This is a genomic window from Flavobacterium sp. DW-iso2, from assembly GCF_058725285.1.
Genome location: NZ_JBZXDY010000019.1, coordinates 1 through 57671, shown reverse-complemented (window position 1 = coordinate 57671; position 57671 = coordinate 1). Strand labels below are relative to the sequence as shown.

The 57671-nt window shown below is 34.9% G+C and carries 59 protein-coding genes, 1 pseudogene and 1 riboswitch (1 of these 61 running past the window's edge); of the genes and pseudogenes, 28 read left to right on the top strand and 32 right to left on the bottom strand.

Annotated elements, in window-relative coordinates; genetic code table 11:
* Window positions 1–961, top strand: partial view of a TonB-dependent receptor gene (locus AC4PRO_RS13000; RefSeq protein WP_492117634.1) — the final stretch only. 1508 nt of this gene lie to the left of the window's left edge; only the last 961 of its 2469 coding nucleotides appear in the window; its start codon lies beyond the left edge, outside the window; the stop codon is at window positions 959–961.
* Window positions 962–1078: 117 nt separating this feature from the next.
* Window positions 1079–1801, top strand: a complete 723-nt coding sequence (locus AC4PRO_RS12995) for a hypothetical protein (RefSeq protein ID WP_492117633.1) — start codon at window positions 1079–1081, stop codon at window positions 1799–1801.
* A gap of 15 nt (window positions 1802–1816) precedes the next feature.
* Here the strand turns inward: AC4PRO_RS12995 and AC4PRO_RS12990 are convergent, their stop codons facing one another.
* The 6 genes from AC4PRO_RS12990 to AC4PRO_RS12965 form a co-directional block, all read right to left on the bottom strand.
* On the bottom strand, window positions 1817–2518 hold the full coding sequence (locus AC4PRO_RS12990) for a DUF2971 domain-containing protein (protein WP_074723500.1): 702 nt from the start codon (window positions 2516–2518) through the stop codon (window positions 1817–1819).
* 2 nt (window positions 2519–2520) lie between these two features.
* Window positions 2521–2700 (bottom strand): hypothetical protein, encoded by a 180-nt coding sequence (locus AC4PRO_RS12985; RefSeq protein WP_074723501.1) that lies wholly within the window; start codon window positions 2698–2700, stop codon window positions 2521–2523.
* Window positions 2701–2747: 47 nt separating this feature from the next.
* Complete coding sequence (locus AC4PRO_RS12980; RefSeq protein ID WP_492117632.1) at window positions 2748–4577, bottom strand: ABC transporter ATP-binding protein; 1830 nt, start codon at window positions 4575–4577, stop codon at window positions 2748–2750.
* A gap of 3 nt (window positions 4578–4580) precedes the next feature.
* Window positions 4581–6308 (bottom strand): phospho-sugar mutase, encoded by a 1728-nt coding sequence (locus tag AC4PRO_RS12975; protein WP_492117631.1) that lies wholly within the window; start codon window positions 6306–6308, stop codon window positions 4581–4583.
* Between the two features lie 119 nt (window positions 6309–6427).
* Window positions 6428–7384, bottom strand: a complete 957-nt coding sequence (locus AC4PRO_RS12970) for a glycosyltransferase family 2 protein (protein WP_074723504.1) — start codon at window positions 7382–7384, stop codon at window positions 6428–6430.
* 9 nt (window positions 7385–7393) lie between these two features.
* A complete protein-coding gene (locus AC4PRO_RS12965) occupies window positions 7394–7927 on the bottom strand; it encodes a DUF4199 domain-containing protein (RefSeq protein ID WP_074723505.1) in 534 nt (177 codons plus the stop codon).
* A gap of 233 nt (window positions 7928–8160) precedes the next feature.
* On the opposite strand from AC4PRO_RS12965, the gene AC4PRO_RS12960 reads away from it, so the two are divergent.
* The 4 genes from AC4PRO_RS12960 to AC4PRO_RS12945 all read left to right on the top strand — a co-directional run bounded on the left by AC4PRO_RS12960 (window position 8161) and on the right by AC4PRO_RS12945 (window position 13315).
* Window positions 8161–8412: a type B 50S ribosomal protein L31 gene (locus tag AC4PRO_RS12960; RefSeq protein ID WP_074723506.1), complete on the top strand. Its 252-nt coding sequence runs from the start codon at window positions 8161–8163 to the stop codon at window positions 8410–8412.
* A 151-nt stretch (window positions 8413–8563) separates the two neighbouring features.
* Window positions 8564–9739, top strand: a complete 1176-nt coding sequence (locus AC4PRO_RS12955; RefSeq protein ID WP_492117630.1) for a GlmU family protein — start codon at window positions 8564–8566, stop codon at window positions 9737–9739.
* A 308-nt stretch (window positions 9740–10047) separates the two neighbouring features.
* Window positions 10048–11511, top strand: coding sequence for an alanine/glycine:cation symporter family protein (locus AC4PRO_RS12950; RefSeq protein ID WP_492117629.1), 1464 nt, complete (start codon window positions 10048–10050; stop codon window positions 11509–11511).
* A gap of 169 nt (window positions 11512–11680) precedes the next feature.
* Window positions 11681–13315: an ABC-F family ATP-binding cassette domain-containing protein gene (locus tag AC4PRO_RS12945; protein WP_074723509.1), complete on the top strand. Its 1635-nt coding sequence runs from the start codon at window positions 11681–11683 to the stop codon at window positions 13313–13315.
* 112 nt (window positions 13316–13427) lie between these two features.
* On the opposite strand, the gene AC4PRO_RS12940 is transcribed toward AC4PRO_RS12945, so the two are convergent.
* The gene (locus AC4PRO_RS12940) at window positions 13428–13712 is read right to left on the bottom strand and encodes a GNAT family N-acetyltransferase (protein WP_074723593.1); all 285 of its coding nucleotides are present in this window, start codon (window positions 13710–13712) and stop codon (window positions 13428–13430) included.
* Between the two features lie 806 nt (window positions 13713–14518).
* Here AC4PRO_RS12940 and AC4PRO_RS12935 point away from each other — a divergent pair.
* Genes AC4PRO_RS12935 through AC4PRO_RS12925 form a run of 3 tightly spaced genes read left to right on the top strand, consistent with a single transcriptional unit; the run spans window position 14519 to window position 16507 of the window.
* Entirely contained in the window at window positions 14519–15193 is a 675-nt protein-coding gene (locus tag AC4PRO_RS12935) for an alpha/beta hydrolase (RefSeq protein ID WP_492117628.1), read from the top strand.
* A 37-nt stretch (window positions 15194–15230) separates the two neighbouring features.
* Window positions 15231–16124 carry a lytic transglycosylase domain-containing protein gene (locus tag AC4PRO_RS12930; protein WP_492117627.1) on the top strand — a complete coding sequence of 298 codons (894 nt, stop codon included), beginning with the start codon at window positions 15231–15233 and terminating at the stop codon, window positions 16122–16124.
* Between the two features lie 17 nt (window positions 16125–16141).
* Window positions 16142–16507 (top strand): sulfite exporter TauE/SafE family protein, encoded by a 366-nt coding sequence (locus AC4PRO_RS12925; protein ID WP_074723595.1) that lies wholly within the window; start codon window positions 16142–16144, stop codon window positions 16505–16507.
* 161 nt (window positions 16508–16668) lie between these two features.
* On the opposite strand, the gene AC4PRO_RS12920 is transcribed toward AC4PRO_RS12925, so the two are convergent.
* Window positions 16669–17184, bottom strand: coding sequence for a DUF2892 domain-containing protein (locus AC4PRO_RS12920; protein WP_492117626.1), 516 nt, complete (start codon window positions 17182–17184; stop codon window positions 16669–16671).
* A gap of 164 nt (window positions 17185–17348) precedes the next feature.
* Between AC4PRO_RS12920 and rpmH the strand changes: the two genes are divergently transcribed.
* Together rpmH and carB are read left to right on the top strand one after the other, a co-directional pair.
* Window positions 17349–17510, top strand: a complete 162-nt coding sequence (gene rpmH, locus AC4PRO_RS12915; protein ID WP_074723512.1) for a 50S ribosomal protein L34 — start codon at window positions 17349–17351, stop codon at window positions 17508–17510.
* Between the two features lie 156 nt (window positions 17511–17666).
* Window positions 17667–20519, top strand: a complete 2853-nt coding sequence (gene carB, locus AC4PRO_RS12910; protein ID WP_074723513.1) for a carbamoyl-phosphate synthase large subunit — start codon at window positions 17667–17669, stop codon at window positions 20517–20519.
* Window positions 20520–20670: 151 nt separating this feature from the next.
* On the opposite strand, the gene AC4PRO_RS12905 is transcribed toward carB, so the two are convergent.
* The 8 genes from AC4PRO_RS12905 to AC4PRO_RS12870 all read right to left on the bottom strand — a co-directional run bounded on the left by AC4PRO_RS12905 (window position 20671) and on the right by AC4PRO_RS12870 (window position 26662).
* Entirely contained in the window at window positions 20671–20979 is a 309-nt protein-coding gene (locus AC4PRO_RS12905; RefSeq protein ID WP_492117625.1) for a DUF3784 domain-containing protein, read from the bottom strand.
* Window positions 20980–21008: 29 nt separating this feature from the next.
* The gene (locus AC4PRO_RS12900) at window positions 21009–22049 is read right to left on the bottom strand and encodes a zinc-dependent alcohol dehydrogenase family protein (RefSeq protein WP_074723515.1); all 1041 of its coding nucleotides are present in this window, start codon (window positions 22047–22049) and stop codon (window positions 21009–21011) included.
* Between the two features lie 194 nt (window positions 22050–22243).
* On the bottom strand, window positions 22244–22684 hold the full coding sequence (locus tag AC4PRO_RS12895; protein WP_492117624.1) for a GNAT family N-acetyltransferase: 441 nt from the start codon (window positions 22682–22684) through the stop codon (window positions 22244–22246).
* A complete protein-coding gene (locus AC4PRO_RS12890) occupies window positions 22684–23577 on the bottom strand; it encodes a DUF808 domain-containing protein (protein WP_074723517.1) in 894 nt (297 codons plus the stop codon). Before AC4PRO_RS12890 ends, AC4PRO_RS12895 begins: the two co-directional genes overlap by 1 nt.
* A gap of 6 nt (window positions 23578–23583) precedes the next feature.
* Entirely contained in the window at window positions 23584–24474 is an 891-nt protein-coding gene (locus AC4PRO_RS12885) for a dienelactone hydrolase family protein (RefSeq protein WP_492117623.1), read from the bottom strand.
* A 38-nt stretch (window positions 24475–24512) separates the two neighbouring features.
* Window positions 24513–25196, bottom strand: a complete 684-nt coding sequence (locus tag AC4PRO_RS12880; protein WP_492117622.1) for a nitroreductase family protein — start codon at window positions 25194–25196, stop codon at window positions 24513–24515.
* Window positions 25197–25331: 135 nt separating this feature from the next.
* The gene (locus AC4PRO_RS12875; RefSeq protein ID WP_492117621.1) at window positions 25332–25991 is read right to left on the bottom strand and encodes a dienelactone hydrolase family protein; all 660 of its coding nucleotides are present in this window, start codon (window positions 25989–25991) and stop codon (window positions 25332–25334) included.
* Between the two features lie 35 nt (window positions 25992–26026).
* Window positions 26027–26662: a phosphoribosyltransferase gene (locus AC4PRO_RS12870; RefSeq protein ID WP_492117620.1), complete on the bottom strand. Its 636-nt coding sequence runs from the start codon at window positions 26660–26662 to the stop codon at window positions 26027–26029.
* 558 nt (window positions 26663–27220) lie between these two features.
* On the opposite strand from AC4PRO_RS12870, the gene AC4PRO_RS12865 reads away from it, so the two are divergent.
* From AC4PRO_RS12865 to AC4PRO_RS12835, 7 genes are all read left to right on the top strand, one after another.
* On the top strand, window positions 27221–28186 hold the full coding sequence (locus AC4PRO_RS12865; protein ID WP_074723520.1) for an ion channel: 966 nt from the start codon (window positions 27221–27223) through the stop codon (window positions 28184–28186).
* A gap of 67 nt (window positions 28187–28253) precedes the next feature.
* Window positions 28254–29150 (top strand): MerR family transcriptional regulator, encoded by an 897-nt coding sequence (locus AC4PRO_RS12860; protein ID WP_074723521.1) that lies wholly within the window; start codon window positions 28254–28256, stop codon window positions 29148–29150.
* A 34-nt stretch (window positions 29151–29184) separates the two neighbouring features.
* The gene (gene crtID / locus AC4PRO_RS12855; RefSeq protein ID WP_492117619.1) at window positions 29185–30654 is read left to right on the top strand and encodes a bifunctional phytoene desaturase/3,4-desaturase; all 1470 of its coding nucleotides are present in this window, start codon (window positions 29185–29187) and stop codon (window positions 30652–30654) included.
* 2 nt (window positions 30655–30656) lie between these two features.
* Window positions 30657–31496, top strand: a complete 840-nt coding sequence (locus tag AC4PRO_RS12850; protein WP_074723523.1) for a phytoene/squalene synthase family protein — start codon at window positions 30657–30659, stop codon at window positions 31494–31496.
* Window positions 31497–31547: 51 nt separating this feature from the next.
* Window positions 31548–31988, top strand: a complete 441-nt coding sequence (locus AC4PRO_RS12845) for a sterol desaturase family protein (RefSeq protein ID WP_492117618.1) — start codon at window positions 31548–31550, stop codon at window positions 31986–31988.
* A gap of 174 nt (window positions 31989–32162) precedes the next feature.
* Window positions 32163–32624: an SRPBCC family protein gene (locus tag AC4PRO_RS12840; RefSeq protein ID WP_074723525.1), complete on the top strand. Its 462-nt coding sequence runs from the start codon at window positions 32163–32165 to the stop codon at window positions 32622–32624.
* Window positions 32624–33919 (top strand): cryptochrome/photolyase family protein, encoded by a 1296-nt coding sequence (locus AC4PRO_RS12835; RefSeq protein ID WP_492117617.1) that lies wholly within the window; start codon window positions 32624–32626, stop codon window positions 33917–33919. Before AC4PRO_RS12840 ends, AC4PRO_RS12835 begins: the two co-directional genes overlap by 1 nt.
* Before the next feature lie 81 nt (window positions 33920–34000).
* On the opposite strand, the gene AC4PRO_RS12830 is transcribed toward AC4PRO_RS12835, so the two are convergent.
* Genes AC4PRO_RS12830 through AC4PRO_RS12805 form a run of 6 tightly spaced genes read right to left on the bottom strand, consistent with a single transcriptional unit; the run spans window position 34001 to window position 39030 of the window.
* Entirely contained in the window at window positions 34001–35419 is a 1419-nt protein-coding gene (locus tag AC4PRO_RS12830) for an SDR family oxidoreductase (protein WP_492117616.1), read from the bottom strand.
* A gap of 23 nt (window positions 35420–35442) precedes the next feature.
* Complete coding sequence (folE, locus tag AC4PRO_RS12825; protein ID WP_492117615.1) at window positions 35443–36057, bottom strand: GTP cyclohydrolase I FolE; 615 nt, start codon at window positions 36055–36057, stop codon at window positions 35443–35445.
* 29 nt (window positions 36058–36086) lie between these two features.
* Entirely contained in the window at window positions 36087–36770 is a 684-nt protein-coding gene (locus AC4PRO_RS12820) for an SDR family NAD(P)-dependent oxidoreductase (RefSeq protein WP_492117614.1), read from the bottom strand.
* A gap of 18 nt (window positions 36771–36788) precedes the next feature.
* Complete coding sequence (locus AC4PRO_RS12815; protein ID WP_074723530.1) at window positions 36789–37070, bottom strand: TIGR03643 family protein; 282 nt, start codon at window positions 37068–37070, stop codon at window positions 36789–36791.
* A 2-nt stretch (window positions 37071–37072) separates the two neighbouring features.
* The gene (locus tag AC4PRO_RS12810; protein WP_074723531.1) at window positions 37073–38371 is read right to left on the bottom strand and encodes an ABC1 kinase family protein; all 1299 of its coding nucleotides are present in this window, start codon (window positions 38369–38371) and stop codon (window positions 37073–37075) included.
* Window positions 38371–39030, bottom strand: coding sequence for a TetR family transcriptional regulator C-terminal domain-containing protein (locus AC4PRO_RS12805; RefSeq protein ID WP_492117613.1), 660 nt, complete (start codon window positions 39028–39030; stop codon window positions 38371–38373). The genes AC4PRO_RS12810 and AC4PRO_RS12805 overlap by 1 nt, the downstream gene beginning before the upstream one ends.
* Before the next feature lie 121 nt (window positions 39031–39151).
* Here AC4PRO_RS12805 and AC4PRO_RS12800 point away from each other — a divergent pair, with 121 nt between their 5' ends.
* A complete protein-coding gene (locus tag AC4PRO_RS12800; protein WP_492117612.1) occupies window positions 39152–40060 on the top strand; it encodes a TIGR01777 family oxidoreductase in 909 nt (302 codons plus the stop codon).
* Between the two features lie 134 nt (window positions 40061–40194).
* Here AC4PRO_RS12800 and AC4PRO_RS12795 read toward each other — a convergent pair whose 3' ends face one another.
* From AC4PRO_RS12795 to AC4PRO_RS12775, 5 genes are all read right to left on the bottom strand, one after another.
* The gene (locus tag AC4PRO_RS12795; RefSeq protein ID WP_074723534.1) at window positions 40195–40731 is read right to left on the bottom strand and encodes a YceI family protein; all 537 of its coding nucleotides are present in this window, start codon (window positions 40729–40731) and stop codon (window positions 40195–40197) included.
* 162 nt (window positions 40732–40893) lie between these two features.
* The gene (locus tag AC4PRO_RS12790; protein ID WP_074723535.1) at window positions 40894–41442 is read right to left on the bottom strand and encodes an acyl-CoA thioesterase; all 549 of its coding nucleotides are present in this window, start codon (window positions 41440–41442) and stop codon (window positions 40894–40896) included.
* Window positions 41443–41444: 2 nt separating this feature from the next.
* Window positions 41445–41810, bottom strand: a complete 366-nt coding sequence (locus AC4PRO_RS12785) for a DUF8785 domain-containing protein (RefSeq protein WP_074723536.1) — start codon at window positions 41808–41810, stop codon at window positions 41445–41447.
* A 6-nt stretch (window positions 41811–41816) separates the two neighbouring features.
* Window positions 41817–43187 (bottom strand): DNA recombination protein RmuC, encoded by a 1371-nt coding sequence (locus tag AC4PRO_RS12780; protein WP_492117611.1) that lies wholly within the window; start codon window positions 43185–43187, stop codon window positions 41817–41819.
* Window positions 43188–43376: 189 nt separating this feature from the next.
* On the bottom strand, window positions 43377–43718 hold the full coding sequence (locus AC4PRO_RS12775) for a hypothetical protein (RefSeq protein WP_074723538.1): 342 nt from the start codon (window positions 43716–43718) through the stop codon (window positions 43377–43379).
* Between the two features lie 165 nt (window positions 43719–43883).
* On the opposite strand from AC4PRO_RS12775, the gene AC4PRO_RS12770 reads away from it, so the two are divergent.
* From AC4PRO_RS12770 to AC4PRO_RS12760, 3 genes are all read left to right on the top strand, one after another.
* Window positions 43884–44450 carry a pseudouridine synthase gene (locus AC4PRO_RS12770; RefSeq protein WP_492117610.1) on the top strand — a complete coding sequence of 189 codons (567 nt, stop codon included), beginning with the start codon at window positions 43884–43886 and terminating at the stop codon, window positions 44448–44450.
* Window positions 44451–44499: 49 nt separating this feature from the next.
* Window positions 44500–44952 carry a tRNA (cytidine(34)-2'-O)-methyltransferase gene (locus tag AC4PRO_RS12765; protein WP_074723540.1) on the top strand — a complete coding sequence of 151 codons (453 nt, stop codon included), beginning with the start codon at window positions 44500–44502 and terminating at the stop codon, window positions 44950–44952.
* Window positions 44953–45066: 114 nt separating this feature from the next.
* Window positions 45067–46674 carry a class I SAM-dependent methyltransferase gene (locus tag AC4PRO_RS12760; RefSeq protein WP_492117609.1) on the top strand — a complete coding sequence of 536 codons (1608 nt, stop codon included), beginning with the start codon at window positions 45067–45069 and terminating at the stop codon, window positions 46672–46674.
* A 163-nt stretch (window positions 46675–46837) separates the two neighbouring features.
* Here AC4PRO_RS12760 and AC4PRO_RS12755 read toward each other — a convergent pair whose 3' ends face one another.
* From AC4PRO_RS12755 to AC4PRO_RS12740, 4 genes and pseudogenes are all read right to left on the bottom strand, one after another.
* Window positions 46838–47623, bottom strand: a complete 786-nt coding sequence (locus tag AC4PRO_RS12755; RefSeq protein WP_492117608.1) for an ABC transporter ATP-binding protein — start codon at window positions 47621–47623, stop codon at window positions 46838–46840.
* 139 nt (window positions 47624–47762) lie between these two features.
* A pseudogene (locus AC4PRO_RS12750) lies at window positions 47763–48091 on the bottom strand (GxxExxY protein).
* A 174-nt stretch (window positions 48092–48265) separates the two neighbouring features.
* A complete protein-coding gene (locus AC4PRO_RS12745; protein WP_492117644.1) occupies window positions 48266–49246 on the bottom strand; it encodes an iron chelate uptake ABC transporter family permease subunit in 981 nt (326 codons plus the stop codon).
* Window positions 49247–49298: 52 nt separating this feature from the next.
* On the bottom strand, window positions 49299–50435 hold the full coding sequence (locus tag AC4PRO_RS12740) for an ABC transporter substrate-binding protein (protein WP_492117607.1): 1137 nt from the start codon (window positions 50433–50435) through the stop codon (window positions 49299–49301).
* Window positions 50436–50763: 328 nt separating this feature from the next.
* Window positions 50764–50964, top strand: a riboswitch (cobalamin riboswitch).
* Window positions 50965–50995: 31 nt separating this feature from the next.
* Between AC4PRO_RS12740 and AC4PRO_RS12735 the strand changes: the two genes are divergently transcribed.
* Window positions 50996–52822, top strand: coding sequence for a TonB-dependent receptor plug domain-containing protein (locus tag AC4PRO_RS12735; RefSeq protein WP_492117606.1), 1827 nt, complete (start codon window positions 50996–50998; stop codon window positions 52820–52822).
* Between the two features lie 4 nt (window positions 52823–52826).
* Window positions 52827–53900, top strand: coding sequence for a YncE family protein (locus AC4PRO_RS12730; protein WP_492117605.1), 1074 nt, complete (start codon window positions 52827–52829; stop codon window positions 53898–53900).
* Window positions 53901–53964: 64 nt separating this feature from the next.
* Here the strand turns inward: AC4PRO_RS12730 and AC4PRO_RS12725 are convergent, their stop codons facing one another.
* Entirely contained in the window at window positions 53965–55416 is a 1452-nt protein-coding gene (locus AC4PRO_RS12725) for a GFO_1087 family putative carboxy terminal peptidase (protein ID WP_074723547.1), read from the bottom strand.
* 126 nt (window positions 55417–55542) lie between these two features.
* On the opposite strand from AC4PRO_RS12725, the gene AC4PRO_RS12720 reads away from it, so the two are divergent.
* The 4 genes from AC4PRO_RS12720 to AC4PRO_RS12705 are packed head-to-tail and all read left to right on the top strand — an operon-like array spanning window position 55543 to window position 57579.
* Window positions 55543–56052: a GFO_1088 family ECF-type sigma factor gene (locus tag AC4PRO_RS12720; RefSeq protein WP_492117604.1), complete on the top strand. Its 510-nt coding sequence runs from the start codon at window positions 55543–55545 to the stop codon at window positions 56050–56052.
* Window positions 56039–56497 (top strand): PG0215 family putative anti-sigma factor, encoded by a 459-nt coding sequence (locus AC4PRO_RS12715; protein ID WP_492117603.1) that lies wholly within the window; start codon window positions 56039–56041, stop codon window positions 56495–56497. Before AC4PRO_RS12720 ends, AC4PRO_RS12715 begins: the two co-directional genes overlap by 14 nt.
* 13 nt (window positions 56498–56510) lie before the next feature.
* Complete coding sequence (locus AC4PRO_RS12710) at window positions 56511–57041, top strand: GFO_1090 family protein (RefSeq protein WP_492117602.1); 531 nt, start codon at window positions 56511–56513, stop codon at window positions 57039–57041.
* Window position 57042: 1 nt separating this feature from the next.
* Window positions 57043–57579 (top strand): GFO_1091 family lipoprotein, encoded by a 537-nt coding sequence (locus tag AC4PRO_RS12705; RefSeq protein WP_074723551.1) that lies wholly within the window; start codon window positions 57043–57045, stop codon window positions 57577–57579.
* Window positions 57580–57671: the final 92 nt, after the last annotated feature.

Sequence of the window (57671 nt, the reverse complement as noted above, 5' to 3'; positions counted from 1 at the left end):
ATTTTCTGGTTATGGGCAATGGAGTAGAAAAGATAAGATAGGCAGTAGTGAAGTTTGGTATAATGCGGGAGTGCGAATCCATAATTGGGAAGTTACAGGCGAGAATGTTATCAGTTCTTCCAAAACTGTCGTTAGCCCTAGAGCGCAGTTTGCCATAAAACCGGATTGGGAGAAGGATATGGTTTTTAGGCTTGCAGGAGGCGTGTATCATCAACCACCATTCTATCGAGAACTTAGAGATGCTGCCGGAGTGGTTCAGCCTAATGTAAAAGCGCAACAATCCATTCATTTTGTATTAAGCAATGACTATAGTTTTAAAATGTGGGATCGTCCTTTTAAACTCGTTTCGGAGTTGTACTACAAGTCGCTTACAGATGTGAATACTTATACAATTGATAACGTTAGGATCCGTTATGCCGCTTCTAATGTAGCCAAAGGATATGCGCAAGGATTGGATTTTAGGTTGAACGGAGAATTTGTTCCTGGAACAGAATCTTGGTTTAGCTTTGGTTATCTTAAAACAGAAGAAAATAGCGAAAACAAAGGCTATATCGACAGACCTACAGATCAGAGATTGAAATTCGGACTTTTATTCCAGGATTTTATGCCTAATATTCCAAGTGTTAAAATATATCTGAATTTGGTTTACAATACAGGATTGCCTGGAGGTTCTCCTTCGTATGCTGATCCGTATTTGTACCAAAATAGATTAAATGATTATCGTAGGGTAGATGTAGGTTTTTCAAAAGTGCTGCTTGATAATACTGTAGGGAAATCAAAAACAAATTGGCTGGGGAATTTCAAAGAGCTTGCGATAGGATTAGAAATTTTTAATCTGTTTAACAATCAAAATGCAATTACGAATACATGGGTAAGGGATGTTTATTCTAAAAGCGAATATGCAATTCCAAATTATATGACCACACGTGTTTTTAATGTTAAGTTGAGTGCTAGATTATAGAGTAAGACTAGCTGTCACTTTTGGTTAAGTGCTCGGTTTATCATATAATTTAGTTATAAATATCAGAACCATTTTTAAAATTCATTACATTTGGATTTATTTTAATAGTACATCATCATGAAAAAATTACATATAGCCTTATTAAGTATTACCGTTTTGCTTTTAGCCAGTTGTAAGCAAGAAGTGGAAAAGCCAAAAGTTATTTATGATGCTACTAATAAAGGAAAAGGAATCTCTAAAGTGGATTCTACTCAAGTGGCCATTTCTGATTTGCCTATTCAGATGGAAGGAACAGACTATTTAATTCATCCAGTAGGAGATTTGAGAGTGTATGAAAGAGGTACAAAAGCAAGATATGGCTCTTCGAGTGTAATTGATTTGAGTTTTACGATTTCTAACTATGGAGAAAATGAGATTACGGGCTATTTGCAAAATTTAAAGTTTCAAAAAACCGATTCAGATTCAATACGTCCTTTAACAGATAAACCTGCTTTGATTCAAACCGCGACCTATTTAAAGTCTGTTGCTGATAGAGCTAAAAGACAAATTATGGTGTACACCATGTTTGATACGGATACGAATAGGGACGGGAAATTAGATAGCAGTGATATTAAATGCTTGTACTTAAGTGATATTAGCGGCAAGCGATTTACAAAAGTTTCTGAGGATTTTCAGGAATTGATAGATTGGAATTTAATCGATTCTAAAAGCCGATTGTATTTTAGAACGGTTGAAGACACAAATAAAAATGGACAGTTTGATAAAAGTGATGTGGTGCATTATAATTATATTGACCTGTCATATAATGAATGGAAAGTAATCAATTACGAGCCCATTTAGAATAAAAGCGTAACGCTAAATCAAAATATCACTCTCCAAATCTGATTTTTCAATGGTAAAATCAAAGCCAAGTTGCTTAACTAATTGGATGACTAGATTTTTATACCAGTTTTCTGATTTTGGGTGAATGTAGATTTTATCAATCAGTTGACTCAGGTCGACATTGATTTTTAATCCATCATTTAATGTAATGTTGCTTTCGGCTACGTCTGATATAATACGGACTTCTCGCTCGTACTGAAAGCTTTTTCTTTTGAACAAAAAAGGGAAAAACATATCGTCAAAAGGGATGTATTCCTTTTTGTAATCGATATAATTCACTTCGCCAATATACTGTTTGAAATTATTTTCGGGAGCAAGGGCCTTTTGCAACCGACCAATGGTAGATTGTATGGCAATTCCCTCCGTGTTTTGCGTGAATATTTGCCACATAGCAAAGGATTCATATTCATTGATGTGCCAGCTACTGACGGCTACTTTTTCACGATGTATTTTGTAAAACTTTAAAAAATCAGGATTGTCAATCGATAATTTTCTGATTTCTTCAAAAGTAGGTTCGCTAAATGTACCTTCATATTGATCCTCAAATTTATCAGAGCGCGACATGAAAAGTTTTTTGGACATTAATAAATCCAAAAACTTAGACAGATCCAAATACTTCCAGACAATAGTGTCAGGATCTTCTGGAAGTTTTATATTTTGGTTGTTGAGATACATTTTTAAATAGATTTTGGAAATCGCATGGAATATTGACCAACAAAAAAAGCAATTAGAATCCAAATTATAATAAATTTAGAAATATGCTCTTGTACAATATACTCTCCGAAAATATAATTGAAAGCAAATATTGAGCAAACAGAAACTATTAAAAACAGCATTCCAAAATATTCTCTTTTCATGTTATTTATTTTAAAAGTCTAAATTAAAACTAGTTATGGTTGAGTTATTATTCAAATGACTGCAAATTAACTAATTTATTATACATTCCATTTAATGCAATTAATTCGTCATGGTTCCCTTGTTCTACTATTTTTCCTTTTTGCATCACTATAATAGTATCTGCTTTTTGAATGGTCGAAAGTCGGTGCGCAATCACAATAGAGGTTCTGTTTTGCATCATATTTTCCAAGGCCACTTGTACAAACTTTTCGCTCTCGGTATCCAAGGCCGATGTAGCTTCGTCCAAAATCATAATTGGAGGGTTTTTCAAAACGGCACGGGCGATAGAAAGTCTTTGTTTTTGACCACCAGAAAGTTTGTTACCACTGTCTCCAATGTTAGTGTGAATCCCTTTTGATAACTCACTAACGAATTCATAGGCATTAGCAATTTTCAAGGCCTCGATGATTTCGTCATCTGTAGCATCCGGTTTCCCTAATGAAATGTTCGCTTTAATTGTATCATTAAATAAGATGCTATCTTGCGTAACCAGTCCCATTAATCCACGAAGCGATTGTAAGTTCATGTCTTGTATGTTTATGCCGTCGATACTGATCGTACCGTCGTTGACATCATAAAAACGGGTCAATAGATTAGCAATGGTGCTTTTCCCGCTGCCTGATTGTCCTACAAGTGCTATGGTTTGTCCTTTTTTAACTTGAAGCGAAAAATCTTTTAAGACATTCTCGTCTTCATATTTAAAGTTGATATTTTTGATGGTAATATCCGATTCAAACGTGTTTTTTACAATAGCATCTTCTTTGGATGTAATTTCGTTTTCCACTTCTAGAACTTCAAAAACACGATCTGCAGCTGCTAATCCGTTTTTTACGGAATAAGATGCTTTAGAAATCGCTTTTGCCGGAGTAAGAATATTAAATGCTAACGTCAAATAGACAATAAAAGCAGATCCGTCTAAGGTTTTTTCGATAAGAACTAAATTACCACCATAAAAAAGCAAAACGGCTATTGTAGTTACTCCCAGAAACTCACTTAATGGCGTGGCTAAATTATTCCTACTTCCTATACTATTCGTTAAGTTTAATAAGCGCGTTACTGAATCATGGAACCTAGTTTTAAAATTAGGCTCGGCATTGTAACTTTTAATCACTTTCAATCCTCCTAAAGTTTCATCGACAATAGAGATTAAGAGTCCACTTTCTTTTTGAGCTTGCAGTGATTGAGCTCTTAGATTTTTGGCTAACTTAGAAATAATCCATCCCGAAATAGGCATGAAAATCAAGACAAATAAAGTTAGTTTTGTACTGATGATAAACATCGTTGCTAATGCAAAAATAATAGTCAGCGGTTCTTTTACAACTAGTTCTAAGATTGAAAAGAACGAATTTTGAACTTCGTTGACATCGCCAAGCATTCGAGCCATAATATCTCCTTTTCTCTTTTCAGAATAGTAAGAGATAGGTAATTCGATGATTTTATTATACATTGACTTTCTTAAATCTCTTAAAACACCATTCTTAAGGTGCATAATATGATGTGATGCCAAATAGTTGAATAAGTTTTTAAGTAAAAATGTAGTAATTACCATTAAAACAACAAATAACAAGGCAACTTGAATGCTATTATCTTTTGTTAATGATGAAATTTGAAAATACATATAATCAGTACCAAACTGTTTTATATTTCCTATTCCACTATAAACTGGTTTAGTGAGTACCGCTCTTGTTTTTCCAAATAGTACTTCAAGTACTGGGAGAAGCGTAAGCATAGAAATAGTACTAAACAATGCGTATAAAACATTGTATACCACATTCCAGATGATATGCGACTTATACGGTTTAGTATAAGGAAGTAATTTTAATAAACTTTTATCCATTAGTTAATTTAATTGCATTGCAGTAATAATAGTTGCAATTTTTTGGTTTAAAACAGCTTCTAGTTCTTGGAAGTCCGCTACGTCATCTAATATCGTGTTTACACTAATGTAGAATTTTATTTTTGGCTCTGTCCCACTTGGTCTGGCGCAAATTTTAGAACCGTCTTCGGTGTAATAAATCAATACGTTCGATTTAGGAATGCTCATTTCTATTTCTGAACCGTCTAATAGGTTCTTAGCCATTGAAGATTGATAGTCTTCCACTATTATCACCCTTTGTCCATTGATTTCTTTTAATGGGTTTTCACGCAAATCAATCATCATCTGGTTTATTTCTTGCAATCCTTCCATTCCTTTTTTAGTAATCGAAACTAAAAATTCTTTGTAAAATCCGTGATCTACATACAATTGTTGTAATTCTTTGTAAACAGTGCTTCCTTTAGCTTTGGCTTGTGCCGCTAGTTCGCAAATTAATAGTGTAGCGGCAACGGCATCTTTATCACGTACGGCATCACCTACCATATATCCAAAGCTTTCTTCGCCACCACCAATAAACTCTTTTTCAGGAAAGTCTTTGATCATTTTGGCAATCCACTTAAATCCCGTCAAACCAATTTTACATTCTACATCGTAGCTTGTAGCTAATTCCATCATCATCGGAGTAGAAACAATCGTCGAACCTACAAATTGATTACCATTAATTTTACCTGCATTTTTCCATTTTTCTAATAAAAAGGCGGTCATCAAAATCATGGTTTGATTTCCGTTTAACAAAGTCATTTGCCCTTCGTTATTTCGAACAGCAACACCTAAACGGTCGCAATCAGGATCAGTCCCAATAACGATATCTGCATTTGTTTTTTCAGCTAAAGCTAACGCCATTGTCAAGGCTTCTGGCTCTTCTGGATTTGGAGATTTTACTGTAGGGAAATCACCGTTTGGAACCGCTTGTTCAGGAACAATATGTACGTTTGTGTATCCGGCTTTAGATAAAGTATCAGGAACTAAAGTTATAGAAGTCCCGTGTAGTGAAGTAAAAACGACATTTAAGTTTTCTTTTGCTTCAGCGGGAGTATTAAAACTCGCGTTTTCAATAGATGACTTTATGAAAGCGGCATCCACTTCTGCACCTATATAGTGAATTAAATCTTCATTAGCTTCAAACTTAATTTGATTGAAGTTCAGCTTTTCGATAGTATTTATTATTGCTTCGTCTTCTGGAGGAACAATTTGTCCGCCATCTTCCCAATAAACTTTGTATCCGTTATATTCAGGAGGATTGTGTGATGCTGTAAGTACAATTCCACATTGGCATCCTAAATGCTTAACAGCAAATGATAATTCTGGTGTAGGTCTTAATTCTGAAAATAAAAATACCTCTATCCCGTTTGCAGAGAAAACATCGGCAACCACTTTTGCTAAAGTGTCGCTATTGTGGCGACAATCATAAGCGATGGCAGCTTTTAAAGGTTGGTTAGGAAACGCTTTATGCAAATAATCAGAAAGTCCTTGCGTGCTTTTTCCAAGGGTGTATTTATTGATTCTGTTGTTTCCTACGCCCATTACGCCGCGCATGCCACCCGTTCCAAATTCTAGGTCTTTGTAGAAACTTTCTTCAAGTTCTTTAGGGGAACCAGCTATTAATTCTTTGACAGCTTGCTGTGTTGCAGCATCAAATGTTGGGGTTAACCATTCATTTACTGCATTCAAAATGTTTTGCTTAATTTCCATTTTTATATGTTTTTAAGTTTTTAGTTCAATTTTAGGAGCTAATCCTGCTATTCGTTACAATCTTTTATGCTGAACCCCAGCATAAAAGGATTTTCACTACTATCAGGGCTAGGGGCAAATTATAAATTAACCTCGCTCGAAATTTTATAACGTTCTTCGTTGCTTTTAGTACGTAAAATAATTTCGCCAAGAAATCCCGCCAAAAACAATTGAGTACCCAATATCATCGTCGTTAAGGCAATAAAAAACCAAGGATTGTCCGTTACTAAGCTATAGCGCACATTAGTATACATATGGTATAGTTTTGAAACTCCAATGTATCCTGCCAGTAAAAACCCGATAATGAACATTAGCGAACCCATGGCTCCAAATAAATGCATTGGTCTTTTTCCAAATCGCGACAGAAACCAAATGGTAATTAAATCCAGAAATCCATTGATGAAACGCTCCATTCCAAATTTAGTTTCCCCGTATTTGCGAGCTTGGTGTTGCACCACTTTTTCGCCAATTTTCCCAAAACCAGCATTTTTTGCCAAAACCGGAATGTATCGGTGCATTTCACCCGAAACTTCAATGTTCTTTACCACTACATTTTTGTATGCTTTTAGTCCACAGTTGAAATCATTCAGTTCTACACCAGAGGTTTTTCTAGCGGCCCAGTTGAATAATTTTGAAGGTAGGTTTTTAGCCACCACTGAGTCGTAGCGCTTCTTTTTCCATCCAGAAACTAAATCAAAATTTTGGGAAGTAATCATATTGTATAAGCCTGGAATTTCTTCAGGACTATCTTGTAAATCGGCATCCATTGTAATGATAACATCGCCTTTAGCTTTAGCAAAACCAGCATGTAGAGCTTGAGATTTACCAAAGTTTTTCATGAAACGAATTCCCTTTACATTTGGGTTTTCAGTCGCAAATTTTTCGATAATCGACCAAGAATTGTCCGTGCTACCATCATCTAAAAAGATGATTTCATAGGAGTAATTGTTCGATTGCATCACTTTAATAATCCAAGTATAAAGCTCTTTAAGTGATTCTTCTTCGTTAAGAAGGGGTATAAGTATGGATAAATTCATTGATTTGTGTTATTCTCTTGATGAAGGTTTGCTTTTAAAAAATGCAGCCAGAATTAGTCCTAATATACCACAGAAAAATAAGGTAAAAACAGACCCTTTTAATTGTTCTACTACTGAAAATGGATCTGTTTCCTTTAATTTTCCGATCATTTCATTTAAAGTTGTCGGAGGAACTCCAAATTTTTCGGAAGTGCTAATTAGGTATTTTACCGTAAGATCCAGAAGGGAGTCTTTTATAGAGGGGTCGATGAAATTGAATAAAATAATTTTAAATGCAACAGATATTAATATTCCAATAAGAGCACATATAAAATAGGTAGTAAATGCATCTTTAAAAACAAAAACACCGTTTAATTCTTTTTTAGTTTTGGACAATAATATAATTGGGATGATTATGTAAACTGAAAAAGTTAAAAGATTTGTCCACCAAGCAATGAATAGAGAGATGTCTATGGCGTAGATGACTGCCGTTATTAACGACAATATGACTCCGGTTACGACTCCATAGCTAAGTCCATTTCTTTTTATAATTTCATTTATCATTACAACTGTTTTAAGATTAATGCACAAATATAGCAATTCCCAATATATTGGGCTACAAAAAACAGTTTTTACGATTTAATAAAAAAAAAGAAAACAAAGATTTGTTTATTCAAAAATAATTGTAAATTTGCACACTCAAAATAATATTGTAAAACAAAAAGTTATAATGAGTTTACACCTTTTCTGTCGAAAGAAAAGCTTCAAAACAAATTGTAACCAAACAAATAAAAAAGATGAAAAAAGGTACGCACCCAGAAAATTACAGATTAGTTGCATTTAAAGACATGTCAAATGAAGACGTTTTTATCACTAAATCTGCTGCGGATACAAGAGAAACAATTACAGTTGATGGTGTTGAATACCCAGTTGTGAAATTAGAGATCTCTAGAACGTCTCACCCTTTTTACACAGGAAAAAACAAACTTATCGATACTGCAGGACGTATTGACAAGTTCAAAACTAAATACGCTAAACACGTTAAATAATTTTAACTTGTTTTTAAATACACTAAAGCCTTCCTTATCGGGAGGCTTTTTTATTTTTATCTATTTGAAAACTTTGTAACTTTGACCTTTATTTAAAAACAAATTAATGTATGGCCAAGTCAATACTTGACCTTTCACAAATAAACATTTTATGAATTACATACTTTTTGACGGACCCGCTCGAAATGCCTTATTGCCTTTTACATTTACACGTCCTGTAGCTGATATTCTTATTGGGATTATGACGATTCGTCAAAAATGGGAGATGCATTTGGGTTCTACCACCACAACATTAACGGAGGAATATTTATCAGATAAATACCCGATGGTGGAGTTAGAAGAGAATGTAATGATTAATGCTTCGTTTCTTCCTAATGCTGTTCTAGTTGAAATGATCAGTAATCTTGAGGCCAATCAGGTTATTTTTAGAGGAGAAGATGTTGTTGCGTTTTATACGGATGAAAATCAGGAAGAAGTGAATTTTGATTCCTACGAGATTATTGAATATAATGACGACTGCTTAACAGTGATGCATACTTGGGATATTTTTTCGAAAAATGATGCTGCTATTCGTGAAGATTTTGAGTTTTTGACAGTAGATCGAAAATCAAAACCAATTCCGAAAAGTGTCAATGTGCTTGGACATGAAAATATATTCATCGAAGAAGGAGCTAAGTTAGAGTTTGTGACTTTAAACGCTACTTCAGGTCCTATTTATATAGGGAAGGATACTGAAATTATGGAAGGCTCCGTTATCCGTGGGCCGTTTGCATTGTGTGAAGGAGCGGTAGTGAAAATGGCGGCTAAAATATACGGTGCTACTACTGTAGGGCCTCATTCTAGAATAGGAGGAGAAGTAAACAACTCGGTTATTTCTGCTTATTCTAATAAAGGACATGATGGATTTTTAGGGAATTCAGTACTTGGGGAATGGTGTAACATTGGCGCAGACAGTAATAATTCGAACCTAAAAAATAACTACGAAGAAGTGAAATTATGGAGTTACGAAACAGAAGGTTTTGCTAAAACTGGACTGCAGTTTTGTGGATTGATGATGGGGGATCACAGTAAGTGTGGAATTAACACCATGTTTAATACAGGAACAGTCGTTGGAGTTAGTACAAATATTTTTGGAAGTGGCTTTCCACGTAATTTTGTACCAAGTTTTTCCTGGGGAGGTGCTTCTGGGTTTACTACCTATATCACTAAAAAAGCATTTGAAACGGCAAGGATTGTAATGAGTCGCAGGAATGTAGATTTTGATGAGAAAGACGCCGCTATTTTAGAACATGTTTTTGAGGAAAGTAAAAAATGGCGAAAAGAGTAATTGCTTTGTTAGATTAAAAAATAGTATAAATGCTTCATTATCTTGTAATGAGGCATTTTTTTGTTGTTGTGGTGGTTTGTTTTTGATAATTATTTTAATACAGGGTGTAATTAGTGTTAAAAAACAGAATTTTGTTTAAAACAGACTGTTTTTAGAAGTATTTGTTTTTTGGTTAAATGAATAGTTTATGTTATTTTATATAGCAGTTCGTTAGTTTTTTTTATTGATATGTTATAGTTTTATAAAAAAAAAGTTGCAAAACGTTTGTTTTGCTCTTTTTTTGATAATTATTAATGTAAAATATATTTATGGAAGAGGTTATTGGAATGTTAAATGATATTATTTGGAGTAATGCCTTAATCGTTTTGTGTTTAGGAACGGGACTTTATTTTTCTATAAGAACACGTTTTTTGCAAGTGCGTCATATCAAAGAGATGTTCCGATTGTTATTTGATGGTAAAAGTTCAGAATCTGGAGTTTCTTCTTTTCAGGCATTATCAATGTCTTTGGCAGGTAGAGTAGGTACAGGGAATATTGCAGGGGTAGCTACGGCAATTGCTTTTGGAGGTCCCGGAGCTTTATTCTGGATGTGGATGGTTGCTTTTTTAGGAGCCAGTACAGCTTTTGTAGAGGCGACTTTAGCACAAATTTATAAAGAGAAACATTTGGGTGAATTTCGCGGGGGACCTGCCTTTTATATTGAGAGAGGGTTAGGCGTGAAATGGTTTGGTATTTTGTTTGCGATAGTTTCTATTATCTCGGCAGGAGTGTTATTGCCTGGAGTTCAAGCTAATTCTGTTGCCGACGGAATACAGAATGCATTCGAAATTGAAACTTGGAAATCAGGAATAGTAGTAGCATTAGTATTTGGAGCTATTGTGTTTGGAGGTGTTAAAAGAATCGCCAAATTTACAGAATTCGTCGTTCCGATAATGGCCATTGGTTACATCCTTATTGTTTTGGTAATTATAGCAATTGATATCGATCAACTTCCGGGAGTTATTGTTTTGGTTTTTAAAAGTGCTTTTAATATGGAAGCTGGTTTTGGAGCTGTATTTGGTTTAGCCATTCAATGGGGTGTCAAAAGAGGGATTTATTCAAACGAAGCGGGTCAAGGAACAGCGCCTCATATTGCAGCGGCAGCAAATGTTTCGCATCCCACTAAACAAGGTTTGGTGCAGTCATTTTCTGTTTATATCGATACTTTATTAGTGTGTTCGGCTACTGGATTTATGTTGCTGATAACAGGTAAATATAATGTTCAAAGTCCTGTGTTAGGGGTAGATGGTGCTACACAATTTTTATATCAAGGAGCAGAAAATGTTTCTGCTGGTCCTGGGTTTACACAAAGCGCGATGGATAGTGTTTTTCCTGGTTTTGGTTCTTATTTTGTTGCTATTGCGTTATTTTTCTTCGCATTTACTACGATTTTAGCTTATTACTATATTGCTGAAACGAATATCTCTTATTTGACAAGGAATTTGAATTCTCCTATTTACAGTCATTTACTTAAAGTATTGATGATGGTAGTGATTATGTATGGTTCTATTAATCAGGCAAAATTAGCTTGGAATATTGGAGATTTAGGAGTGGGATTAATGGCTTGGTTTAACATTATTGCTATTATTCTGCTGCAAAAGCCAGCATTGTTGGCCTTGAAGGATTACGAAAAACAACGAAAGGCAGGCAAGGACCCTGTATTTAATCCAGAGGATATTGGTGTTTCAAATGCCCATATATGGAATACGATAAATAAAAATAAAGAAGAGTAGTTCATTTTTACTACTGCCTTTAAAAGCTTCTAGAGATCAGATTTTATTCTGTTTCTAGAAGCTTTTATTTTTTAGCGAACAAACTACTTAATTAATCTATCTTTGCACTTTTAAAAAATAACTCGGTTTTCAAATTGATGATCAGCCGAATTTACAAATCTATAATTCAATGATTACAGTTAACGATATTTCAGTACAGTTTGGTGGAACTACCCTTTTTAGCGATGTTTCTTTTGCTATTAATGAAAATGATAAGATTGCCCTTATGGGTAAAAATGGAGCAGGAAAGTCAACACTTCTTAAAATTATTGCTGGGCAAAGCAAACCGTCAACAGGGAATATCTCTGCACCAAAAGAGGCTGTAGTAGCTTATTTGCCTCAGCATTTGTTGACTACTGATGGGGCTACTGTTATTGAAGAAACTTCTAAAGCATTTGGCGAAATTTTCGGCATGAAAGCGGAGATAGATGAAATCAACGAGCAATTGACGATTCGTACGGATTATGAAAGTGATGCGTACATGAAGTTGATTGAGCGCGTTTCTGATTTAAGTGAGAAATTCTACGCAATTGAAGAAGTAAATTATGAAGCTGAAATAGAGAAAATATTAATAGGATTGGGTTTTGTTCGTGAAGATTTTACAAGACAAACTTCTGAATTTTCTGGAGGATGGAGAATGCGAATTGAGTTGGCTAAAATACTTTTGCAAAAACCAGATTTGATTTTGCTCGATGAGCCTACCAATCATATGGATATTGAAAGTATTCAATGGTTAGAGGATTTCTTGATTAATTCGGCCAAAGCGGTGGTGGTGATTTCACATGACAGGGCCTTTGTTGATAATATTACGAATCGTACCATAGAAGTAACTATGGGGCGTATTTATGATTATAAAGCCAAGTATTCTCATTATTTAGAATTGCGTAAAGACCGTCGTATGCATCAGCAAAAAGCTTATGATGAACAACAACGTATGATTGCGGATAATAGAACTTTTATTGACCGTTTTAAAGGGACTTTTTCTAAAACGGATGCCGTTCAATCGCGTGTTAAAATGTTAGAGAAGCTGGTTATCGTACAAGTGGATGAAGTAGATACTTCGGCATTGAAATTAAAATTTCCTGCAGCGGTTCGTTCTGGACAGTACCCAGTAATTGTAAAAGATTTGTCAAAAGCATATGGAGACCATGTAGTTTTCAAGGATGCGAATATTGTTATTGAAAGAGGAGAGAAGGTTGCTTTCGTTGGAAAAAATGGTGAAGGTAAGTCAACCATGATTAAAGCCATCATGAAAGAAATTGGTATTGATGCAGGAAGTCTAGAGATTGGTCATAATGCGCAAATTGGTTATTTCGCTCAAAATCAAGCGTCTTTATTAAATGAAAATGCTACTATTTTTGAAACGATAGATGATATTGCTGTTGGTGATGTTCGTACAAAAATTAAAGATATCTTAGGTGCTTTCATGTTTCACGGAGATGATGTTACTAAGAAAGTAAAAGTGCTTTCTGGTGGAGAGAAAACGCGTTTGGCAATGATAAAACTATTGTTGGAACCAGTTAACTTGTTGATTCTGGATGAACCTTCAAATCACTTGGATATGAAGACTAAAGACATCATTAAAGATGCGCTACGTGATTTTGACGGGACTTTGATCTTGGTTTCTCACGACAGGGATTTCCTTGACGGATTAGCGACAAAGGTTTTTGAATTTGGAAATAAAAGAGTAGTAGAGCATTTTGAAGATATTACAGGTTTCTTAGCACACAAGAAAATGGATAGTATGAAGGAAATCGAAAAATAATTTTTTATCTAATTATAAAAAAGGCATAAGTTGATTCTTGTGCCTTTTTTTGTTAAACTAGATATTAGTAAAAAAAGCGTTTGAACATACTAAATGATACAGCCGCTTTTTCTTAAAGCCTAATTCCAGGAGGAAGCAGTTCTTTGTAAATGGGGTTTTTTTTAAAAAACACCACGATTTTCGGAAGTATTGGAACTACTTTTAATTTTCGTTCAATGGCAATTGCCATTATTTCAGAAAGTAACTGAGCTACAAATTCTTCATTTTCAAATTGATCTGGTGTATTTATTTTTGTCAAAAATATTTTTTTTTCTTGAAAAGAATATTCAACTGAAACTAACCCTTCTTCTACTGTAGTTTCAAATTGTCTTGCGAAAGTATTGTCTTTGATTTCCATGATGATATTAGATTGTTCCATATTGTTTGTTTAAGTATTTATGACTTGGGTAATGTTTATCCAAGTTTTATTATTGAGGATTTATTGGTATTTTAACCAATAAATTTTTTAGATTTAGTGTTGTTTTTATTTCAAATTAATAAAAACCAACCGCTTTCTTGATTGCTTCTGGCTATCAAAACTTGGTTATTTAATGCTAATGACCCTAAGTAAAAAAAAACAGATAAACGCCGTTTTATAGTGAAGTGTACCTTATGTATTGTGGTAGTGTTGTTTTCTAAAATTAAAAAAATTAAAAAAAGTTTGTCAATGAACCAATATTATATTTATAGTGTTGTGTTTTTTTTATAAAAAAACCTTTACAAAGGTATCGCTTTGCTTCTCAGTATCAAATTATTTTAACTTATAACTTAATGTTAACTTACTCTTTGTCAGTAAAAATAGGTCCTTACAGTGTTTTTGTAAGTTAATTTTGGCTCGTATTAATTTCGCAGTGTTCTACTCTTGTTAGGGTACTTATGGCCTGAATCACTTATCCACTTTTAATGCTTTATTACCGAATGGAGTTTTAATATTTTAAGATAAATTGGAAGGGAATGGCATAAATATCCAAAGGAAAGGTAGCAATTGATCTTAGGTTATCCTAAAGCTGCTATGCCTTCAGTTTTAGATTTCTGAAGTGAATTAGTCATAATTTAATGCTAATATAAAGGAAGATTCGAAGTTGGTTTCAATAAAAAAATTAATTTTATAGGAAATTTGTAATAATTAGATGGCAATCTGTTGTAAAATTAGGGAACACAATTATGAGTAAAATACCAGTTTATTTTATGCCGGGATTAGCGGCCAGTGCTGCAATTTTTGAGAGAATACAGCTTCCGGATGTTGATTTTGAAGTACATCTTTTAGAATGGGAGATTCCGCTGGCTAAGGAGTCTTTGGACGAGTATGCTAAAAGAATTGCCGAAAAAATTAAACGTGAAAACCCAGTTTTAATTGGCGTTTCGTTTGGTGGTATTCTGGTTCAGGAAATGGCAAAGCATATTGATGCTAGAAAAGTAATTATCATCTCGAGTGTAAAAAGTAATTTGGAATTCCCCCGAAGGATGAAAATTGCCAAGACCACTAAGGCTTATAAGTTGATTCCGATGAGTTTGATATTGAATTTGGAGAATTTAGCTAAATTTTCCTTTGGTGCAAAAATTAATCATCGATTGAAATTATATGAAAAATTCCTGTCAGTTCGCGATATCGGATATTTAGAATGGGCAGTAGAGAAAGTAATTCTTTGGGATAGGACAGTCGTTGATGAAAGCGTAATCCATATTCATGGTGATATGGATGATGTTTTTCCAATAAAGTATATCAAAGAATGTACCGTAGTAGAGGGAGGAACCCATATCATGATTTTGAATAAATACAGGTGGTTTAATGCTAATTTGGCAGCTGTTATTTTAGATACAAAGGCAACTGTGGATTGATTGTTGCGGCCTGATATACATGCTAAAAACGAGAAAAATGAAAAGAATAGAAAGAATAAGTATCATCCTTACAATAGTTTTTGCAAGTGGTCTTTTGATTTTTGCGACTGCTTATGAACCCAAAGACAAAATAGATAAAGCTTATGTGTCTTCCTATTTTCCTGCCACGGCTAATTTTGCAGGAGAAGAGACACCGCTGAGAATTTCGGATGTCAAAGAACGCTTGGATCGAGAGTTGGTCGTGAACATAAATCTTCATGCTTCCACTATTTTAGCAATAAAAAGAGCGAACCGAGCTTTCCCTGTTATTGAACCCATTCTTAAAGAAAACGGTATTCCTGATGATTTTAAGTATCTAGCAGTGATAGAAAGTGGTTTGGTCAATGCAGTATCTGGTGCCGGTGCGAGAGGAGTATGGCAATTTATGCCTGAAACAGCTAAGGAAAGAGGGATGGAAGTGAATGATATTGTTGATGAGCGCTACGATTTAGAAAAATCGACACAGGCAGCTTGTAGTTATTTTTTAATTGCGAAAGCAAAATTTGGAACCTGGACATTAGCTGCTGCCTCATATAATGGAGGAATGGCTGGGGTAAATAGGCAAATGGATATTCAAAAAGAATCCAATTACTATGATTTGCTGCTTACCGAGGAGACGTCTCGTTATGTATTCCGAATTTTAGCACTAAAGGAAATTATGAAAAATCCTGAAAAATATGGGTTCTCTTTGGCAGACGAAGAATTATATACGATATTGCCAACCAAAAAAATTGCCGTGGACAGTACCGTTTTGGACTTAGCCGATTTTGCCAAAGCACAGGGTATAAACTATAAGATTTTGAAAATTCACAATCCTTGGCTGAGGGATAAAAAATTAGAAAATCCAACCAATAAAAAATATACAATCGAAATTCCATTAAGTGGATATTAATCTAAAACGACATGAAAATGACGATTCAAACTATAATTTTGTTAATGTGCATTGGCTTGACTGCTGGCGTTTTGAGTGGATTAATTGGAATAGGAGGAGGGATTATAATGGTTCCGCTTTTGTTGTTGATGGGATTTACACAAACACAGGCCCAGGGAACTAGTTTAGCTGCTTTATTGCCGCCAGTTACCTTGCTTGCCGTAATAAATTATCATAAAGCGGGATTTATAGATTGGCGCTTTGCCATCATAATTTCACTGGTGTTTGTGGTAGGCGGTTATTTCGGAAGTAAATTGGCTATTCATATTGATCAAAAAATATTAAAGAGAGTTTTTGCAGTTACTTTATTGGTTATTGGAGGATTTCTTCTCTTTGAAAAATGACGAAAGGAAAAGGTGGTAGAGTACCGTGCTTTTGGAGATTGTATAAAAAAATGCAGCTTCGCAATTACTATTTTTCAATAGACCTGCGAAGCTGCGTTTTTTATCACTGAGATTAAGTATAATAAAAAAGGGCAAAATGAAATCATTTGCCCTTTTTTAAATTATATCTTTTTCATTTGACCTTTCATCATGGTAATCTGTTCTTTCAGCATACCTTGTTTGTCTAGTCTTTTTGCTTCGTTAAGAAGGTTAGTGGCTTCTAGCTTTCTTCTTCTTGACATCGCAACTCCTGCCAGATTCAATTTGGCAACAGCCAAGTCCATATCCATAGACAATCCCAATTCGATTGCTTTTTTGAAATATTTCTCTGCTTGATTGATATTAGTTTGCGAAAGCATGATTCCGTGTAGGTAATTGAAGTACCCTTGTTGTTTTCTTACTAAAGCAGATTTTGGATTTTTAATGAATGACAACCATTTTTTTGCTCCTTCAAAATCTTGTTTTCTTAGTTTTAAGAATGCTAAAAGGATGAATTCATTTTTGAAATAAAGGAAAATCGGAATTGCAGTCAATAATATAAGGAAAATCCCATTGCCGATATTGTTTTCAGTAAATTGCCAAATGCCAGTAATTACGAGAAGTCCGGCGATAATAAGTTTGATATTCTTGTGAAACATAGTGAGTTTGTTTTATGAACGCAAATATAGTAAAATGAATTGAAAATATTTTTACAAAACTACTTGTGAGAAAAAAAAGTCTTTGTATATTTGCACTCGGTTTTAGGGTAACAGATATTCAAAAACGGGAAGACATATAAATAAGATTTTAAAGATACAAAGCAATGAGCAAAAGAACGTTTCAACCATCGAAAAGAAAAAGAAGAAATAAGCACGGATTCATGGACAGAATGGAGACTCCGAATGGAAGAAAAGTTCTTGCTAGAAGAAGAGCTAAAGGAAGACATAAGTTGACTGTTTCTTGCGAACCAAGACACAAAAAATAATGTTTGTATAAACATAAATAAGGCGTTACTTTTTTTAGTATCGCCTTTTTTTATACCTAATCGTTAAAATTTAATGAAGGTTCAGGGTTAAGGTATTTAAGTTCAGTAACTTTAGCCTTTCTAAAAATAACTACACAACACAATAATTTCAATACAATGCCAAAAGATACATCCATAAAATCAGTCTTAATTATAGGTTCAGGTCCTATTGTTATTGGTCAAGCATGTGAATTTGATTATGCAGGATCACAATCAGCTCGTTCTATCCGTGAGGAAGGAATTGAGGTTATCCTTATAAATTCGAATCCGGCAACGATTATGACCGACCCATCCATGGCCGATCATATTTATTTGAAACCCCTAACAACTAAGTCGATCATTGAAATTCTAAAAGCACATCCTCAAATCGATGCTGTCTTACCTACTATGGGTGGACAAACGGCTTTGAACTTGTGTTTAGAAGCAGATGAAAAAGGAATTTGGCAGGATTTCGGAGTAAGAATGATAGGTGTTGATGTAAATGCCATTAATATTACTGAGGACAGAGAGCAGTTTAAACAATTGCTTAAGAAAATTGGAGTACCGTCTGCACCTGCAGAGATATGTACTTCTTACCTTAGAGGTAAAGAGATTGCACAGGAATTTGGTTTCCCGTTAGTGATTCGTCCTTCTTTTACTTTAGGAGGAACTGGAGCAGCTATTGTGTATAAAAAAGAAGATTTTGATGAACTTTTAACCAGAGGTTTAGAAGCATCACCCATTCATGAGGTGTTGATTGATAAAGCTTTAATGGGTTGGAAAGAATATGAGTTGGAGCTCTTGAGAGATAAAAACGACAATGTTGTAATTATCTGTTCGATCGAAAATATGGATCCTATGGGAATTCATACTGGAGATTCCATCACAGTGGCGCCAGCGATGACGTTATCTGATCCGACTTTCCAAAGAATGCGTGATTATGCAATTTTGATGATGCGTAGTATTGGTAATTTTGCAGGAGGTTGTAACGTGCAGTTTGCCGTTTCGCCTGATGAAAAAGAAGATATCGTAGCAATTGAAATTAACCCTCGTGTATCGCGTTCTTCTGCATTAGCGTCTAAAGCAACCGGTTATCCTATTGCAAAGATTGCTACCAAATTAGCTTTGGGGTACAACTTAGATGAATTACAAAATCAAATTACCAAATCGACTTCGGCTTTATTCGAACCGACTTTGGATTATGTAATTGTAAAAATACCACGTTGGAACTTTGATAAATTCGAAGGAGCTGATAGAACTTTAGGACTTCAAATGAAATCGGTTGGTGAAGTGATGGGAATTGGACGTTCGTTCCAAGAAGCTTTGCACAAAGCCACGCAATCATTAGAAATAAAACGAAATGGTCTAGGTGCTGACGGTAAAGGGTATACAAACTACGAACAAATTATCGAGAAACTGACTTTTGCAAGTTGGGACCGTGTTTTTGTGATTTACGATGCTATTGCCATGGGAATTCCTTTGAGTCGTATCCATGAAATCACTAAAATTGATATGTGGTTCTTGAAACAATATGAAGAACTTTATACCTTAGAGAAAGAAATTTCTACTTATAAAGTAGATACTTTGCCAAAAGAATTGTTGCTGGAAGCGAAACAAAAAGGTTTTGCCGACAGACAAATTGCGCACATGGTAGGTTGTCTTGAAAGTCAGGTACACGCTTTGAGAATGACCATGAATGTCAATCGCATATTCAAATTAGTGGATACTTGTGCGGCAGAGTTCAAAGCAAAGACACCTTATTACTACTCGACTTTTGAAGCCGAAATTGAAAAGGCAGACGGAACACGTTATGTAGACAATGAAAGTATTGTTACTGATAAAAAGAAAATAATTGTTCTTGGGTCAGGCCCAAATAGAATTGGACAAGGAATCGAATTTGATTATTCTTGTGTACACGGAGTATTGGCTGCTCAAGAGTGTGGTTACGAAACTATCATGATCAACTGTAATCCAGAAACAGTTTCGACTGATTTTGATACAGCAGACAAGTTGTACTTCGAACCAGTTTTCTGGGAGCATATCTACGATATTATCCAACATGAGAAACCAGAAGGAGTAATTGTACAGCTTGGTGGACAAACTGCTTTGAAATTAGCTGAAAAATTATCTAAATACGGAATAAAAATTATAGGAACCAGCTTTGATGCTTTGGATTTAGCCGAAGATAGAGGACGTTTCTCTGAATTGCTAACGGAATTAGAAATTCCTTTCCCACAATTTGGAATTGCAGAAACAGCTGATGAAGCGTCTGCTTTAGCTGATGTATTAGACTTTCCATTATTGATTCGTCCTTCTTATGTGTTGGGTGGTCAGGGAATGAAAATTGTAATCAACAAGCAAGAACTGGAAGAACATGTTGTCAATTTATTGAAAACCATTCCAGGAAACAAATTGCTTTTAGACCACTATCTTGATGGTGCGATTGAAGCTGAGGCTGATGCGATTTGCGACGGAGAAAACGTGTACATCATAGGAATTATGGAGCATATTGAACCGTGCGGTGTGCACTCTGGAGATAGTAATGCAACATTGCCACCGTTTAATTTGGGTGAATTTGTAATGCAACAAATAAAAGACCATACTAAGAAAATTGCACTAGGTTTAAGAACTGTAGGTTTAATCAATATACAGTTTGCGATAAAAGACGATATCGTTTATATTATCGAAGCTAATCCTAGAGCATCTCGTACCGTTCCATTTATTGCAAAAGCCTACGGTGAACCTTATGTGAACTATGCGACTAAAGTTATGTTAGGCCACAATAAAGTAACGGATTTCAAATTCAACCCACAGTTGAAAGGATATGCCATCAAACAACCAGTTTTCTCTTTCAGTAAGTTCCATAATGTGAACAAAGCATTAGGACCAGAGATGAAATCAACAGGAGAAAGTATCTTGTTTATTGATGACCTGAAAGACGATCAATTCTACGAATTGTACTCTCGAAGAAAAATGTATTTGAGCAAATAAGCTTGAATTGAATATATTGAAAAGCCCCTTGATTGGGGCTTTTTTTATAGAATGAATTTTGAAATATTTATACTTTTCAAAGGATTCATACTTATGGTGTCCATAGTCTCCCGATTTTTTGCAGTGAGTTTTCAAATGGACTAGTCATAAGTCATCCTTTAATTTTGTATTTTTTTGAATTGGATTTAATCAACAAATATGGAACTCCAATAAGTATGGAACTCCAAAAAGTATAATCTTCAATTTTTGGACTTTCAAACCATTTCGCAGTAAAAAAGCCAATAATAATTAGTAAAGCCATACCAAACATCGCATTTTTAAATACTGTTGCAATTCCTCTAATGTCCTGTTTTTTCTTTTCCTCCTTCGGCATGGTATTATAACCTGCTATTAGGAAATTCATTTTCCCGTATTTTATTAAAACACCAAGAATTATAAATAATATAGCAACTACGATCATTTTTCTATTCTGTTAATTACGGCCATTATTTATTCATTAGTAATAATTATTTTCAACGCTTTTTCTTCTGCAGCATTTAAAAACACTTGATACGCATGCTCAAGTTCAGAAAGAGGGAAACGATGTGTAATCATTTTCTTTAAATCTATACTATTACTTGAAACTGCTTTTAATAGCATCGGAGTTGTATTTGTGTTTACAAGTCCAGTAGTTATGGTTAGGTTTTTAATCCACAGTTTTTGAATATCAAAATCTACTTTTACACCATGAACGCCTACATTGGCAATGTGAGCTCCTGGTTTAACTATTTTTTGACAAATATCCCAAGTTGAAGGAATACCAACCGCTTCAATAGCCACATCTACACCATCACCACCCACTATTTCTTTAACGGCTTCTTCAACGTTTGTAGTTCCAGAATTAATAGTATGTGTAGCACCTAATTCTTTGGCTAACTTAAGGCGGTTGTCATCTAAATCAATCATGATTATTTTAGAGGGAGAGTAGAACTGCGCTGTTAAAAGGACAGACATCCCTACCGGACCTGCGCCAACTATTGCAATTTCATCGCCAGGCTTTACGTTTCCGTATTGAACCCCTATTTCATGGCCTGTTGGCAGAATATCGCTTAACAAAACGGCTATTTCATCATCAATGCTTTCAGGGATTCTATGTAAGCTATTATCAGCATGCGGAATTCTAACATATTCTGCTTGAACGCCATCAATCATATATCCTAAGATCCAACCTCCATCAGTACAATGAGCATACATTTGTTTTTTACAATATTCGCAAGAACCACAAGAAGTAATACATGAGATTAATACTTTTTCTCCCTTTTTAAATTGCGATACACTAGGACCAACTTCTTCAATAATACCTATTCCTTCATGACCAAGAATACGTCCACTTTCAATTTCGGGATTTTTACCTTTGTAAATACCTAAGTCTGTTCCACAAATAGTTGTTTTTAATACTTTTACAATTACATCTGTTGGTTTTATGATTGTTGGTTTAGGTCTTTCTTCTAAAGCGATTTTATGATCGCCATAATAAACTAATGCTTTCATTTTTTTTCTGTTTTTAGATTTTATTAAAGATAGTCAACTTTTATAGATGTACTACCCAATAGCGTATATTTCTAAAATTAAACACATACTATTTTATTTAATTACTATTCTCAGTTCTTATAGGAGTTTGAATTTCAGTTCTTTTACTGTGATTGTGTTATGGTACATCTTGTAGTCGTGGATATTTATAGCTTTTAATTTGCTACTCGAATTCTCATGTGTTCATGAGGAATACCAACCTCCGTAAAAGGATCGTCATAGATTTCAAACCCTAAATTTAGATAAAAGGGAACGGCATTGTCTCGTGCGTGGCAAACCACTTCTTCAATTCCATTAGATTTGCAAAAAGACAGCAATTCCTTTACTAGTAATTTTCCAATGCCTTTTCCTTGCTGGTTGGTTTCAACAGCCATCTGCATCAGTTGGGTTTTGGTTTTTATAGGATTTAGCGGATTCAATACCACGCATCCGATAACAGTATCATTTTCAACCGCCACAAAATGCCAGGCTTTTTCATCGTGCATTTCCCAAGTATGGTCTGGAATACCAATGGGGCGCAGTAAAATACGGTTTCTTAAATCTTGTTCATTTGGGTAAAGAGCATTGCTGGTATCGATTTGTTTTATCGCAATCATTAATTTGTAGTGTCTGGATTTTTAACGGCATTGTTTTTCTTGCCAAATATTTTTTTAAATGCTTTCACAATCACTAATGCTAAGATTCCACCAACTAGTCCAGCAAGGGATTCTCCTACTATTGAAGGCAGGTTTTGTAATAAATGATGCAGCGGTTCAATTTTGTGCATGAATATTCCTCCTGCGACCAAAATCAAAGCGATGGTTCCTACAAAGCCTAGGCTTTTAATAACTATGGGTAGTAATTGTATCAGCTGCTTACCAATAAATTTAGAGGTTTTACTTTTATTAGCTGTTAGTAGCATTCCTAAATCGTCCATTCGTACAATCGCGGCTACAATTCCATAGACTCCTACGGTGGCTAAAAAGGCGATAAAAGTGACTACAATAATTTGGGTAGCAATCGGTTTTCCTTCTACACTACCCAAGGCTATAATCACGATTTCTATCGATAATATAAAGTCAGTTAATATGGCTGCTTTTATTTTTCCTTTTTCGAGCGTTAATACTTCCTCTTTACTAGGAATTATGGTTTCAATTTTAACGACCTCATGTTCATGAGGAATTATATATTCGTATATTTTTTCGGCACCTTCGAAAGCAAGATAAATAGCTCCTAATATAAGTACGACCGTGATTAACCACGGTACAAAATAACTTAATAGCAATGCCAGCGGTAGGATGATCAATTTATTTAACAAAGAGCCTTTTGTTATGGCCCACAATACGGGAATTTCTCTAGAGGAAACAAATCCTGATGCCTTTTCAGCATTGACAGCCAAATCATCACCTAATATTCCTGCGGTTTTTTTGGTCGCGATTTTACTCATCACCACAACGTCATCCATAAGTGCTGCAATATCGTCCAGCAGTGCAAAAATTCCTGATGCCATAATCTATTATTTGTTTAGTTTTTGTTTAAAAAAATCAATTGTTCGTGTCCATGATACCGTAGCCGCAGCTTCATCATATCTGGGGGTTGTGTTGTTGTGAAAACCATGATTGACTCTGGGATAGAAAAAAGCAGTATTTTCTACTTTGTTCTTTTTGAGAATGGCTTCATAGGCAGGCCAACCCTCATTTACTCGGCTATCTAATCCTGCGTAGTGCAGTAATAGCGGAGCTTTTATTTGCGCGGCTTCTTCGGTAGTGGGCTGACCACCGTAATAGGGCACCGCTGCCGCTAAAGTTGGGATTTTAACCGCCATCATATTGGCTATCCAACCTCCAAAACAAAAGCCTACAACACCTACTTGACCATTACAGTCTTTGTGAGACTTGAGATAGTCATAGGCTGCAATGAAGTCTTCGAGCATTTCTTCACGTGTCCGTTTTTTTTGTAATTCTCTTCCATCGTCGTCGTTCCCTGGATAACCGCCTAATGGAGATAAGGCATCCGGTGCTAAAGTGATGAACCCTTCTAAGGCAGCTCTTCGGGCTACATCTTCGATATAAGGGTTTAGTCCGCGATTTTCGTGTACTACGATAACTCCGGGTAGTTTCTTTTTTGTCCCCGTTGGCTGAGATAAAAGCGCCTTGATTTTTCCTCCACCTTTCGGGGATTCATAGGTCATGTATTCTGATTTTAACCTTGGATCACCAGGTTTAATCAAAATAGAATCCAAATAATTAGGCGTCATAAAACTAAGTAAGGAAGGAACAGTAAGAGCTCCTACGGCAAACAAGGATAATTTTTCAACAAACCTTCTTCTATCAATTTTGTTGTGGGCGTAGTCATCGTATAGGTCAAATACTTCCTGACTAATATCTTCTTTAGTTAATTTCTTCATAGTCCTTACATTTATATAATGGTACGCTTTTGTAGCAATCAATAGAAAACACAAATGTCTTCGAGTCCTTTTCTTTGTATGTCCGGAACCCAACAGTCTTCGGCTGGATAGCCCACTGGAATCAATAGAAAAGGTTTTTCATTTTCCGGTCGGTTTAGGGTTTTGGTCAAGAAATTCATTGGGCTAGGAGTATGGGTTAAGGAAACCAAACCAGCATTATGTATTGCTGCCAACAAAAAACCGGCGGCTATGCCCACACTTTCTTGAACATAATAATTATTTTTCTTCTTGCCGTCAGTAGCAAATTCATAAATGCGCCTAAAAACGATGATGAGGTAGGGAGCGGTTTCTAGAAAAGGCTTGCGCCAATCTGTTCCTAAAGGTTTTAAATCTTCGAGCCAATCGCTTGACATACGGGATTCATAACTTTGTTGTTCTTCTTCTTCGGCAGCGATACGGATTTGTTTTTTAATTTCGGGATTTTCGACCACGCAAAAAGTCCACGGTTGTTTGTGCGCGCCCGAAGGAGCCGTAGAAGCTGTTTTTAGTAGATTTTCAATCACTTCGCGAGGTACAGCTCGATTTGAAAATTCCCTTACTGAACGCCTGCTGTCCATAGCTTCATAAAAAGAGATGGAGCGCTCTAGCATTTCTTCGTTAGAAAGAATGGGTTTAGTGTAACTAATATAAGGATGGTCTTCAATTAATTTTTTATCGAGCATTTTGAATGTTTGTTTCTTATTGTCAAATATAAAAAAAAATGAGTCTAAATTGTAGATTTACTGCTCAAGTATGTGTTTCTTTCGAGAACTAAAAAAATCCCATGATTGGGATTTTAGAAGTATTGTGATTGGAATTTAATGATACTCCTTTTCAGTTGCCAAATGTTTTTTATACCAACTAATCCCTAGATCAGCGACTTCTGAGAGTTTTCCTGGTTCTTCGAATAGATGGGTGGCCCCGGTCACAACTTTCATTTCTTTTGTGCAATGTAATTCGTCATAAGCCGTTTTGTTCATTTCGATTACAGGCATATCATCGCCGCCTACAATTAGTAACGTAGGAGCCGTCACCTGATGCAAGGCGCTTAATGCTAAGTCAGGTCGACCGCCGCGAGAGACCACCGCTTTTATCACATCGCCAAAATAAGCCGCTGCCCGCAATGCTGAAGCCGCTCCTGTACTGGCTCCAAAATAACCAATGGGTAAACCTTTCACTTCTTTATATTTCATAAGCCATTCAGTCGTCTCGATCAAGCGGCTGACTAATAGATCGATATTAAATCTATTTTCGTAAACGCTATCTTCTTCTACTGTCAGCAAGTCAAATAGTAAAGTACCTATTTTTTGTTTTTGAATGAGTTTAGCCACCATTCTGTTTCTGGTACTGAACCGACTACTACCACTTCCATGGGAAAATACAACAATTCCAGTTGCCCCTTCGGGAATTATTAAATTTCCTTTTAGTGTCACATAAGTTAAGGGGATGTCTAGTTCTAGTTTTTTCATAATTTTCATTCTTAGAATAAGTAATTTTTTGTCTTATATAGTATTCAAGCAATGGGGTAGGTGGTTCCTAGCATTTGGATTACTTCTTCGTCTTCAACCTGCTGAAAATCTTCATAAAATCCGCCCACGCCCCTGAAATGTTTTGAGGCGATCAAATAGACGAGTTCATCCGTTTTTTTTTCAAATAGGGGAATAGTGTCGTAGGGTAAGACTGGAACGGCAACAATTATTCTTGCAGGATGCTGTTTCCGCAACATTGCTATACTTGCTAGCAGGGTGTTTCCTGTAGCTATTCCATCATCTACGAGGATAACATTCTTATGCTTAATGACTAGGGGTTCTCTATCGCCTCTATAGCGTTTGTATTTTTCGCGAAGGACACTACGGAGTCGGACAATTTCATTTTCTACGTATTCCTTTGAGACATCAAGATGTTCATCTATAACGGTAGAATCCATCGAAACGGCGCCAATTGCAAATTCTTTATTGGAGGGATGCCCAATTTTTTTAGAAAGTACAATGTCTAAAGGAAGTTGTAAATTTTTAGCAATTTCATAACCCAGGGGTACACCTCCTCTGGGTACGGCCAAAACAACCGAATTACTATTTTTGTACTTTTTCAATTTTTTCGAAAGCAAAATGGCGGCTTCCATTCGGTTTTTTAAAATCTCGTTATACATGTCTTATTGTTTTATACGATAAAATACTACTTTTTACATAAAGGTACTGATTTTCAGTTAGTTCTGAAATGGTAAATATAAATTTATTTGTATTATAAAATTTATTCGTTGGATTTTTTGTGACAATCCCAAGGGACTGCTATTCAGTTTCTGGAACTAATAAGGAAGGTCAAACTGCCAAAAAGGATTTGCCGGTAATGTCCTCATTGAATTAGATTTTATAGACTAAAAATCAAATAAAAAGAGTTGGTGTTGCGAGTTTGGGCTGTAATTGATAACGGACTTTAAACTTTTTTCACGAAGGGGCTTGATTGTTTATTAGTTGTAAATCAACTGTATATAAAAGTTAATTGAAAAACAATATCCTTGTGTTACATTATTTCTAAGTATTCTGCTGCTAAAGGGCTTATGGTTTATGCGACTCATTGTTGAAGGTGTTTTGAAGCGGATTTAATTAGGAATGTTTATCGTTGTTTATGATGGTCAGTTTATGATGGAACATAATTCTTGGATGCTAATTAATTTTATCTATTTTTGGTTTTATATAAGACATAGGAAATGGCATTGTTAGAAAGAATAAACTTAAGAGCAAAAGCAGATAAAAATACAGGATTTGGCACTAATGCTAGTAGTTATGGCGGCCGTTTTGTGAATAAAAACGGAAGCGCTAATGTAGAAAAGCGAGGGATGCCTATTTTACAGCGCATTAGCTGGTATCACACAATGATTGATATGGCAGTGTGGAGATTTATGCTGATTGTTCTCTCCTTTTATGTGAGTATCAATTTTATATTTGCCACTATTTATTATGTAATTGGGATCGAACATTTAAACGGAATTACAAGTACAGATAGTGAATGGGTAAAATTTGGACAGGCTTATTTTTTTAGCGCACAAACGTTTACCACCGTTGGTTATGGACATATCAGTCCCACCGGTTTTTTGACCAGTGCACTTTCAGCTGCCGAGGCTTTAATAGGTTTGTTAAGTTTTGCCATTGCAACAGGATTGTTCTTTGGAAGATTTAGTAAACCCACCGCTTTTCTAAAATTCTCTCACAATGCGGTGATTGCGCCTTACGGAGAAATTTCAGGGCTGATGATACGCTTAACACCTTTTAAAAATACGAATTTTACTGATGCAGAAGCTAAAATAACTCTGGGAATGAGCATTGAAGAAAACGGAAAGAAGGTCAATAAATTCTACTCGTTGGATTTAGAATTGGAAAAGGTTAATGCACTTCCATTAAGCTGGACCTTAGTACACCCCATTACGGAAGAAAGTCCCCTATACCAATTTACAAAAGATGATTATGCTAATACGCAAGGTGAAATCCTTGTTTTTGTGAAAACATTTGATGATATGTTTAGTAATACCGTCGCTACTCGTACTTCCTATACTTTTGAGGAAGTAATTTACGGGGCTAAATTTGAACCAATGTACACCCGAAGTACCGACAATTCTAAAACTATTTTGTATTTAGACAAACTGAATTCCTTCGAGAAAGCTCCTTTAAACGGATAGTTTTAATTTGTTTTCAGATTTATAACAAATAAATAAACTATATTTGTTTAATAAATATGAATAAATAATGAACAATATAAAAAATGTTTTTAGTATTAAGGATCTTGAAAATCTTTCTGGTATAAAAGCACACACCATACGTATTTGGGAAAAAAGATATAATGTGCTGCAACCCATGCGCACAGATACTAATATCAGATTGTATGATTTAGCGAGTTTGCAAAAACTGTTGAACATTACTTTATTACACGATTACGGATATAAAATATCTAAAATTTCTGCTTATCCAGAGGATCAAATTCCGCTGATGGTAAGGGAAATTGTATCTTCAAAGAGTGCTAAAAATCATGCTATTACCGCTTTCAAAATGGCGATGATGAACTTTGATCAAGAACTTTTTTTAAACACTTACAATTGGCTGAATGAAGAAAAGTCATTCAAGGAAATATTTCATCAGGTATTTATTCCTTTGCTTGAAGAATTAGGTTTGTTATGGCAAACTGATACTATAACTCCCGCTCACGAGCATTTTATCAGCTACTTAATCAAACAAAAAGTATTAGTCAACACAGAAAAACTTCAGGCGGAAAAACCTATTAAATTAGACAAGGTTTTTGTACTTTCACTTCCGATGAATGAAATACATGAGTTGGGGTTGATGTATCTGAATTACGAAATTTTGTTAAGTGGTTATAAAACAGTCTATTTAGGGGAGAGTATGCCCATTGATAACTTAAAAGACCTGAAAAAACATTTTGAATCCATTGTTTTTGTGTCTTATCTAACGGTTCAGCCGGAACGAAATGTAATTAACGAGTATATAGCTCAAATGACAGATGAATTATTAGATGATACTACTGAACTCTGGTATACCGGATGGTTGACTCAGTTTATTGACAAAGAAAATCTATCTGATAGAATAGTCGTTTTTAATTCTATGGCAGAATTAATAGAAAAAATATAGGTTTTGTTTAATGATTTTGTATATTTGCTAAACAATGAAAAGAAAAATTACAATTATAGGTTCTGGGTTTTCAGCATTGTCTGCTGCTTGCTATCTGGCTAAAGGAGGACACGAAGTCGTGGTTTTCGAAAAGAATGAAACAATAGGCGGTAGAGCAAGGCAATTAAAAAAAGATGGTTTTACATTTGATATGGGGCCAAGTTGGTACTGGATGCCAGATGTTTTCGATAGGTTCTTTGCTGATTTCGGTAAAAAGACAACAGATTATTATGAGCTTATAAAATTGTCTCCCGCTTATCGGGTTTACTTTGGTGTTGACGAATTTATTGCGATCGCAGATAATTTAGCAGAAATTGAGGCTACTTTTGAAGCCATCGAAAAAGGAAGCGGAAAGATCTTGCACGAATTCATAACAGAGGCAAAAAGTAACTATGATATTGCCATAAAAGATTTAGTGTACCGCCCAGGAGTATCACCGCTAGAGTTGGTAACTGTGGAAACAACGAAGAAGATAGGGCAGTTTTTCAGCAATATCAGTCGCGATGTCCGCAAGAAGTTTAAAAACGAACGATTAATACAAATTCTTGAATTCCCTGTTTTATTCCTAGGAGCAAAACCGTCTGACACGCCGTCTTTTTATAGTTTTATGAATTACGCCGATTTCGGAATGGGAACTTTTCATCCAAAAACAGGAATGTTTGACGTTGTACGAGCTATGGAAACACTCGCAAGAGAACTTGGGGTAACTTTTCATACTGATGCTAATATTGAAAATATTATTGTCGAAAATAAAACGGCAACAGCAATTGTTGTGAACGGCGAAACGATCGCCTCAGATCTGGTTTTAAGTGGTGCTGATTATCATCATACCGAAACATTATTAGACAAGGAATATCGGGCTTACTCAGAAAAGTATTGGGATAGCCGAGTTTTCGCACCTTCATCCTTATTGTTTTATGTAGGTTTTGATAAAAAAATAGAAAATATATCGCATCATGCCTTGTTTTTTGATGTCGATTTTTATCAGCATGCAAAGGATATATATGATAACCCTCAATGGCCAAAAGAACCCTTGTTTTATGCTAACTTCCCTTCTGTTACTGATAAGACTGCCGCTCCCGAAGGAATGGAAGCAGGTTTCTTTCTGATTCCGTTAGCACCTGGAATTAATGACTCGGAAGAGCTTAGAGAGGAGTATTTCAATAAAATAATCGATCGTTTTGAGGATTTGACTCAACAAAAGTTAAAAAATAATATTATCTTTAAGATATCGTTTTGTAAAAATGATTTTGTTAAAGAGTATAATTCATACAAAGGGAATGCCTATGGAATGGCGAACACTTTATTGCAAACGGCCTTTCTAAGACCAAAACTAAAAAGCAAAAAAGTACGTAATTTATATTTCACGGGACAATTGACCGTTCCTGGACCCGGTGTTCCACCAGCATTAATTTCAGGAAAATTAGTGTCAGATTTAATTAATAAACAATTTTTAGAGCAATAATTATGAAGCAATTATTTGACGACGTATCATTCAAATGCAGTAAGCTGGTAACAAAAAGCTATAGCACTTCATTTTCCTTGGCGGTATATATGCTTGCACCAAGTATCAGAGATGCAATATATAGCATTTATGGTTTTGTGCGGTTTGCTGATGAAATAGTGGACTCTTTTCATGGTTTTGACAAAGAAGATTTGATTAACGATTTCGAAAAAGAATATTATAAAGCCTACAATGCAGGAATAAGTTTGAACCCCATATTAAATTCCTTTCAAAGTACCGTGAAAGAATATAATATTACGGATGATCTTATTCAGGCTTTCTTAAAAAGCATGAAACTTGACTTAATCAAATCAGATTATAACAGTCTTGAAGAGTATAATGAGTACATTTATGGCTCTGCTGATGTGGTAGGATTGATGTGTCTTAAAGTTTTTGTAGCTGGTAAAGACCAGAAATATGAGCAATTAAAAGGAGAAGCCATGCGATTAGGGTCTGCTTTTCAAAAAGTAAATTTCCTAAGAGATCTGAAAGAGGACAACCTGCTATTAAATAGAAATTATTTTCCAGGGATCGATTTGAACTCTTTCGATGAAAAGGCTAAAAATGCAATTATAAAAGAAATTGAAGAGGATTTTAGGATTGCCTTCGAGGGTATTGTAAAGTTGCCTATTGAAGCTAAATTTGGAGTATATACCGCCTATGTTTATTATAAAAAATTATTAAAAAAATTAGAAAACACTCCTTATCACCAAATTGGAAATGAAAGAGTTCGGGTTTCTAATTATACCAAAGCAGCATTATTGGCACAATCTTTCGTGTCGTATAAGCTGAAACTGGTATAAGTCCACAAACACCTATTTCCAGCATTTAAAATTAATTAAAAACAAATAACAATGATTTCTTTTTCTATTTTCCTTGGCGTTTTTTTGTTTATGGAATGTGTTACCTGGTTAACCCACAAATATGTGATGCACGGTTCGATGTGGTATTTCCATGAAGATCATCATCAGCCTAAATATGCTAATGTTTTTGAACGTAATGATATCTTTTTTGTGATTTTTGCCTTACCAAGCATCGTCCTTTTTTACTATGGCGTTGAGGGAGGAATTAACTATTTATTCTTCATAGGGCTAGGAATTACAGCGTATGGTTTTTCTTATTTTATGATTCATGATGTATTAATTCATCAAAGATTCAAATGGTTCAAGAGTACAAAAAATAAATACCTTATTGGTTTGCGCAAAGCACACAAAGTGCACCATAAACATTTAGGTAAAGAGCATGGCGAATGTTTCGGTATGTTGTTTGTTCCTTTTAAATACTATAAAATGTAATAATTTTATCTGGGCGTGACCTCGTTGAAAAAACATTTTTTTGTTTTTTCAACGAGGTCGGGCTTTACACTCTCGCTTTTATGGTCTCGTTTTAAGAGCGAGACCATAAAGAGCTCCGCTGCAATCCCTCACGCAAGGCAGTCGTTCTGACAACAATTAAACATAAAAAATACAATGAAAATATATAAAAAAGAAACTGTTCAGCATGTAAATGCAACAGTAGAGGAATGCTGGGAATTTTTCTCCAAACCGGGTAATTTACAAAAAATAACACCAGAAACGATGGGTTTCCAAATCACAGATTTCGATAGCAAACCCATGTATGCGGGACAAATAATTCAATATAGAGTTACCCCACTGCTAGGTATAACAATATCTTGGATGACCGAAATTACCTTTGTTAAAGAAAATAGTTATTTTATAGACGAACAACGTTTTGGGCCCTATGCTTTATGGCATCACAAACACTTTTTTGAAGCTACTGAAAACGGTACTAAAATGACGGATGTTGTTCATTACGCTTTGCCTTTAGGATTTTTAGGCAGAATAATGAATACCTTGATGGTTAAGAATAAATTAAATGAAATTTTTGAACATAGAGTCCTAAAGGTAAACGAAATCTTCAATTCAAAATAATGGAAAAAGAGACAGTATCTTTTTTTTGGTTTAGACGTGATTTACGTTTGGAGGATAATATTGGACTATTTCATGCTTTGGAGTCTATATATCCTGTCATTCCGTTATTTATTTTTGATGATTCTATCTTAGATAGTTTACCAAAAAACGATGCAAGAGTTGGATTTATCCATGAATCATTATCCACTATTAATGAACAGTTAAAACAAATAGGAAGTTCGCTGTTGGTTAAAAAAGGAGAAACTACTGCCGTATGGAAATCGCTTATCCAGGAATTTGACGTTAAAGAAGTATTCTTCAATAAAGATTATGAGCAATATGCCATAACAAGGGATGATGCTATCTGTAAACTTTTGCAAAGCGAGAACATCGTTCCCTTTTCCTTTAAAGACCAAGTTATTTTTGAAGAAAAAGAAATCACAAAAGCAGATGGATTGCCGTACACCATTTATACACCATTTAAAAATAAGTGGTTGGATAAATATAACGCTATGGCACCTGTACGTGAATATCCTGATGCTGCCATTTCTTCTAATTTTCTTAAATCAAAATATATTTTTCCAACCTTGGTAGAAATAGGATTTGAGGAAAGCAGCATAAAGGTGCTTCCGTACAATCTAAAACAGATTTCTGAGTATCAGGAGATACGTGATTTTCCTGCTAAAGATGGGACATCATATCTATCACCGCATCTTCGTTTTGGTACGGTAAGTGTTCGAAAAATGGTCAATTGGGCCGCTAAAACGAATGCTGTTTTTTTGAGTGAGTTGATATGGCGAGAGTTTTTTATGCAAATTCTGTTTAATTTTCCGAGAGAAGTCACGCATAATTTCAAGCCGGCCTATGATGGAATTCAGTGGTTGAATAACGAAGCCGACTTCAAGCGCTGGTGTTCTGGAACTACTGGCTATCCCATGGTAGATGCAGGAATGCGCCAACTCAATGAAACGGGTTATATGCACAATAGAGTGCGTATGGTTGTGGCAAGTTTTCTATGTAAACATTTATTGATAAACTGGCAGTGGGGTGAAGCCTATTTTGCCGAAAAATTACTGGATTATGAAATGGCGTCCAATGTGGGCAATTGGCAATGGGCAGCTGGAACTGGGTGCGATGCAGCACCTTATTTCAGAGTTTTTAATCCAGAAATCCAACTGAAAAAATTTGACGAAAAAGGAATTTACATCAGGAAATGGATTCCTGAATTTGAACTCGGGTACGGCGAACCTATGGTAGAACATGCTATGGCGAGGGATCGAGCAATCGCGACATATAAATCAGGGATATTGAAATAATGGGATTTAAGATATAAGTCATATAAGTTTTCAATAAAATAGTCAAAAAACTTAAATGACTTATATGTTTAAAAAAGAGATTTACTTAATCAATTTATTAAGCATCCCATTAAAAATGAAGCCGTGAAAAGGCAATACAGAATACCAGTATAATTTTCCCCAAATACCCTTAGGTTTAAAGGTGGCAGCTTGATACAATGTATTATTTATTATTTTGAATTCGAGCCATGCCTGTCCTGGTAGTTTCATCTCGGCATACAACACTAGTTTTCCTTCTTCTTTATTGGCGTACAAAACGCGCCAAAAATCCAAAACGTCTCCAGAGTGAATCTCGTGTCTGTTTGTTCTTCCTCTTCTAGAACCTACGCCTCCAAAAAGTTTGTCTATAAACCCTCTGATCCCCCAAAGCCAATCGCCATAATACCAACCGGATTCGCCACCTATGGACCAGATTTTATCAATAGTATATTCTCTATTTATAATTTCTTTTTTTCTTCTGTCAATAAAGCAATTTTTTTTTGGAATTTTTAAATATTCCGAAATATTAGTGCTAAACCTGCCGCTTGCTAAGGAATCTTTCCAACTAGAAACGACTTTATCTTCACCTACTTTGATTAACGCAAGAGAAAGTGCTTCTTTGTATGACATCGGCTGTACATCAAGCAGTTCATTTATTCTGGTGTCCCTGCAAACTACTTCAACCTTCATACTGCTTACTAATGCTGAAGCTAATTTATAAGAGGTAGAAGTAACGAAATAAAGCCAATAGGACGATAATTTAGGAGTCATTAAAGGCACTGTATAGATCCATCTTTTTAAGTTTTTAGCTTTGGCAAAACCCAATAGCATTTCTTTATAGGTAAGTATATCGGGGCCTCCAATGTCAAAATTTTGATTGTAGGTTAATGGATTTAATAACGACTGTGATAAGAATTCAAGGACATTACGGATGGCGATAGGTTGACACCTTGTGTTGAGCCATTTTGGGGTAATCATGATAGGAAGCTTAAGTACTAGATCTCTGATGATTTCAAAGGACGCGCTACCTGAGCCCACAATGATTCCCGCTCTTAAGGCTGTTAGTGCAAAAGTACCAGTGTTTAATATGTCTTCTACATTTTTTCTAGATGCAAGGTGTTTCGAAAGAGAATCGTCATTTACAATTCCTGTTAGATAAATGACTTGTTTTGCATTAGTAGTGTTTACCCTATTGACAAAATTAGTGGCTGACGTACTTTCTAATTCATCATAATTATCCTTTGAACTTGCCATCGAATGGATGAGGTAGTATCCAGCATCAATATCATCGGGAATGTTTTTTAAAGTTTCTTCTTTTAGAAAATCTACTTCAATTACAGTGATGCTTTTTTCGAATTCTTTCGGCGTATAAAACCTGTTTTTATCTCTCACGCAACAAATTACATCATGCCCTTGCCCAATTAAAATAGGTAAAAGTCGTTTTCCAATGTATCCTGTTGCGCCGGTTAAGAGAATTTTCATAGATTTTATTTTGAATACTAAATTTAACTAAATTTATTGGAAATCAGACTAATAAACTCTTTTCTTGTTTTGTCCTTTTCAAAGGCACCTGTAAAAGAGGAGGTAGTCGTTACTGAATTCTGTTTTTGTATTCCTCGCATCTGCATGCACATATGCTGCGCTTCAATTACTACAGCTACACCTAATGGATTTAAAGCCTCTTGGATACAATCTTTTATTTGATCTGTTAATCTTTCCTGTACTTGCATCCTTCTGGCAAAAGCATCCACAATTCTTGGAATCTTACTCAGCCCTACAATTTTGCCATTCGGAATGTAAGCAATATGTGCTTTTCCAAAAAACGGCAACATATGGTGTTCGCACATGGAATATACCTCAATATCTTTTACGACAATCATCTGTCTGTGGTCCTCCGTGAACAGTGCCGACTTTAAAATTTGTAAGGGGTCTAGCTCATATCCATGCGTTAAATATTGCATCGCTTTGGCGGCTCTAACTGGTGTGCTCAAAATTCCTTCTCGATTTACATCTTCACCTAAATTATTTATTATGGCTTTGTAATTTTCAGCAATGGCGTCTGTGATTTCAGTATCATAACGCTCTACTTTTTCGTAACTTTTTATTTGTTTAACTATCATATTCTGGTCTTATTAGTATTTGGTTTTAACTACATCTTAAATGTTACAATTCCGTAATCCATTTCAAAAATTTGACCTGAAATCGATTTTGCCTTTTCCGAAATAAGGAAATTTGCCATTTCGGCTACTTCTTCGGGTTTTAAATAACTTTTCATTGGGTGGCGTTCTATCATGTTTTCTTTCATTCGGTCGTTTCTCAGGATATTTGCTGATAGCGTCGTTTCAGTAATAGTAGGGGCTATGGCATTTATTCGCAAAGTTGATGCCAACTCTGCTCCAAGAGATTTTACAAGGCCTTCCACGCCCGCTTTTGCGGCAGCAATACTGGCATGAAAAGGCATTCCAAGCTTTGCAGCCACTGTACTAAACATAAGGATGGATGGGTTTGTTCCTTTCTTTAGTACGGGTAAATATTTCTGAATCGTTTTTACCGCGCCGATGACATTTATTTCAAAATCATTTCTAAAGTCATCAATGCTTAAGCTACCTATTGGTTTTAAATTAATAGAACCAGGGCAGTAAATTAAGGTGTCAATATTTTCTATAGCAGGAAGCTCATCCTTCAGCACGTCTAATGAATAATGAGTTAGATTGGGATGGGAAACATCTGGCGCATTTCTACTGATGTTGTGTACTCGATTGGTTTCTAATTGCTGCATTAAAATGGCATTCCCTATACCTTTGCTTCCGCCTATAATCACTATATTTTTCATTTGAAAAGTATTTTTGGTTTATCTTTTTGATATTTTATTATTGTTAATCTGTCTTTGTCTGCTGCACTTAAAACGACCTTCTCTATAATCACGAAGCTTCTCATGCTTTGTTTTGCGTCCTTGAACCCTTTTGCGCCACATTATAAAACTTGTTGGTTTCATTTCGGTGCGCATTAAATCAATGACTTCCTGCTCTTTCAGTCCAAATTGAAGTAAAATAGCATCAAATGTGGTTCTGTCCTCCCATGCCATTTCTATTACTCTATCTTTTTCTAGATCAGATAAATTATGTTCTACCATTGTTAGTATTTTAAATATTCGGTCACTGTAATTTTGGCTTTTAAATCGAACATTAGATTATAAAGACCAAAAAACGTTCTGTTCATGTATATAAAATGTTTCGAACCTCTATTTCCGTTCATTTTTCTAAGGTTGGTGTCACTGGCAAAACGCTCTCCAAGCTTGCCAATGTTTTCAAAGAATTCTTCATTAGAAAAGTCGAACGTTTTTTCCTGGAATGGTTTGGTGAACAAAGACAATAAATCATAAAACATAGCTGTAAAATAAACGATTTCTTCTTTAGAATCATCAGCTCTTAGGATTTCTAATTCAAATAACTTTTTGCTAAATAGTTCTTTGTTGTCGATCACTTTTGGATCTATCAATTCAAAATAAGGAACGTAAAATTCATTCGGGATCGTTTTCATACATCCAAAATCAATAGCGATTAATTCGTTTTTATCATTCACCAAAAAGTTTCCGGGATGGGGATCAGCATGTACTTTTTTTAGAACATGAATTTGGTACATGTAAAAATCCCATAAGGCTTGCCCTATTTTATTTGCTATAATAGGATCTGAATTTTTGAACTCAGAAAGGTGAACGCCTGTCATCCAATCCATAGTGATGATCTTCTCAGAGGAATACTCGGGGTAGTACTCAGGGAAAACGAGATTGTCTATTTTCTTGCACGCATCAACAACTTCCTGACTTTGTTGCAGTTCTAATAAGTAGTTGGTTTCTTCTATTAATTTGTCTTCGACTTCTTTAAAGTACTTGTCAGAATCTTTTCCTTGAAGGTTAAACATTCTGATGGCAATGGGTTTGACTAAAGCCAAATCAGAGGAGATACTATTAGCAACTCCTGGGTATTGAATTTTTACCGCTAATTTTTTATTGTTTTTTACCGCCGAATGAACCTGACCGATACTGGCTGCATTGACAGAATTAGCATTAAATTCATCAAAAATTTCATAAGGTGTTTTGCCGAAATTGGTTTTGAATGTTTTTAAAACTAATGGCGCAGAAAGTGGTGGTACAGAAAATTGAGACAAAGAGAATTTTTCTACGTAAGCCTGTGGTAAAAAACTTTTATCCATGCTTAGCATTTGAGCCACTTTCAAGGCACTCCCTTTCAGGCTTTTTAAACCATCGTAAATATCCTCGGCATTGTCTTCGTTAAGTTTATCACGGGTTAAGTCTGAATTAACCATTTTTTTACCGTAATATTTAAGGTAATTGACACCTACTTTTGCCCCTGTTTGTACGAGTTTTGTGGCTCTTTCAATTTTTGACGTTGGTATATAATCTATCGTTTTCATTATTTGTTTTGTATTTTTTCTTTGAAAATAAATTTCCCAAAGTCAATTAAACTATCTATTGGTGCGATATTCATCAGTTCAAAACTCAGTTTTACCGATTTTTCGATGTAGATATCTGTTTTCTCAAATGATGGGGAATCGTCGTCTAACCAGAATTTTAGTGTTAACAATAATTGAATCCAAGCACTTTCCTGAATTGCTTTTTGCTGAAAGTCTTGAAATTTTTCTTGCTTAATACGATATTCGTCTGTTATAATTTCACCAACATATTGCTTAAATGCAGTTCTCAAACTTGAAAGTTGCATTAGATTTTTCAGTTGGTTATCGTACTCTTTTAAACTCATCGTAACATAACTTCTATTGGCAGAAAGTAATTCGAAGAATGTAAAGTAAAAACTTAACATCTTTGTTTTCATATCATAGTCAGCATAGTCTTTATCTTTGTGCAGTAATTCAAGTGACATTTCCAGAAATGTTTTAAAGATTTCTTTTTCGACACTTTCCAAAGTTCCAAAAAAGGCATAAAAGTCCGTTTCTGTAAAGCCATTCGATTTTGCGAAAAGATATACTGATTTGGGTTTTTCGCCATTCTCTAATATATAGTTCATATACATAGAAACTATTTTTTCTTTTGTTATTGCAGTTTTCTTAGTAGCCATTTTCAATTAATTATAAAATTAGAGTATAAAGGTACGGAATGTTTAACTAAATAATCATAAAGTTAAACAAAAATTAGTTGTATCTTTGGTTTATATCAATTGAAGGATAAAATATACTGTCATGAAAAAGAATGTATTACTCACAGGAGGTACTGGTTTTGTTGGGAAGGAACTAACAAAAGTTTTGATAAATAGCGGATATACCGTTTCTATACTTAGTAGAAGTAAGAGAGAAAATACTGCATCTATTTTTTACTATACTTGGGACATACAAAAGCAAACAATAGAAAAGGACGCCGTACTGAATGCAGATTATATAATCCATTTAGCTGGGGCAAATATTGCTGAAAAACCATGGACAAATAAGCGAAAAGAAGAAATCATTAATAGTAGGCAACAGTCGGCACAGCTTATTTATTCTGTTTTAAAAAAGAATGGTAAAAAATTGGATGCCTTTATTTCTGCATCGGCTGTGGGTATTTATGGTGCGGTGAATGGGGAAGAAATTTGTACAGAGGACATGCCTCTAGCCAATGACTTCTTGGGACTTACTTGTCAAAAATGGGAAGCCGCTGCAGATCAATTTGAAAAGTTGGGAATACGAACAGCCAAAGTGCGTACCGGTTTAGTATTAGGCAAAAACGATGGCTTTCTAAATAAATTATCCCCTATTTTTAAATGGAGACTCGGATCGGCATTGGGTTCCGGAAAACAATACATGCCTTGGATTCATGTGGAGGATTTGTGCGCACTATATCTTGAAGCAGTAAAGAATCCGAATGTGGTAGGATCTTATAATGCCGCAATAAACGATAATACAACGAATACTGTTTTTTCTAAAACATTGGCGAAGGTGTATGGGTACAAAATTTGGCTTCCCAATGTTCCCAGCTTTTTGATTAAAATGGTATTGGGAGAAATGGCAAAAATAGTGCTGACCGGAAGAAGAGTTTCATCTGATAAAGTAGAGCAGTTAGGATTTCAGTTTAAACATACTGATTTAGAAAAGACACTAAGAAACTGTTTATAAAAATAGTTTTGAAATAGAGGTGTTTGGTCAATGTAGGACTAAAATTAAATAAAGTAAAAAAAACAGTAATTATAAGGTCCTTATATTTTAATAAAAAGTATGATTTAATAGGGTGTTTATGGCTAGTTAACCAATCATAAAATAGTTTTAACACTAACATTTATGTTTTTTGATATTTTACTTCTGACGATATATGGGATTTCGATATTGTAATCATCAGAGTTTAAGGTGAAGTTGGAGGTCAATTCTATCCCTGTAGCTACTTTTTTAATTTCGGCTCTAACACGGATGTTTTTTGATTTGCCATGCATGCTTATTTTTCCTTTGATGTAATACTCTTTGACATCAGTAGCAATATTTTTTAAATCGAATTTTTCAATTAATCCCTGAAAGGTAGCTTTAGGGTATTTTTTACTTTCCATATAATTTGCGTTGAAATGCTCCTGCATTAAACTTCTTTCAAAGGAAAAACGATTGATGTAGACTACAAAAGCTATTGTTCCTTTCTTCGTATTTAAAATACAATTTACGTATTCATTTTGGGCTTTTACGGGCTCAAAAAAAGGCACTGAGGCTTCAAAAATAACGATCCCCTTTGTGGAGGTCATTTTCTCTTGAGCATCAATGATAAATGCAGTTAATAGAAAAAAAAAGAGTAAAGTTTTTTTCATTTTAGAGTCTGTATAGTACTACTTAAAGTTACGATTTTTATTTTAAACAACCAGTAAAAATCAGCCGCTATAACAGTAAATATCACCTCAAAAACGGATTTTTAGTTCTCATTATGGATTTTATTCGATTTTATCTAAAATAAGGGGGTTAAAACAATAGAATTAGCCTAATTCGACAAGAACATTATACTTTTCTAAGCTGGCTAATGTCTCTATTGAACTGTAATTAAAAACTTCTTCATGACGGTCTTTCTCTTTTTTGAGGGAAATTTGCTTTAAGCAATTGCAGAAACGGCGGACTTCTTCTAAATTTGAAAGAATAAGACCTGGAACTTTTTCATTTTTCCCATCTTTGTCTTTTGAAACCATGGTAAAATAGGAGGAGTTGCAATGTTTGATCGCTCCTGTTTGGATATTTTCAGATTCTACTCGAATACCTATAATCATAGAACTCCGACCCACATAATTGACACTGGCTTTCATGGTTACCAGTTCTCCTACTTCGATGGGTCTCAAGAAGTCGACAGTATCCACGGAAGCTGTTACGCAATAATTCCCGGAAAACTTTGACGCACAGGCGAAAGCGATTTGATCAAGTAGCGAAAGAATATAACCTCCATGTATTTTGCCACTAAAATTAGTGTGAGATGGCAACATTAATTCTGAAATGGTAATATTTGACGAAGCAACTGTTTTAAAGGTGTTATTCATCTTTATTTTGATTTAAATGGAGATTCTTCTTCTTTTACTGCGATGACGAAATATTTAGTGTCGCCCCACCATGCGAATGTTTTGTAGCGCTCTATATAAGACAGTTTTACATACTGTCCTTCTAGTTCTTTTAAATCACTAATTACTTGTTTGTCTTTATCCAATACAGAAAAAGCAAATATTTGCGAACCTGATATGCCTTGGCTTATTTCTCCTTCCCAGGTTTTGAAAGCGACTCCTTTATGACTAAATTTGATTAGTTGGCCAGATCGAATGCCTTCACTGTAAGTGGCATAATACACAAACGTAAAATAGCTAACGATTGAAAGCATAAGTACTGCCGCAAGAATTCCTAAAAATTTTTTCATTTTATTTTAGTTTAATTGTTGGTTTTGATCTTTTTCGGCTCTTGCCAAAATGCTCTCAGGGAGCGATTTTTTTGCTTTTGCACCCATCTTTTTTAATTTTTCGACACTAGTAATTAGGTTTCCTTTCCCATCTACTAATTTATTCATAGCGCCGCTATATTCCGTTTTACTTTCGTCGATTTTCTTTCCAATTTTTATTAAATCAGCAACAAAACCTTCAAATTTATCATATAAAGCGCCGGCTTGTCGCGCTATTTCAAAGGCATTTTCCTGTTGTTTTTGGTTCGCCCACATACTGTCAATTGTTCTTAATGTAGCTAGCAGGGTAGCAGGAGTTACAATAACAATGTTCTTTTCGAATGCCTTGTTGTACAAAGTAGTGTCCTCATTAAGTGCCATGGCAAATGCGGGTTCGATAGGGATAAAAAGCAATACAAAATCAGGACTTTCTATTTGGTATAAATCCTGATAATTTTTATTTCCTAATTGTTCTACGTGACGCTTGATCGAATTGACATGCTCTTTTAAATAGCCACTTTTTACATCGTCTACTTCTTCGTTGATGTATTTTTCATAAGCGGTCAAGGAAACTTTCGAATCCACAATCATTTTCTTACCGTCAGGTAAATTGATCACAACATCAGGAAAAACACGGTTTCCTTCTTCAGTGGTAAAGCTTTGTTGCACTTCGTACTCACGTCCTTTCTCTAGACCTGATTTTTCTAAGACTCTTTCTAGAACCAGTTCACCCCAATTTCCCTGCATCTTACTGTCTCCTTTTAATGCTTTGGTTAGGTTGATGGTTTCCTTGCTCATTTGGATATTCATTTCGCGCAAGCCTAAAATTTGTTGGCGCAAAGCGGCATGGTAATCAATACTTTCTTTATGGGTATCTTCCACTTTTTTTTCGAATAATTGAATTTTATCTTGCAAAGGAGACAAGATGTTTTTCATGTTTTCTTTGTTCTGTTCCGTGAATTTATTCGATTTTTCGTCTAATATTTTGTTGGCAAGATTCTCAAATTCCTTGGTAAACTTCTCTTGAAGCTTTTCTACTTCATCTTTTTGCTCTTTGTTGCGTTCCCATAGATTCTCAAAATCGACTTCTTTTTTAGAAAGTTGTATTGCCAAGCTGTCTTTTTCATTACGAATGGTTTCTTTCTCAGCAGCACTGTTGTCTAATTGCTTTTCAAAAGCAGTTTTGTCATTTAAAAATTGTTCTTTCAATTGATTGAATTGCGAGTTTGAGGCAATTAGTTTTTCCTCTAAACTGATCTTTTCGGATTTAAAACGAGCAGCGAAAATGAGTTTCCCAATGAAAACACCAATAGCGAGGGCAATTACAAACAAGAATAAAAAAGGGAGCATGTTTGACATAGAAAGACTGATTTTTGTAAAAAGTAAAAGTAGGGAATATTAGATGTTTCTATTTAACTATTAATTGAAAATTAATTTTTTTAGTGATAAAGTATATCAAAGAGGCCGTTCTTTAGCATAATTAACAATAAAAATTCCCTAAAGGACTAGTTATACCAATAGGGAATAGTAAAGATGTAGTTAGTTTTATTATTTTTTGTTTTTGATAATTGGGTTTATTGGATAAATTTTGAATGTACTTTTTAAGTCGTTATCTGGTTTTACTTCCTTTAATTCTGATGAAACAGCTCGGCTTAAACTTTCATTTTCATTCCAATTTCTATTTTCATTTTCTTCTACAAAAGCTTTAGGTTTCTCAGTGGAGATAGTCTTTTGAATAATTTTAGGGTATCCATTTAAGTCTATTTCAACATCAGTGTATGTTTTTGAAGTCATTTCATTAAGAACGTCAGGTGTTTTTTCTCCACTTAATCCATTTTTTAAATTAGGATCGTTTATCAGTTCGTCGGAATTCCAATTTTTACTTTTCATGACAAATTTATTTAATGATAGAAACTTAATTTGCTTAAAATTACGACTTTTCAGCTTATTGTTTAGGTCATTTAACATAGCTTTTACTTTGTTTTATAATTCTGTAGTCACTCTGTTTAATATACAATTAAACAAATCTATCTTTGCAATATTAAAATTAAAATAATGCACCACTCTCATTTCATTATTCACAAACCATACGGTTATTTAAGTCAGTTTATTTATGAACAGAAGCGAAAAAAGAAATTACTAGGTGAATTGTATGATTTTCCAAAAGGAACGATGGCAATAGGGCGTCTGGACGAAGATTCGGAAGGATTGTTATTGCTTACCACAGATGGAATGATGAGCGAAGTTATTCGATCTAAAAAAGTAGAAAAAGAATATTATGTTCAGGTTGATGGAATTATTGATCAGGAAGCTATTGACAAAATGAAGGCCGGTGTCGAAATAGGGTTCAATGGAACCAAGTACATCACCAAAAAATGTGAAGCTTCATTGATAACTGAAATTCCCGCTTTTGGAGCCAGAGGAAAAAAAATACGGGACGAACGCCACGGCCCCACTTCCTGGGCTTCGATAACGGTCAGCGAAGGCAAGTTTCGTCAAGTGCGCAAAATGACAGCCGCAGTTGGATTTCCTACTCTTAGATTAGTTCGCGTGCGAATTGGAAACGTATATTTGAATGAGTTACAAGCTGGAGAAGTGAAACAAGTAGAAAATTTGCAATAGCAAAAGGCAAGGGCAAAAATCGTTAATCATCAATCTTAAATCTTTTTAAATGTTAAACATCGTTTTAGTTGAGCCCGAAATACCTAATAACACAGGGAATATTGGTCGATTGTGCGTCGGTACTGAAAGTCGCTTGCATTTGGTTCATCCATTTGGTTTTGTAATCAATGATAAAAACTTGAAACGTTCGGGCTTGGATTACTGGGTACATCTTGATGTCACCGAATATCAAAATGTAGCCGAGTGGATCACTCAAATTCCGGATGCTTCACGTGTTTTCTTAATGAGTTCCCATGCCGAAAAATCTTATTTGGAGATAGATTTTCAAGACGGAGATTGGTTGGTTTTTGGAAAAGAAAGCAAAGGACTAAGTGAAGAAGTTTTGGGTCAATTCGAAAACCATCTAAAAATTCCAATGTCAAATTTGATTCGGAGTTTTAACATTGCAAATTCGGTGGCTTTTGTTATCGGCGAGGCCAAAAGACAAATTATGCTCAAGTAGTATGGTAGTATAAGGAGTTATTAAGGAATAGTATTGTTACCAAGGAATTTTATATATTTGAGTATCACATTTGTGTTTTTAAGCAAATGGCACTCATTTTAAAATTTCCTTTTTATGATCGATAAAGTTTCTCTACGAAGTACAATTTTCAGGCATTTAGATGGTTTAGTGACTGCTCCGGTAGCTTATTCCCTGCATAAAAAAGGAGTTTTGTCTTTTTTACTTGATAAAAAGGAAGCCACACTCGATGAACTTACTTCACATTTTAAAGCAAACGAAGGCTATCTAAATGTAGGCTTACGAGTCTTAAGTTCCCAAGGATTTCTCCAATATCATATCGATAACGCGACAGACGAAATTAAATTTTCAGTTACGGATAAGAGCGAAACGGCTTTTTCCTTGTTTCATTTGTATGAAGATGTAGTGGACTTATTACAGTTTTCAATGCAGTTTCATCCTCGGTTATTTGAAGATGCTCCCTTTGAACGCTTACGGGTGATTTTCGAAAAATATAAAAAAAAGTATGAGGTCAAATTCTCCAATAATCCATTAGAGCGAGAGATACAAGATCAGGTTTTAATGCATATTGAGGGCGCTTTAGTTGGACCTACTTTGGTACGTTTAGGCATGAACGGGATGTTTCATAAATATTTTATGGAGATCTCTTTCCGTCCTGAAGAATTTCATAAGTCCCCTGAAAATTTCAAAATTATATTGGATTTCTTTGCCCATTTAGGCTGGTTTACACAAAAGAATGGAAATTATCAATTCACTGAAACGGGATTATTTTTTGCCAAAAGAGCTGCGGCTTATGGAGTGACGGTTTCTTATTTACCAACTTTTAGTAAAATGGACGATTTACTTTTTGGTAACGCTGCTATTTTAAGAGCGATTGCCGAAGGCGAAGATGAGGCTCATGTAGACCGTGAAATGAATGTTTGGGGAAGCGGTGGCGCTCATGAAACCTATTTTAAAGTAGTGGATGAAATCATAATCAAATTGTTTAATTTGCCCATACAAGACCAGCCAAAAGGAATTTTGGATATGGGTTGTGGAAACGGAGCATTTTTAGAACATGTCTTTACCGTAATTGAAAGACAGACTTTGAGAGGTAAGATGCTCGATGATTATCCGCTGTTTCTGGTTGGTGCTGACTATAACCAAGCAGCCCTCAAAGTAACTCGGGCTAATTTGATTAAAGCCGATATTTGGGCTAAAGTGATTTGGGGAGACATTGGTCGTCCCGATTTACTAGCAGATGATTTAATGGAAAATTATGGCATCGATTTAAAAGATTTATTGAATGTACGCACCTTTCTGGATCACAACAGAATATGGGAAGAACCAAAAAACAGTAGAAAAGACAGATTAAGTCAGTCCACTGGGGCATTTGCTCATAGAGGAAAGCGAGTAAGTACTAATTTAGTAGAAGATAATTTAGTAGAGCATTTTAATAAATGGTCGCCGTATGTTAGGAATTTTGGTTTGCTTATGATAGAATTACATACGATACCACCCAGTGTCACAGCTGCTAATCTTGGAAAGACAGCTGCAACCGCTTACGATGCCACGCATGGTTTCTCAGATCAATATATCGTGGAAATCCCCGTCTTGCATAAAGTAGCTGCCGAAGCAGGATTGTATCCGGATACGCAGTATTTTAAGCGATTCCCGGATTCAAATAGTGCTACCGTGAGTATTAATTTATTGAAAGGAAAGTAAGGAGTAATCAGTGTTCCGTTTTATAGTATTCAATCTTAATTATTGAGGTTGCAGTTTTTAAGCTCAAGTTCCAACCCTAGTTTTCACAAGAAGGCTAAAACCTAGTTTCACGCCCAGTTTTTACCTTCAGTTTCCCCCTGCTTCGGAGGGGGCGGGGGGAGGATCACACAATCACAAACTTCCCTTTTTCTGAATCAAAAACAATATGTTCGTCTTTGAATAGGGTATTGAAAGTTCCTTTGGAAATAAAATTGCAAGGCTCATCTTGAACCACAGTTTCAGGAGTCATAATGATCATTTCATCACTCAATTGTATGGCCATATCGATATCATGGGTAGAAAATAGAATGCATTTATTCGTTTCCTGAGTGAGTTTTTTCAAGAGTTTGAAAAGTGCTACTTTATGCAATAAATCCAAATGGGTAGTGGGTTCGTCTAAAATTATCAGCGGAGTGTCTTGCGCTAATGCACGTGCCACCAGTACTTTTTGTAATTGACCGTCACTAATTTCGTAATGTTTTTTGGTCGCCAAATCACTGATTTGAGTCAGTTCCATGGCTTCGTTAACCATAGCAATATCAGTTTCTGTAAGCTTTCCAATCCAATTAGTATACGGCTGTCTTCCTAAAGCAATCAGCTCGAAAACAGTCAAATTGCTAGGAGGTAATTTTTCGGTTAGCACGACACTTAGGTTTTGAGCTAACGTCAAAGCATCTGTTTCATGAATGTTTTTTCCGTTAAGTAAAATAGTTCCTGAAAGCGGTTTTTGAATCCCAGTTATTGTGCGAAGCAAGGTTGATTTCCCAATTCCATTGGCACCAATTAAAGCAATTAGTTTTCCTGCCTGCAAATTCAAGTTGAGGTTTTCGGCAATAATAGTAGTCGCCGCTTTGGAAGTAAAGCCAATGCTTAGATTTGATGTTGTAAGTATGTTGTTATTGCTAATCATTTATAGAAGTATAAGGTTTTTAAACACATAGAAACATAGGCTTTTATTGTGTTGAGGTAATTATAGATTTGAAACTAGGTTTCAAACATAGTAAAAGAACATAATTTGATGTTTCAATGTGTTTTGTTTTTATAAAACTTTATTTCAACCAAAGGGGTTTAATTTTCTGGCAAATTTTTAAAATAATTCCTTTTGGAGCTTTTAATAGTTTCATATAAGTTTGCACTTGAGCTTCAATTATGGGATATAATTGTAACACCGATTTTAACTCTACAACCAGACAGTTTTCTATAAATAGATCACATCTAAAGTCAATTTCCAATTCTTTATTTTTCTTAATAGTAATTCTTCTTTCAAACATTGATGATAGACATTTTCCAATAATCGTCTTCCTATAGTTTTATGAACTTCTACAGCAGCTCCAAGGACCTCGAAAGTTAGACCATTTAAATATTTTTGAGTTATCATTTTCTACTATTTTAGTTTTTACTATGGAGCCCTTTTAGGGCTTGTCTATCTAAACCTTTTTATTTTCATAAAGTTAAGCCTATGTTTTTATGTGTTTTAAAGAAAAAATACATTTCACTAAGTATAACTAAATTTTTTTCTACAAATTTTCTTAATGACTCATTTGATTAAAAATCATCCAATCATTTTTCGTTTTCTAACCAATAACCAAATAACAATAGGTGCTCCAAAAACAGAAGTAACGGCATTAATCGGCAATGTGATATCTCCGCCCGGAACTTGTGAAATACTATCACAAATAAGCATGATGCTAGCTCCAAAAAGCAAAGTGCTCCAAAACAAAATCGTGTGATTACTGGTTTGGAAAACCAATTTTGCAATGTGTGGAACGGCAAGTCCTATAAAAGCAATCGGGCCAGCAAAAGCAGTAATACTACCTGCTAAAACGCTAGTGGCAAAAATGATAATTAGCCTTGTTCTTTTATAATTCAACCCTAAACTACGGGCATAATTTTCTCCCAGTAATAGTGCATTTAACGGTTTGATACTGAAAAGACTGAGAAAGAGTCCAATTAGTACACAAACGAATAAAATCCCAATGGATGTCCAGGATAAATTCCCTAAATTTCCCAACGACCAAAAGGTGAATTTTTGTAACTGTTCAGCGGTACTGAAATAGGTAAGTGTTCCCACTATCGCACTTGTCAAACTGCCAAACATTAGCCCTACAATTAATATCGCCATAGTATCCCGCAAGCGATAAGAAACAGCTAAAACGGCCATTAAAACCAAAAAACTTCCTAGGCTTGATGCCAATACAATTCCGTAGGAGGACAGCATTATAGTGGCAAGGGATTCCGGCAAAAATGCCGCTCCAAGAATCACAGTCGCAACGCCTAAACTGGCTCCTGAACTCAGTCCTAAAACGTATGGCCCAGCCAAGGGATTCCTAAATAAAGTCTGCATTAATAAACCACTAATCGATAGTCCCATGCCTACTAATATGGCGGCAATGGCTTTTGGTAATCTATAATTAACGATGATGTAATGCCAGGTTTCTTTGCTCGTAGTTCCGCCAAAAAGACTATTAAAGACTTCTTTTAAGGGTATAGAAACAGATCCTAAACTGAGGTTTATTAAAAATAGGCAAACCATTCCAATGGTTAGGATTGCAAAGAGAACGGTATTTCGATTGGTCTGATTCAATTTATTCTAGTTTCTGAAAGAAAAAAAGCGTGTGGTTTGGTACTAATTCGGGATGAAAAATCTTTATCAAATCTTTTAAAACCCAGTCCGGACGGGTAGGAGACCATTCGAAATAGAGAATACCTCCTTTTGCACCCTTGTTCAAGGCATACGAATATACTTTTTTATTTTTAAATGACTCAAATTCGCTATAATGAGGGTTGCTATCACTCATTTGCTTTAAAGAAGAAAAATCCCCCGGAGCAATCCAGAATTCTGCTTGTTGTGCTTTTTCTAAAATGACTTCAAAAGGCAAGGAAACGCTTCCAGTTCCTTTTGTGTCTTTCCATAAGTAATTGGCTTGTGCATCTTTAAAAAATAGAGAAGCCCAACTTTCACCTTGCGGCACATACCATTGATCTTGAAACATAGAACCACTTAGAACGGTAGGTTTTTGTGTTGCTTTTTTGGCTAAAGCCAAAGTAGTATTGTATTCTTTTTCAATTTCACTAAATACCGAATTTGCTTTGGAATCCAGCCCGTATAAAGCACCAAAAAACTTAATCCATTCTGCTTTTCCAAGTGGGGATTGTTCCGTCCAATCTCCATTGAATAAGACTTTTAATCCACTTTTTCGCAAAATATCTAAAGAAGGATTACTGCTGTTTAGTCCGAAGCCAACAATCACTTCTGGTTGCATATCAATTAGTACTTCTGTATTTAGATTTTCATTTTTCCCCACTTCTCGCACCAGTCCCGCATCAATGCGTTTTCTAGTTTTGTTGGAAGAGATATAATCGGTATTAGGGAAGCCTACCAATGTGTTTTCGACACCTAACATTTCTAATGCGGGAATGTGGGTCGTTGAGGTAACAACAATAGATTTTATAGGAATTTGAATCGTGGTAAACTGCTTTAAGCTGTCCGGAATAATTCCGTTTTTTTCTTGTAAAACGTAGGTAAAATTTTCTTTGGCTCCAGGCCAAGGTTTGGTGATTTTAACTATTGAATAGCCCTTATATTTATAGATTTCGAATCCTGTAGCGTATTGGATTTCATTTTTTATCCCTGATTTCGTTTCGTGATTTGTCTCTTTTTTACATTGGAGAAACAACAAAGAAATTAGAAAGAGGAATAGGGTGTTTTTGACGAATTTCATAAATCTAATTTTTTTACAAAAGTATTGTTTTGTTTTAATAAAAATAATCTTGTGTGATATTTGATACATTTTTTTCAATATTAAAGAAGTAATTTTATAAAAAAATGAATCATGAGAGACAATTCAAATACCTTTATTTATGTTATTGCAGGAATTATCATATTGCATTTCGTGGTTGGTTTTGTCTGGCTTATATTCAAGCTTTCTAAAAAGAAAGATAAGGATAAGTAGTTGCGGTAATTTTCTGTTTATTAGTTTGTTATGAATTTTTAAAATGCAAATAGTTTTAATTTTAATAAGTTTCTAATAAAATCATTCAATTATTCTATCTTTGCTCCCGAATTGAGGTTGTGATTTTATTATTTGTAAATCACATTAAAAGGGAATTAGGTTCAAAACCTAAGCTGTTCCCGCAACTGTAAGCTATCAAGCTTGTTGTTATCTACAAAACCACTGTTCCGATGATTCGGAATGGGAAGGTAAACAACAAGACGCAAGCCAGGAGACCTGCCTTTTTTCTTAACTAATATCGAACTTTCGGGAAAAAGGGTTCAGAAATTATGACTATAAATAAACTGTTTTTATCTTGTTTTTTGTTTTTGTGCCAATTCATTTCGGCGCAACAGGATACTATTTCATTGCAAGAAGTAAAAATTTCTGACTCGCAACTGAAGAAATTCTCCAATACCCAATCGGTTCAGCAACTAAATGATTCGATTATTACTAAAAATCAAGCATCACTAACGTCTCTTTTAAATTACAATACCGTTATTTATTTTAAAGAAAACGGACTAGGAATGGTTTCTTCGCCTTCTTTTAGAGGAACTACAGCCCAGCAGACCGCTGTAATCTGGAACGGAATAAATATCAATTCGCAGCTTCTAGGGCAAACTGATTTTAATACGATAACCACGCAGGATTTTAATTCGATTGTTGTTCGTGCAGGTGGAGGAAGCGCTATTTATGGCACAAGTGCAATAGGTGGAAGTATCCATTTGAATAATGAACTTGATTTTAAAAACACCTTTTCAAACGAAGTAAAGTTGCAATACGGTAGTTTTAATACTTTTGGCGGCCATTACAGATTGGTAGCGTCAAATGATAAATGGAGCAGTCAGCTTAGTCTCTCAAGAAATAGTTCCGATAATGATTACAATTATTTAGGAACGACCAAGAAGAATGAAAATGGGCAATATGAAAATTCGAGTTATAATCTAAATGTTGGCTATCGTTTCGATACTAAGAATATTTTAAAGTTTTACAGTCAATTGTTTGATGGAGAAAGACATTTTTCTGGAACAGTAACAGCGCCTTCAAAAAGTAAGTATTTAGATTTAAACACACGAAATTTAGTAGAGTGGGATGGCTTTTATGGTTCGTTTATCTCAAAAGTTAAAGTGGCTTTTCTAACCGAGAAATATAAATATTTTGAAGATAAGGAACAGTCGTTTTTTACACATGGAAAAGCAGAAACAGTCATTATCAAACATGATTTATCTTATAGATTAAATTCGAAAATAGATCTGAATTCTATTATTGACTTTACACAAACTACAGGCGACGGTTCTGATTTATTGTCAAAAAAACGTCAGGTAGCTTCGGGTGTTTTGTTAATGAAGCATCAGCTATTAGAGAAGTTGGAGTACGAATTGAGTGTGCGAAAAGAAATTACTAATACCTACGATAGTCCGTTCTTGTATTCTTTTGGGGCTAAATATGATATCACTAAAAGCTATAATTTAAAAGTAAATGTTTCTCGTAATTTCAGAATCCCATCTTTCAATGATTTGTATTGGCAACAAGGAGGTAATCCTGACTTAAGACCTGAAAATGCGTATCAGTACGAACTGGGGCAAGAAATTCGTTTTCAGACCATTCGATTTTCGGCAACTGCTTTTTTAAATAAAATTAACGATTTGATTAGTTGGAAACCTAACTCTTCAGGTCTTTGGCAACCTGAAAACACGAAGAAAGTAACTACTTATGGGATTGAATCCAATTTTACTTTCGATAAAAAAATAGGGAATCACTCGATTATGTGGAATAGCAATTATGCTTATACTGTTTCTGAGAATGAAGAAACCAAGTTCCAACTCATTTACGTGCCTTACCATAAATTTACATCCAGTTTATCTTATTCCTATAAAAACGCATCCGTTTTCTGTCAGTTTCTGTACAATGGCAAGGTGTTTACTTCTACTGATAATTTTTATGAACTTAAAGATTATAAAGTAACCAATCTAGGTTTTAACTATGAGTTTGGTAAAAATAAAATGTTTAAAGCGGGTTTTCAAGCGTTGAATATTCTAAACGAAAAATATCAAAGTGTTGCCTCAAGGCCTATGCCTGGAAGGAATTATTCCATTAATTTAATTTTTAAACTATAATAAAATGAATTTCAAAAAAGTTGTACTCTTGGCTTTGTTAAGCCCATTTTTCTTTGCATCATGTAATAAAGATGATGATGAAATCGAAGCTCCGCTTGGTGCTTATGATAATGGTGTATTGATTTTAAATCAAGGTGGCTTTGGGCATGGAGATGCGTCCTTATCTTATGTTTCAAATGATTATGTTACTTTTCAAAACAATATTTTTTCATTGGTTAATCCGGGAAAAACTTTGGGAGATACGGGTCAGGATGTTGGTTTGTACAATGATTTAGCATTTGTAGTTTTAAATTATTCGAATAAAATTGAAGTTGTAAACCGTTACACTATGGCACATGTGGCGACTATTGATGGTGGTTTAAGTAATCCTAGATTCATTGCTTTTGCAAATGGAAAAGGGTATGTTACAAACTGGGGTAATGGCGGAAGTGCAACAGATGATTATGTTGCCGTTATTAATTTGTCTACCTATTTAGTTAGCAGTAAAATTCCTGTAGTTGAAGGTCCTGAAAGAATCTTAGAATACAACAACAAGGTATATGTAGCTCACCAAGGAGGTTATGGATACGGTAAAACGCTATCAGTGATTAATACAGATAGTAATACGGTTGCTGCAACGATTGAAGTAGGGGATGTTCCAAATTCATTAGAAGTAAGTAATGGAAGTCTATATGTTGTTTGTGGAGGTTTGCCTAGTTATGCCTCGTCAGAAACTGCTGGAAAATTGGTAAAAGTGAACCTAGCTAATAATACAGTAAGTAGTGCTATTAATTTTGCGGCTGCGACACATCCTTCTAATTTGGATATTGAAGGTAGTGATGTTTATTATACTGTAGGTTCTGATATTTTTAAAACTAATGTAAATGCGACAACTTTACCTACTACGGCACTTTTCAGTACAACGGCTCAAGGTGTTTATGGGGTGTATAGTTTTGCGGTAAAGAATAATGCAATCTATGTTGGCGACGCCGTAGATTATAGTTCAAATGGAAAAGTATATGTTTATTCAATAACAGGAACTTTAAATAATAATTATACAGTAGGAGTTATTCCTGCAGGATTTTATTTTAATGAATAAGCAGTTCGTTATTTAATAAAACTAAAAAAGGCTTTCAGTGATGGAAGCCTTTTTTAGTTTTAATTTAATGTTGTGATCCTTCAGGTGCTTTTTCAATATACATTTGGTTTTGATTGTTTAACGATTTAGAATCTGTAAAGTATTCAAAATCTTTCACTTGATTTTGTTTCAGCATTTTACCAGTTCCTGTAATTTTACCGATTGCTGTGCTTAATAGGGGTTCATCTGTACTTCCTAGGACACCGAATGTACTAACTTTTTCAATTAATTCGTAGTTGGGAACTAAGCCGCCTAGATAATCACCAAATCCAACTGAGTTGACGCTCTGTGCTACAATAGGCTGCATTGCATAACGATGGTTAGGATTTCTATTAACCGAACCAAAGGAAGGAGAATCATATAATGTGATCGACGCTACGTTTTTACCATAGGTTAAGTCTCCTATTTGTACAACATTTATATAAGGCTTGAGCCCATTTATAATAAGCTCACTTGCCGAGGCCGTACTTTTTGTAGTTAATATATAGACTGTAGAGAGTTCTAAGCTGTTGATAGTTGCAGGATCTATAAATTGATAATCGGTGTCATTATCACTGTTTTTATTATTCCATTTTAGTTTTGAAAATGTTTGCCCTTTGAACTGTCCTGTTATCATGCTTGCTAATTTTGTAGCTGTATTTACAGAACCTCCGCCATTGTAGCGTAAATCAAGAACTAAATCAGTAATTCCTTGAGATTTTAAACTACCAAAAGCATCATTCAGTTGTGAGTCATAACTGGAATAGAATCCATTATACATTAAATAACCAATATTGTGCGATCCGTTAATAATTACTTTATTTATTAAAATTGGATTCTCATTTAAAACTGTTTTAGTTAAATCAAGAGATTTATCATTAGGGGTGATTACTGGATTATTATTTGTATCAAACGTAAGGGTTGCGAAGTTTAATGTATAACTTTCGGATGATCCAAATAGTAAACTTGCGTAATTGTCTCTAGTAAGTTTTGTTCCATTAACGGCATAAAAAACTTCACCCCGTTTTATGTTTTTTGCTGCTGCATCTGAGTTTGGTATAATATAGCGAACAAAACCAATAACGTCATTACTGTTTGAGGATACACGGCTTAGTCCAAAATCAACTCCGTTATTTTTTGTAGTTCCTTGAAGTTGTCCTTCGAGTTCTAAATAGTCACTCACTATCCAACTGAACCTGTCAACGGCATCTTTTGGATCGGGGTAAAGACTAGAGGGTCTATAAAGTAAACTTTGAAATAATTTTTCAGGAGTTGAATAGGTTTGTAAGAAAGTGTTTAGCTCATTTTGAGATGCAAATCGGTCATCAGATAAGTTAGTTACGTTCGGTTGCCATAAATAATACTGGTTTAGGCCTTTCCAGATGAAATCCTGAACTTCCAAGCTTATTGGTGCCGCAGTATCGTCCATGTCTTGACAACCTTGGAAAGAAAAAACTACTAAAAGGAGTAATAACGCAAATTTAAATGTAGGTTTCATATATTGGGATAATTTACTTAATGAACGTAAAAATAGTATCTTTAGTTTTAATTTTTATATTTTTTGTAACAAAAATAAAACTGTCTCGTCTTTATAGTATATGACGGCCAAATAATTTATTGATTTATGAGTCAAACAGAGTTTCTGCAGATTACGGCTGCATTTAAAGACAAAGTCTTTCGATTAGCAAAACGATTGCTCATAAGTACAGAGGAAGCCGAGGATGCTACTCAAGAGATTTTTATAAAATTATGGAGTAAAAACCAAAACTTAATTGCCTTCAATAATGTAGAGGCTTTTGCTATGACCATGACCAAAAATTATTGTTTGGATCAGTTAAAGTCAAAAAGAGCCGGAAACGTGAAGATCAGCCACTATGATTTTGCGGATAAATCGGCAAGATTAGATAAAATAGTGGAAGATGAGGACAGTTTAAAATGGGTTGAAAAAATCATTAATCAATTGCCTGAGCAGCAAAAACTAATAATTCAGATGCGCGACATTGAACAATATGAGTTTGAAGAAATTGCAATAATATTGGAAATGAATGAAACGGCCATTCGGGTAGCGCTTTCAAGAGCAAGAAAAACAATTAGAGAAAATATGATAAAAATTCACAGTTATGGAATTGAATAAAACAGAAATACTACTAGAAAAATACTTTGAAGGGCAAAGTAGTATTGAAGAGGAGAAGGAGTTGCAAAAGTACTTTGCTTCTGCTAATATTGCGCCTCATTTAAAACAGTACACCCCGCTTTTTGGGTATTTCTCACAGGCTGCTGCACAAGAGTTGAAGCGAGAAATTAAGGTACTACCGAGAATTCAAGATAAAAAAAGAACAACAAACCTATGGTTGTCGATCGCGGCTTCAATTGTTGTTATGCTAGTTGCCGGAACCTATGTGTATTTTGATAAGGAATCTCCAAGCCAGGAGCTGGGAACATATGATAATCCAGAGGTAGCAATGAGAGAGACACAGAGAGCATTAGCTATGTTGTCGAGCCACGTGAATGTTGGCATAGAAAGTGTTATAGTTTTGGAGCAGTACGAGGATTCAAAAAATTTAATTTTTAAACAATAATAAATAAAAGAAAATGAAAAAGTTTATAATCACATTAGCAATAGTATTGGTTTCTAGTCCGTTTTTTGCGCAAGCTGCATTTGATAAGTTTGACGGACAAGATGATGTTACGTCCATCATCGTAAATAAAAAGATGTTTGAATTGATGAGTAAGGTAAAAGTTGACGCTTCTGATAGGGAAACACAACAATATATGAATTTGATAAAAAAACTTGACAATCTGAAAGTTTTTACCACTAGTAGCACAAGAGCAACTAATGAAATGAGGTCAGCTGCAGAAAAGTATGTAAGAACGGCTGGTTTAGAAGAACTGATGCGTGTTAATGACAGTGGCAAGAACATTAAAATATTAGTAAAATCCGGAGCTACAGATTCCCAAATAAAAGAGCTTTTGATGTTTATCGAAGGCGGGAGCAAATCAGATGAAACCGTTTTGATGTCGTTGACAGGGAACTTTGATTTGAATGAAATTTCTATTCTTACCGATAAAATGAGAATCCCTGGTGGAGCTGATTTGAAAAGAGCAACCAAAGGGAAAAAATAAAATGAGAACGATTTATAGCATCGCGATTTTTCTAGGTATGTTAGTTGTTGGTTGTAATTCAGAGCCTACACTGCAGAAATATTTTGTAGAAAATACAGAAAATAAAGATTTCATTGCATTAGATATTTCGCCCAGTATACTAAATTTAGACAAAGCGAAATTGTCTGCTGAGCAAAATGGAGCTTTAGAATCATTTGACAAAATGAATGTTTTGGCATTTAAGCTTAATGAAACCAACAAGGCGCAATTTGAATCAGAACGTGCCAAGGTTAATTTGATTCTAAAGGACGCGAAGTACCAACAGCTGATGAAGTATAGTTCTGGTTCGGCAGGGGCTTCAGTGAGTTATGTAGGCACAGATGAGCATATAGACGAGTTTGTGTTGTATGCGAACAGTAAAGAGGCTGGATTTGCCGTTGTAAGGGTATTAGGTAAGGATATGAATCCGAATAATGTGATCACATTGATGTCTGTTTTGAAAAAATCTAATATCGATATGGCGCAATTAAAACCGTTACAGGAAATGTTTAAAAAATAAAATAACACATTTTTAATGGATCAAGACAAAATGTTGTGGGGAAATATTAAAATCTTGATATTTGTGTTTCCAAATTATACCAAATGCAAGAC

Coding starts and splice junctions, on each gene's coding strand:
- AC4PRO_RS12995 (WP_492117633.1), top strand. CDS start 1,079: ATGAAAAAATTACATATAGCCTTATTAAGTATTACCGTTTTGCTTTTA.
- AC4PRO_RS12990 (WP_074723500.1), bottom strand. CDS start 2,518: ATGTATCTCAACAACCAAAATATAAAACTTCCAGAAGATCCTGACACT.
- AC4PRO_RS12985 (WP_074723501.1), bottom strand. CDS start 2,700: ATGAAAAGAGAATATTTTGGAATGCTGTTTTTAATAGTTTCTGTTTGC.
- AC4PRO_RS12980 (WP_492117632.1), bottom strand. CDS start 4,577: ATGGATAAAAGTTTATTAAAATTACTTCCTTATACTAAACCGTATAAG.
- AC4PRO_RS12975 (WP_492117631.1), bottom strand. CDS start 6,308: ATGGAAATTAAGCAAAACATTTTGAATGCAGTAAATGAATGGTTAACC.
- AC4PRO_RS12970 (WP_074723504.1), bottom strand. CDS start 7,384: ATGAATTTATCCATACTTATACCCCTTCTTAACGAAGAAGAATCACTT.
- AC4PRO_RS12965 (WP_074723505.1), bottom strand. CDS start 7,927: ATGATAAATGAAATTATAAAAAGAAATGGACTTAGCTATGGAGTCGTA.
- AC4PRO_RS12960 (WP_074723506.1), top strand. CDS start 8,161: ATGAAAAAAGGTACGCACCCAGAAAATTACAGATTAGTTGCATTTAAA.
- AC4PRO_RS12955 (WP_492117630.1), top strand. CDS start 8,564: ATGAATTACATACTTTTTGACGGACCCGCTCGAAATGCCTTATTGCCT.
- AC4PRO_RS12950 (WP_492117629.1), top strand. CDS start 10,048: ATGGAAGAGGTTATTGGAATGTTAAATGATATTATTTGGAGTAATGCC.
- AC4PRO_RS12945 (WP_074723509.1), top strand. CDS start 11,681: ATGATTACAGTTAACGATATTTCAGTACAGTTTGGTGGAACTACCCTT.
- AC4PRO_RS12940 (WP_074723593.1), bottom strand. CDS start 13,712: ATGGAAATCAAAGACAATACTTTCGCAAGACAATTTGAAACTACAGTA.
- AC4PRO_RS12935 (WP_492117628.1), top strand. CDS start 14,519: ATGAGTAAAATACCAGTTTATTTTATGCCGGGATTAGCGGCCAGTGCT.
- AC4PRO_RS12930 (WP_492117627.1), top strand. CDS start 15,231: ATGAAAAGAATAGAAAGAATAAGTATCATCCTTACAATAGTTTTTGCA.
- AC4PRO_RS12925 (WP_074723595.1), top strand. CDS start 16,142: ATGACGATTCAAACTATAATTTTGTTAATGTGCATTGGCTTGACTGCT.
- AC4PRO_RS12920 (WP_492117626.1), bottom strand. CDS start 17,184: ATGTTTCACAAGAATATCAAACTTATTATCGCCGGACTTCTCGTAATT.
- rpmH (WP_074723512.1), top strand. CDS start 17,349: ATGAGCAAAAGAACGTTTCAACCATCGAAAAGAAAAAGAAGAAATAAG.
- carB (WP_074723513.1), top strand. CDS start 17,667: ATGCCAAAAGATACATCCATAAAATCAGTCTTAATTATAGGTTCAGGT.
- AC4PRO_RS12905 (WP_492117625.1), bottom strand. CDS start 20,979: ATGATCGTAGTTGCTATATTATTTATAATTCTTGGTGTTTTAATAAAA.
- AC4PRO_RS12900 (WP_074723515.1), bottom strand. CDS start 22,049: ATGAAAGCATTAGTTTATTATGGCGATCATAAAATCGCTTTAGAAGAA.
- AC4PRO_RS12895 (WP_492117624.1), bottom strand. CDS start 22,684: ATGATTGCGATAAAACAAATCGATACCAGCAATGCTCTTTACCCAAAT.
- AC4PRO_RS12890 (WP_074723517.1), bottom strand. CDS start 23,577: ATGGCATCAGGAATTTTTGCACTGCTGGACGATATTGCAGCACTTATG.
- AC4PRO_RS12885 (WP_492117623.1), bottom strand. CDS start 24,474: ATGAAGAAATTAACTAAAGAAGATATTAGTCAGGAAGTATTTGACCTA.
- AC4PRO_RS12880 (WP_492117622.1), bottom strand. CDS start 25,196: ATGCTCGATAAAAAATTAATTGAAGACCATCCTTATATTAGTTACACT.
- AC4PRO_RS12875 (WP_492117621.1), bottom strand. CDS start 25,991: ATGAAAATTATGAAAAAACTAGAACTAGACATCCCCTTAACTTATGTG.
- AC4PRO_RS12870 (WP_492117620.1), bottom strand. CDS start 26,662: ATGTATAACGAGATTTTAAAAAACCGAATGGAAGCCGCCATTTTGCTT.
- AC4PRO_RS12865 (WP_074723520.1), top strand. CDS start 27,221: ATGGCATTGTTAGAAAGAATAAACTTAAGAGCAAAAGCAGATAAAAAT.
- AC4PRO_RS12860 (WP_074723521.1), top strand. CDS start 28,254: ATGAACAATATAAAAAATGTTTTTAGTATTAAGGATCTTGAAAATCTT.
- crtID (WP_492117619.1), top strand. CDS start 29,185: ATGAAAAGAAAAATTACAATTATAGGTTCTGGGTTTTCAGCATTGTCT.
- AC4PRO_RS12850 (WP_074723523.1), top strand. CDS start 30,657: ATGAAGCAATTATTTGACGACGTATCATTCAAATGCAGTAAGCTGGTA.
- AC4PRO_RS12845 (WP_492117618.1), top strand. CDS start 31,548: ATGATTTCTTTTTCTATTTTCCTTGGCGTTTTTTTGTTTATGGAATGT.
- AC4PRO_RS12840 (WP_074723525.1), top strand. CDS start 32,163: ATGAAAATATATAAAAAAGAAACTGTTCAGCATGTAAATGCAACAGTA.
- AC4PRO_RS12835 (WP_492117617.1), top strand. CDS start 32,624: ATGGAAAAAGAGACAGTATCTTTTTTTTGGTTTAGACGTGATTTACGT.
- AC4PRO_RS12830 (WP_492117616.1), bottom strand. CDS start 35,419: ATGAAAATTCTCTTAACCGGCGCAACAGGATACATTGGAAAACGACTT.
- folE (WP_492117615.1), bottom strand. CDS start 36,057: ATGATAGTTAAACAAATAAAAAGTTACGAAAAAGTAGAGCGTTATGAT.
- AC4PRO_RS12820 (WP_492117614.1), bottom strand. CDS start 36,770: ATGAAAAATATAGTGATTATAGGCGGAAGCAAAGGTATAGGGAATGCC.
- AC4PRO_RS12815 (WP_074723530.1), bottom strand. CDS start 37,070: ATGGTAGAACATAATTTATCTGATCTAGAAAAAGATAGAGTAATAGAA.
- AC4PRO_RS12810 (WP_074723531.1), bottom strand. CDS start 38,371: ATGAAAACGATAGATTATATACCAACGTCAAAAATTGAAAGAGCCACA.
- AC4PRO_RS12805 (WP_492117613.1), bottom strand. CDS start 39,030: ATGGCTACTAAGAAAACTGCAATAACAAAAGAAAAAATAGTTTCTATG.
- AC4PRO_RS12800 (WP_492117612.1), top strand. CDS start 39,152: ATGAAAAAGAATGTATTACTCACAGGAGGTACTGGTTTTGTTGGGAAG.
- AC4PRO_RS12795 (WP_074723534.1), bottom strand. CDS start 40,731: ATGAAAAAAACTTTACTCTTTTTTTTTCTATTAACTGCATTTATCATT.
- AC4PRO_RS12790 (WP_074723535.1), bottom strand. CDS start 41,442: ATGAATAACACCTTTAAAACAGTTGCTTCGTCAAATATTACCATTTCA.
- AC4PRO_RS12785 (WP_074723536.1), bottom strand. CDS start 41,810: ATGAAAAAATTTTTAGGAATTCTTGCGGCAGTACTTATGCTTTCAATC.
- AC4PRO_RS12780 (WP_492117611.1), bottom strand. CDS start 43,187: ATGTCAAACATGCTCCCTTTTTTATTCTTGTTTGTAATTGCCCTCGCT.
- AC4PRO_RS12775 (WP_074723538.1), bottom strand. CDS start 43,718: ATGAAAAGTAAAAATTGGAATTCCGACGAACTGATAAACGATCCTAAT.
- AC4PRO_RS12770 (WP_492117610.1), top strand. CDS start 43,884: ATGCACCACTCTCATTTCATTATTCACAAACCATACGGTTATTTAAGT.
- AC4PRO_RS12765 (WP_074723540.1), top strand. CDS start 44,500: ATGTTAAACATCGTTTTAGTTGAGCCCGAAATACCTAATAACACAGGG.
- AC4PRO_RS12760 (WP_492117609.1), top strand. CDS start 45,067: ATGATCGATAAAGTTTCTCTACGAAGTACAATTTTCAGGCATTTAGAT.
- AC4PRO_RS12755 (WP_492117608.1), bottom strand. CDS start 47,623: ATGATTAGCAATAACAACATACTTACAACATCAAATCTAAGCATTGGC.
- AC4PRO_RS12745 (WP_492117644.1), bottom strand. CDS start 49,246: ATGGTTTGCCTATTTTTAATAAACCTCAGTTTAGGATCTGTTTCTATA.
- AC4PRO_RS12740 (WP_492117607.1), bottom strand. CDS start 50,435: ATGAAATTCGTCAAAAACACCCTATTCCTCTTTCTAATTTCTTTGTTG.
- AC4PRO_RS12735 (WP_492117606.1), top strand. CDS start 50,996: ATGACTATAAATAAACTGTTTTTATCTTGTTTTTTGTTTTTGTGCCAA.
- AC4PRO_RS12730 (WP_492117605.1), top strand. CDS start 52,827: ATGAATTTCAAAAAAGTTGTACTCTTGGCTTTGTTAAGCCCATTTTTC.
- AC4PRO_RS12725 (WP_074723547.1), bottom strand. CDS start 55,416: ATGAAACCTACATTTAAATTTGCGTTATTACTCCTTTTAGTAGTTTTT.
- AC4PRO_RS12720 (WP_492117604.1), top strand. CDS start 55,543: ATGAGTCAAACAGAGTTTCTGCAGATTACGGCTGCATTTAAAGACAAA.
- AC4PRO_RS12715 (WP_492117603.1), top strand. CDS start 56,039: ATGGAATTGAATAAAACAGAAATACTACTAGAAAAATACTTTGAAGGG.
- AC4PRO_RS12710 (WP_492117602.1), top strand. CDS start 56,511: ATGAAAAAGTTTATAATCACATTAGCAATAGTATTGGTTTCTAGTCCG.
- AC4PRO_RS12705 (WP_074723551.1), top strand. CDS start 57,043: ATGAGAACGATTTATAGCATCGCGATTTTTCTAGGTATGTTAGTTGTT.